47 protein-coding genes (2 of these 47 cut by a window edge) are annotated in these 57,671 nt (G+C 67.6%); 22 read left to right on the forward strand and 25 right to left on the reverse strand.

The window, feature by feature from the left end:
* The 13 genes from FBZ90_RS23435 to FBZ90_RS23495 form a co-directional block, all read left to right on the forward strand.
* On the forward strand, positions 1-568 hold the 3' portion of the coding sequence (locus tag FBZ90_RS23435) for a phosphate/phosphite/phosphonate ABC transporter substrate-binding protein (protein ID WP_145735418.1). The gene continues 314 nt to the left of window position 1, outside the view; 568 of the gene's 882 nt are visible here — the last part of the coding sequence; the start codon falls outside the window, past its left edge; the stop codon is at positions 566-568.
* A 17-nt stretch (positions 569-585) separates the two neighbouring features.
* Complete coding sequence (gene phnE / locus FBZ90_RS23440) at positions 586-1,401, forward strand: phosphonate ABC transporter, permease protein PhnE (protein WP_145735419.1); 816 nt, start codon at positions 586-588, stop codon at positions 1,399-1,401.
* Positions 1,401-2,180, forward strand: a complete 780-nt coding sequence (phnC, locus tag FBZ90_RS23445; RefSeq protein WP_145735420.1) for a phosphonate ABC transporter ATP-binding protein — start codon at positions 1,401-1,403, stop codon at positions 2,178-2,180. Before phnE ends, phnC begins: the two co-directional genes overlap by 1 nt.
* 15 nt (positions 2,181-2,195) lie before the next feature.
* Positions 2,196-3,692, forward strand: a complete 1,497-nt coding sequence (locus FBZ90_RS23450; protein ID WP_145735421.1) for a 5-methyltetrahydropteroyltriglutamate--homocysteine methyltransferase — start codon at positions 2,196-2,198, stop codon at positions 3,690-3,692.
* A gap of 83 nt (positions 3,693-3,775) precedes the next feature.
* Positions 3,776-4,768, forward strand: a complete 993-nt coding sequence (locus FBZ90_RS23455) for a LysR family transcriptional regulator (protein ID WP_145735422.1) — start codon at positions 3,776-3,778, stop codon at positions 4,766-4,768.
* A gap of 106 nt (positions 4,769-4,874) precedes the next feature.
* Positions 4,875-5,291, forward strand: a complete 417-nt coding sequence (locus FBZ90_RS23460; protein ID WP_211102271.1) for a C40 family peptidase — start codon at positions 4,875-4,877, stop codon at positions 5,289-5,291.
* 11 nt (positions 5,292-5,302) lie between these two features.
* A complete protein-coding gene (locus FBZ90_RS23465; RefSeq protein WP_145735424.1) occupies positions 5,303-5,731 on the forward strand; it encodes a hypothetical protein in 429 nt (142 codons plus the stop codon).
* A gap of 460 nt (positions 5,732-6,191) precedes the next feature.
* A complete protein-coding gene (locus tag FBZ90_RS23470; RefSeq protein ID WP_145735425.1) occupies positions 6,192-6,437 on the forward strand; it encodes a hypothetical protein in 246 nt (81 codons plus the stop codon).
* A 272-nt stretch (positions 6,438-6,709) separates the two neighbouring features.
* A complete protein-coding gene (locus FBZ90_RS23475; RefSeq protein WP_246130769.1) occupies positions 6,710-7,483 on the forward strand; it encodes an alpha/beta hydrolase in 774 nt (257 codons plus the stop codon).
* Between the two features lie 64 nt (positions 7,484-7,547).
* The gene (locus FBZ90_RS23480) at positions 7,548-8,753 is read left to right on the forward strand and encodes an efflux RND transporter periplasmic adaptor subunit (RefSeq protein ID WP_145735427.1); all 1,206 of its coding nucleotides are present in this window, start codon (positions 7,548-7,550) and stop codon (positions 8,751-8,753) included.
* Between the two features lie 64 nt (positions 8,754-8,817).
* Positions 8,818-12,012: an efflux RND transporter permease subunit gene (locus tag FBZ90_RS23485; RefSeq protein WP_145735428.1), complete on the forward strand. Its 3,195-nt coding sequence runs from the start codon at positions 8,818-8,820 to the stop codon at positions 12,010-12,012.
* Between the two features lie 239 nt (positions 12,013-12,251).
* Positions 12,252-13,478, forward strand: a complete 1,227-nt coding sequence (locus FBZ90_RS23490; protein WP_211102273.1) for an AGE family epimerase/isomerase — start codon at positions 12,252-12,254, stop codon at positions 13,476-13,478.
* A gap of 125 nt (positions 13,479-13,603) precedes the next feature.
* Positions 13,604-15,691 (forward strand): glycoside hydrolase family 31 protein, encoded by a 2,088-nt coding sequence (locus FBZ90_RS23495; RefSeq protein WP_211102275.1) that lies wholly within the window; start codon positions 13,604-13,606, stop codon positions 15,689-15,691.
* A 2-nt stretch (positions 15,692-15,693) separates the two neighbouring features.
* On the opposite strand, the gene FBZ90_RS23500 is transcribed toward FBZ90_RS23495, so the two are convergent.
* The 6 genes from FBZ90_RS23500 to FBZ90_RS23525 all read right to left on the reverse strand — a co-directional run bounded on the left by FBZ90_RS23500 (position 15,694) and on the right by FBZ90_RS23525 (position 26,807).
* A complete protein-coding gene (locus tag FBZ90_RS23500; RefSeq protein ID WP_211102276.1) occupies positions 15,694-16,551 on the reverse strand; it encodes an alpha/beta hydrolase family protein in 858 nt (285 codons plus the stop codon).
* Between the two features lie 6 nt (positions 16,552-16,557).
* Complete coding sequence (locus FBZ90_RS23505; protein WP_186456007.1) at positions 16,558-17,721, reverse strand: glycosyltransferase family 9 protein; 1,164 nt, start codon at positions 17,719-17,721, stop codon at positions 16,558-16,560.
* 14 nt (positions 17,722-17,735) lie between these two features.
* On the reverse strand, positions 17,736-19,985 hold the full coding sequence (locus tag FBZ90_RS23510; protein ID WP_145735430.1) for a tetratricopeptide repeat-containing sulfotransferase family protein: 2,250 nt from the start codon (positions 19,983-19,985) through the stop codon (positions 17,736-17,738).
* Between the two features lie 44 nt (positions 19,986-20,029).
* Positions 20,030-20,608 carry an invasion associated locus B family protein gene (locus tag FBZ90_RS23515; protein ID WP_246130771.1) on the reverse strand — a complete coding sequence of 193 codons (579 nt, stop codon included), beginning with the start codon at positions 20,606-20,608 and terminating at the stop codon, positions 20,030-20,032.
* A 338-nt stretch (positions 20,609-20,946) separates the two neighbouring features.
* The gene (locus FBZ90_RS28495; protein ID WP_246130777.1) at positions 20,947-26,049 is read right to left on the reverse strand and encodes a beta strand repeat-containing protein; all 5,103 of its coding nucleotides are present in this window, start codon (positions 26,047-26,049) and stop codon (positions 20,947-20,949) included.
* 212 nt (positions 26,050-26,261) lie between these two features.
* Complete coding sequence (locus FBZ90_RS23525) at positions 26,262-26,807, reverse strand: cysteine hydrolase family protein (protein ID WP_145735431.1); 546 nt, start codon at positions 26,805-26,807, stop codon at positions 26,262-26,264.
* Positions 26,808-27,215: 408 nt separating this feature from the next.
* Here FBZ90_RS23525 and FBZ90_RS23530 point away from each other — a divergent pair, with 408 nt between their 5' ends.
* Positions 27,216-27,818: a TetR/AcrR family transcriptional regulator gene (locus tag FBZ90_RS23530; RefSeq protein ID WP_186456008.1), complete on the forward strand. Its 603-nt coding sequence runs from the start codon at positions 27,216-27,218 to the stop codon at positions 27,816-27,818.
* Here FBZ90_RS23530 and FBZ90_RS23535 read toward each other — a convergent pair.
* Complete coding sequence (locus FBZ90_RS23535) at positions 27,790-28,686, reverse strand: ketopantoate reductase family protein (RefSeq protein WP_145735433.1); 897 nt, start codon at positions 28,684-28,686, stop codon at positions 27,790-27,792. The two genes, FBZ90_RS23530 and FBZ90_RS23535, sit on opposite strands and share 29 nt — an antisense overlap.
* Positions 28,687-28,925: 239 nt before the next feature.
* Between FBZ90_RS23535 and FBZ90_RS23540 the strand changes: the two genes are divergently transcribed.
* The 4 genes from FBZ90_RS23540 (at position 28,926) to FBZ90_RS23555 (ending at position 32,352) form a co-directional block, all read left to right on the forward strand.
* Positions 28,926-29,600, forward strand: coding sequence for a Crp/Fnr family transcriptional regulator (locus FBZ90_RS23540; protein ID WP_145735434.1), 675 nt, complete (start codon positions 28,926-28,928; stop codon positions 29,598-29,600).
* A 75-nt stretch (positions 29,601-29,675) separates the two neighbouring features.
* Positions 29,676-30,386: a glutamine amidotransferase gene (locus FBZ90_RS23545; RefSeq protein WP_145735435.1), complete on the forward strand. Its 711-nt coding sequence runs from the start codon at positions 29,676-29,678 to the stop codon at positions 30,384-30,386.
* A 59-nt stretch (positions 30,387-30,445) separates the two neighbouring features.
* Positions 30,446-30,970: a GAF domain-containing protein gene (locus FBZ90_RS23550; RefSeq protein WP_145735436.1), complete on the forward strand. Its 525-nt coding sequence runs from the start codon at positions 30,446-30,448 to the stop codon at positions 30,968-30,970.
* A gap of 176 nt (positions 30,971-31,146) precedes the next feature.
* Positions 31,147-32,352, forward strand: coding sequence for an NnrS family protein (locus FBZ90_RS23555; protein WP_145735437.1), 1,206 nt, complete (start codon positions 31,147-31,149; stop codon positions 32,350-32,352).
* A 47-nt stretch (positions 32,353-32,399) separates the two neighbouring features.
* Here the strand turns inward: FBZ90_RS23555 and cydB are convergent, their stop codons facing one another.
* The 5 genes from cydB to FBZ90_RS23580 all read right to left on the reverse strand — a co-directional run bounded on the left by cydB (position 32,400) and on the right by FBZ90_RS23580 (position 40,843).
* Positions 32,400-33,413, reverse strand: a complete 1,014-nt coding sequence (gene cydB / locus FBZ90_RS23560) for a cytochrome d ubiquinol oxidase subunit II (RefSeq protein WP_186456009.1) — start codon at positions 33,411-33,413, stop codon at positions 32,400-32,402.
* Positions 33,410-34,855 carry a cytochrome ubiquinol oxidase subunit I gene (locus FBZ90_RS23565; RefSeq protein WP_145735438.1) on the reverse strand — a complete coding sequence of 482 codons (1,446 nt, stop codon included), beginning with the start codon at positions 34,853-34,855 and terminating at the stop codon, positions 33,410-33,412. The genes cydB and FBZ90_RS23565 overlap by 4 nt, the downstream gene beginning before the upstream one ends.
* A gap of 190 nt (positions 34,856-35,045) precedes the next feature.
* Positions 35,046-36,365 (reverse strand): family 43 glycosylhydrolase, encoded by a 1,320-nt coding sequence (locus FBZ90_RS23570; RefSeq protein WP_186456010.1) that lies wholly within the window; start codon positions 36,363-36,365, stop codon positions 35,046-35,048.
* A gap of 86 nt (positions 36,366-36,451) precedes the next feature.
* Positions 36,452-37,981, reverse strand: a complete 1,530-nt coding sequence (locus tag FBZ90_RS23575; RefSeq protein WP_145735439.1) for a tryptophan halogenase family protein — start codon at positions 37,979-37,981, stop codon at positions 36,452-36,454.
* A 66-nt stretch (positions 37,982-38,047) separates the two neighbouring features.
* Positions 38,048-40,843, reverse strand: coding sequence for a TonB-dependent receptor (locus tag FBZ90_RS23580; RefSeq protein ID WP_211102277.1), 2,796 nt, complete (start codon positions 40,841-40,843; stop codon positions 38,048-38,050).
* 538 nt (positions 40,844-41,381) lie between these two features.
* On the opposite strand from FBZ90_RS23580, the gene FBZ90_RS23585 reads away from it, so the two are divergent.
* A complete protein-coding gene (locus tag FBZ90_RS23585; protein ID WP_145735440.1) occupies positions 41,382-41,843 on the forward strand; it encodes an Rrf2 family transcriptional regulator in 462 nt (153 codons plus the stop codon).
* A gap of 129 nt (positions 41,844-41,972) precedes the next feature.
* Positions 41,973-42,806 (forward strand): metallophosphoesterase family protein, encoded by an 834-nt coding sequence (locus FBZ90_RS23590; protein WP_246130779.1) that lies wholly within the window; start codon positions 41,973-41,975, stop codon positions 42,804-42,806.
* Positions 42,807-42,817: 11 nt separating this feature from the next.
* Here FBZ90_RS23590 and FBZ90_RS23595 read toward each other — a convergent pair whose 3' ends face one another.
* From FBZ90_RS23595 to FBZ90_RS23645, 11 genes are all read right to left on the reverse strand, one after another.
* Entirely contained in the window at positions 42,818-43,795 is a 978-nt protein-coding gene (locus FBZ90_RS23595) for a PDR/VanB family oxidoreductase (protein ID WP_145735441.1), read from the reverse strand.
* Positions 43,796-43,975: 180 nt separating this feature from the next.
* Positions 43,976-44,749, reverse strand: a complete 774-nt coding sequence (locus FBZ90_RS23600; protein WP_246130781.1) for a GntR family transcriptional regulator — start codon at positions 44,747-44,749, stop codon at positions 43,976-43,978.
* The gene (locus tag FBZ90_RS23605; protein WP_145735442.1) at positions 44,746-45,876 is read right to left on the reverse strand and encodes an aromatic ring-hydroxylating dioxygenase subunit alpha; all 1,131 of its coding nucleotides are present in this window, start codon (positions 45,874-45,876) and stop codon (positions 44,746-44,748) included. Before FBZ90_RS23605 ends, FBZ90_RS23600 begins: the two co-directional genes overlap by 4 nt.
* Positions 45,877-45,987: 111 nt before the next feature.
* On the reverse strand, positions 45,988-47,232 hold the full coding sequence (locus tag FBZ90_RS23610) for a ComEC/Rec2 family competence protein (protein WP_145735443.1): 1,245 nt from the start codon (positions 47,230-47,232) through the stop codon (positions 45,988-45,990).
* 1 nt (position 47,233) lies between these two features.
* Positions 47,234-49,684 (reverse strand): TonB-dependent receptor, encoded by a 2,451-nt coding sequence (locus FBZ90_RS23615; protein WP_246130783.1) that lies wholly within the window; start codon positions 49,682-49,684, stop codon positions 47,234-47,236.
* Positions 49,685-49,791: 107 nt separating this feature from the next.
* Positions 49,792-50,772 carry a FecR family protein gene (locus FBZ90_RS23620; protein ID WP_186456011.1) on the reverse strand — a complete coding sequence of 327 codons (981 nt, stop codon included), beginning with the start codon at positions 50,770-50,772 and terminating at the stop codon, positions 49,792-49,794.
* Positions 50,769-51,272: an RNA polymerase sigma factor gene (locus tag FBZ90_RS23625; protein WP_145735445.1), complete on the reverse strand. Its 504-nt coding sequence runs from the start codon at positions 51,270-51,272 to the stop codon at positions 50,769-50,771. Before FBZ90_RS23625 ends, FBZ90_RS23620 begins: the two co-directional genes overlap by 4 nt.
* 133 nt (positions 51,273-51,405) lie before the next feature.
* The gene (locus FBZ90_RS23630) at positions 51,406-51,864 is read right to left on the reverse strand and encodes a hypothetical protein (protein ID WP_145735446.1); all 459 of its coding nucleotides are present in this window, start codon (positions 51,862-51,864) and stop codon (positions 51,406-51,408) included.
* A 108-nt stretch (positions 51,865-51,972) separates the two neighbouring features.
* The gene (locus FBZ90_RS23635; protein WP_145735447.1) at positions 51,973-53,655 is read right to left on the reverse strand and encodes a hypothetical protein; all 1,683 of its coding nucleotides are present in this window, start codon (positions 53,653-53,655) and stop codon (positions 51,973-51,975) included.
* 362 nt (positions 53,656-54,017) lie between these two features.
* Positions 54,018-54,266: a hypothetical protein gene (locus FBZ90_RS23640; protein WP_145735448.1), complete on the reverse strand. Its 249-nt coding sequence runs from the start codon at positions 54,264-54,266 to the stop codon at positions 54,018-54,020.
* Positions 54,267-54,270: 4 nt separating this feature from the next.
* Positions 54,271-54,669, reverse strand: a complete 399-nt coding sequence (locus FBZ90_RS23645) for a hypothetical protein (protein WP_145735449.1) — start codon at positions 54,667-54,669, stop codon at positions 54,271-54,273.
* A gap of 557 nt (positions 54,670-55,226) precedes the next feature.
* Between FBZ90_RS23645 and FBZ90_RS23650 the strand changes: the two genes are divergently transcribed.
* The gene (locus tag FBZ90_RS23650) at positions 55,227-55,952 is read left to right on the forward strand and encodes a response regulator transcription factor (RefSeq protein ID WP_211102278.1); all 726 of its coding nucleotides are present in this window, start codon (positions 55,227-55,229) and stop codon (positions 55,950-55,952) included.
* Complete coding sequence (locus tag FBZ90_RS23655) at positions 55,939-57,351, forward strand: sensor histidine kinase (protein ID WP_145735450.1); 1,413 nt, start codon at positions 55,939-55,941, stop codon at positions 57,349-57,351. Before FBZ90_RS23650 ends, FBZ90_RS23655 begins: the two co-directional genes overlap by 14 nt.
* Here FBZ90_RS23655 and FBZ90_RS23660 read toward each other — a convergent pair.
* Both FBZ90_RS23660 and FBZ90_RS23665 read right to left on the reverse strand, forming a co-directional pair.
* Positions 57,317-57,655, reverse strand: a complete 339-nt coding sequence (locus FBZ90_RS23660) for a hypothetical protein (RefSeq protein ID WP_145735452.1) — start codon at positions 57,653-57,655, stop codon at positions 57,317-57,319. The genes FBZ90_RS23655 and FBZ90_RS23660 overlap by 35 nt on opposite strands.
* Positions 57,655-57,671: the end of a type II toxin-antitoxin system Phd/YefM family antitoxin gene (locus tag FBZ90_RS23665; protein WP_145735453.1), read on the reverse strand. 229 nt of this gene lie beyond the right edge of the window; 17 of the gene's 246 nt are visible here — the last part of the coding sequence; the start codon falls outside the window, past its right edge; the stop codon is at positions 57,655-57,657. Before FBZ90_RS23665 ends, FBZ90_RS23660 begins: the two co-directional genes overlap by 1 nt.

A 57,671-nucleotide genomic window follows, 5' to 3' on the forward strand; every position in this document is an offset into this window, starting at 1 on the left:
CCAGGCCGTGGCGACGGTGAAGTATGATGAGAAGCCCACCTATCTGGGGGTGATCATCGCCCGGCCGGAGCTGAAGGTCGCCAAGTTCCCGGACGACACCAAGGGCATGACCATCTCCTTCGCCGACGTGGGGTCCACCTCCGGCTGGCTGATCCCCAGCTATTACGCCAAGGAGGTTTGGAAGATCGATCCCAAGACCTTCTGGTCCTATACGGAGGGGGCCACCCACGCCGCCAACGAGATCTCCGTCAGCTCCGGCCAAGTGGACCTCGCGACCGACTTTGACCGTAACCGCAACGCCATGATCGCCAGCGGCAAGGTGAAGGAGGATGCGAACAAGATCGTCTGGACCTCGGATCCCCTGCCCAACGACGCCATCGTCCTCCCGGCGACGGCACCGGCTGGCATGGCGGACCAGGTGCGCAAAACCCTGACGGCCATCACGCTGGACCAGGCCAAGACACTGCTGCCCAACCGGTACACCGGCTTCGTCACCGCCACCCATGCCTCCTACGACATGATCGAGAAGGCGGGGCTGGCGTTGGGCAAGATCAAGGCCAAGGCCTGAGAGCGGCGCGGGAACGGATGACCAGTGGCGCGGAACAGGCGTTGCGGCGCATGGAGGCGGCGGACCGGGGCTTCACGGGCCGCCGCCTGCGCCTGTGGCTGATCTGCGCCACGCTTCTGGCCTTCTACGCCGTCTCCTGGCGACTGGCGGGCATCGACCTGCATAAGCTGGCGGTGGGCTTGCCCAAGCTGGGCCGCTGGCTGGCGACCGCCTGGCCGCCGGACCTGCATGAACTGCCCCTGTTCGCGCGGCGCACCGCGGAAACCGTGGCCATGGCGGCCATCGGCACCACGCTGGCGGTGCTGCTGGCCCTGCCCATGGCCATCCTGGCCTGCCGTACCATCACGCCGTGGCCGGCGCTGTACCATCCGGCGCGCTGGTTCCTGAACGCCCTGCGCGGCATCGACAGCTTTGTCTTCGCCCTGCTGTTCGTGGCGGCCGTCGGTCTCGGCCCCTTCGCCGGCGTGCTGGGCATCGCCCTGCACACCTGGGGCAGCGCCGCCAAGCAGTTCGCGGATTATCTGGAAAGCGCCCATCTGGGACCGTTCGAGGCCGTGCGGGCCACCGGCGCCGGGCGTCTGACCGCCATCCTCTATGCCCTGATGCCGGACGTGGCCCCCGTCATGCTGTCCACCACCTTGTTCTGGTGGGAGTTCAATGTCCGCGCCTCCACCGTCCTGGGCGTGGTCGGCGCCGGCGGCATAGGCCAGGAATTGAAGAACAGCATGGATCTGCTGGATTTCCCGCGTCTGGTCACCATCATCGCCGTGATCCTGGTGGTGGTGACGGCCCTGGACCAGTTTTCCGGCTGGCTGCGGCGGAGGCTGGCCTGATGGACGCCCCCCTTCCCGCCAACGGTATGGATCAGGGGGAGCCTCTGATGCGCGCGGAGGGCATCGGCATGGCCTTTCACGGGCACGCGGCCCTGGCCGATGTCCGTTTCCAGATCCACGCTGGCGAACTGGTGGCCGTGCTGGGCCCCAGCGGCGCCGGTAAGACGACCCTGTTCCGCTGCCTGGCCGGCCTGGCGCGACCGGATAGGGGGTGCGTCCGGGTGGACGGCCAGGACATGACGCGGGCTACCGGCGGGAACCGGCGGCGCATGGCGCGGGGCATCGCCCTGGTGTTTCAACAGTTCAACCTGGTCGGCCGGCTGACGGCCCTGGACAATGTGCTGGCGGGCCGCCTGGGCCATGTGCCGGCCTGGCGCGGCTGGTTGCGCCGGTTCAGCCGGGCCGACCGCCTGCTGGCCCTGGAATGCCTGGACCGTGTCGGCCTGCTGGCCAAGGCGGGACAGCGCGCCGACAGCCTGTCCGGGGGCCAGCAGCAACGGGTGGCCATCGCCCGCGCCCTGGCCCAGCGTCCCCGCCTGATCCTGGCCGACGAACCGGTCGCCAGCCTGGACCCGGCCACGGCGGCGGGGGTGCTGGACCTGCTGCGCGGCATTGCCCGCACCGATGGTGTGGGCGTGGTGTGCAGCCTGCACCAGGTGGATCTGGCTCGCGCCGCCGCGGATCGCATCGTCGGCCTGGCCGACGGGCGGGTGGTGGTGGATCTGCCGGCCGCGTCATTCGATACCGCCGCGGCCGCCCGGCTGTACAGCACGCCCTGATTGGAGGGATTCCCCATGGACCCCATCGCCCACCACACTCACACGCCCGATGTTTCCTTCGACGGGGGCGACCTGGACTGCGGCAACGGCCTGCTCTTGCTGATCCGCCGGCACATCGACCCGCTGCCGCGCGGCGGCCTGCTGGAAATCCTGTCCTCGGAAGTGTCGGTTGACGAGGATCTGCCGGCCTGGTGCCGCCTGACCCGCAATGAACTGGTATCCTGGACCAAGGTCGGGCGCCAACGCAGTTTCCTGGTATGCAAGGGCACCCTGGCGGAGCGGGCCGCCGCGCCCCAGACGGCGCCCGCACCCACCCAGGCCGCGCCCACCCTTCCCGCCAGGCGGCAACCAGTCCCCGCCCCGGCCATACCGCCGCTGGCAGTGATGGGCATCGGCTCGTGGCCACGCCCACGCTGGATGGTGGAGGCCATGCACGCCCATGTGGAGGGTCGCCTGGCGGAACAGGCTTTCCATGAAACGGCAGACGACGCCGTCCGCCTGGCCGTCGCGGCACAGGAGCGGGCCGGCGTGGATGTCGTGACGGATGGGGAACAGCGACGCGACAGCTATGCCAGCTTCGTCGCCAGCCGGCTGGATAACTGCCAGCTCATTCCCCTGACGGACCTGCTGCCCCTGGTGGACGATCCCGAGGAGTTCGCGGCGGAATTGCGGGCGCTGGACATTCCGGCCGGCGAGGTACGCCACCCCGCCGTCTTCGGCCCCCTGGTCCGGTCGCGGCCCCTGGTGGCGCATGAGGTGGATTTCGCCCGGACGGTCACGGAAAAGCCGGTGAAGGTGGCCCTGCCAGGGCCCTATCTGCTCACCCGCACTATGTGGATGGAATGCATTTCCGACCAGGCCTATGACAGCCGGGAGGCCCTGGCCCAGGACATCGTGCGGGTGCTGCGGGAAGAGCTGGCCGACCTGCTGGACGCCGGGGCGGCGCTGATCCAATTCGATGAGCCCGTGCTGTCGGAGGTGGTCTTCGCCGGGGCCAAGAACAAGCGCAGTTTCATGTGTGGCGCCCTGTCGGAGTCCTTGGGCCCCGACCATGAACTGGGCTTCGCCCGTGACCTGCTGAACGCCGCGCTGGCGGGCTTTCCCCGTGAACGCACCGCCCTGCATGTCTGCCGGGGCAACTGGACGCCAGATGAGAGCGTGGCCCTGTCCGGCAGCTACGCCCCCCTGGTCACCACGCTGTCCCAGGTGAGGGTCGGCGCCTATCTGTTGGAAATGTGCACACCGCGTGCCGGCGAGATGGAGGTGCTGCGCGCACTGCCGGACGATGCGCGGCTGGGCGTGGGCGTGGTCAACCAAAAGCATGCCGCGGTGGAGGAGACGGACGCGGTGGCGGCCCGCATCGCGCAGGCCATCGACCTGTTCGGGCGGGAGCGGGTGCTGCTACACCCCGATTGCGGTTTCGCAACCTTCGCCGACAACCCCATCTGCGCCGGCGGCACGGCCCAGGACAAGCTGGCGGCCATCGCGCGGGCGGCGGACCGGTTCCGCTGATGGTGTAGCCCACAACCGCGACCTGGAACCTGGACCGCCAATTCCCTACATTGATCCGGATCGTGTGAAATCCGGTGAGTTCCATGGACAAGTTGCAGGCGATGCAGGTGTTCACCCGCATCGTGGAGGTGAACAGTTTTTCCAAGGCAGCGGATACGCTGGGCCTGCCCCGCGCGTCCGTCACCACCATCATCCAGAACCTGGAAGGCTTCCTGGGCGTGCGCCTGCTGCAACGGACGACCCGACGCCTGAGCCTGACGCCGGATGGCGCCGCCTATTATGAACGCGCCGTCCGCATCCTGTCCGACATCGACGAGGCGGAGTCCTCGTTCGCCAACATGAAAAAGAACCCGCGCGGCAAGCTGCGCGTGGACATGCCGGGCGCCATCGGCCGGCTGCTGGTCATCCCCCGCATCCATGAGTTCCGCCGCCAATATCCTGACATCGACCTGATGATCGGCATGGGTGACCGGCCGGTCGACCTGGTGCAGGACGGCGTGGACTGCGTGGTGCGCGTCGGGCATTTGCAGGACAGCAGCCTGATCGCCCGCCGCGTGGGGGTGTTCCAGGGCGTCACCTGCGCCAGCCCGGCCTATATCGCCGCCCACGGCATGCCGGAAACGCTGGAGGATTTGGAACGCCACCAGGCCGTGAACTATTTCCACAGCCGCACCGGCAAGGTCCTGGACCTGTCCTTCATCGTGAATGGCGAGGTGCAGGAGGTGAAGACCGCCGGCCCCGTGGCCGTCAACGATTCCGACGCCTACCTGACCTGCGGGCTGGAAGGCCTGGGCATCATCCAGCCGCCCTACTTCATGGCCAAGCCCCACCTGCTGTCCGGACAGCTGGTGGAACTGCTGCCGCGCTGGAAGCCGGAGCCCATGCCCATCTCCGCCGTCTATCCCCACAACCGCCACCTGTCGCCCAAGGTGCGGGTGTTCGTGGATTGGGTGGCCGACCTGTTCGACGCCTGCCCCCTGTTCAACGGCCAGGCCACCAGCCATTGCCCCGACAAGCCCCCCGCACCCGTGCCCGCCAACGTGGAGGAAGAGGAGAAGTGCCTTATTTGCGCGTAACTTCCTCTTGAGATACACCTTTTGAGTGATGGTTGTCGATTAGCTGCCCCGACCTACTCTAATATCCAAGAGGACGTCAGCATGGGGATTGTGCACGGTTACCACCTTGGCCATTGGGCCCGGCGACACCAAGATCGTAGGCGCGGCTAAAAGCGTCTGGAACCAAGCCAAGGGGAAGCCATACACCTGGGGCGGCCACACAACGAACGGATTTGATTGCTCTTGGTTTACAATCTATGTGCTGCAGCAGGCGTATCCGTCAAGAGGCTTCACCTTCATGACGGCTGCAAGCATTTTCAGCAGCCCTAGTTTCACGGCCGTAAAGGGAAATCCGGAAATTGGCGATCTCATTTGCTTCCCCCAGGGGCCGGATGTACCGCACGATCATGTCGGTATAGTCTATGACACCACGCACTGGATTGGTTCCCAATCATCGACTGGCGTGGCACTCGTGTCGCTCAATGACTTTTTCTGGTCAAAGAAGCCACATTTCTTCATCAGGTTGTTGAAGGCTATCAGTTAAGGTTGCCTTCCATGAAACCGATCCACGCACTGGCTGTTGCTCTACCCATGGTGCTGGGCTCTTCACCCGACGCCCAATCCGGGCCGCCGTTTTGGCAAAAGACATGGACAGTCACCGCAATCGAGGGGGCAACCTCGATAGATCGCGCGTCGCTATCGTCCACGATCGGTTTGCAGATTGTCATGAAGGCCGACGCGCTGACGGATCCCCTGGCTGAGGACTGCACACGCGCCTTGAGCTATGACGACATCAAATCCAGGCCAATCGCGGATCTCAATCAGCATTTTGGCGCCAACTGGACATGGCCGTCGTTCTCAGGGACGCAGGTCACTTATGGCTGGGTCCGTTGTGACGGCAGCAACGTCGGTGCCTTCGCCTTTGTTGATCCGCAGAAGGCGTATCTGTTTTATGAAGCTGGCGCGATCCTTGTGCTGAAGTAGGTCCGCCAGCTCGCTATCCATCGACGATAGACGGCCCAATGCCGCGATTATGCGGTTTTTCCTAAACAGAGTATTCGCATTATCGCGTATTCCGCCTAGGGCGCCGTTCGCTATGATGAAACGGTCGCTGCGGTGCCGAAGATGCGCTGGCCAGCGGCCCCAGTCCGGAACCCCGTTCGGGGTCCACCCTTTCGTGAAACGCCCCACTCGGGGCCTCAACCCTGTCTCGCGGCCTGATCGTCCTTTCCACTGGGAAGGGCGTCGACGCGTTGTCCCTGGCGTGTCCCGGTGTCCATCACCACCGGCCCCGCCGCCCCGTGCCTGACGCCGGCAGCCTGTTGCCGGGAACGCGGCGATACCGCCGCCCGCCTCCACGCCGATTTGACGGCGGGAAACGGGACGCGACCGCCGCCCATCCCGGCTTATGCCTGGCGTCGCCCGCCCGTAAGGAGTTCGTTCGATGGCTACCCCGATTGCTGACGCCCGGAACCCCCTGACGCTCGTCCACCCCTTGGGCCATCCCATGGGCACCCCTGTTGCCCGGCCCCTGGCGGGCGACAAGCCCACCCCCACCCGCCTGTTGACGTCAGATACCCGCGTCACCCTGACGGTCCTTGCGACCCTGGGCATGGGTCTGTCGCTGTTCGCCGGCCTGGCGCTGTGCGACCTGCTGCCCTTCATCAAGGTCATGGTGCGGGGCTTCTGACCGCAGCCTGCTCAGGCCCCCCATCCCGGAACGTCGCCATGGCAGGCAGGCCATGGCGCGTCTCCGCATCCCCGGCCCCCGGGATTGTTCGCCCGATACGAATTGTGTTGCCATGAAGCGCTGATTTATTCGGCGCAAGCACCGGCATACAGTCCACCCTGTCAAAACCAGGAGGGGCGCTTCGGCGTCCGTGTGAAATGTCCAGGCCATTGCGCCATAATCTGTGTGAAAAAACGGCCCGTGGGCTTGCCGCTGGGCCGGATGAGGTGACGGTGTGCGAGACGCGCATCCCGGGCTACGCCCAGGATGTGACCTTGCGCCTGTACCGTCCGGCCGTGGCGCGCAAGACGCTGCGGCCGTCACTGCCCGTCGTGCTGGTTTTCCACGGCGGCGGCTTCACCAAGGGCGGGTTGGACGATGCAGACCCGGCGGCCCGCTTCATCGCCACCCATACCCCCGCCTTCGTCATCTCCGTCGGGTATTCGCTGGCCCCCGCCCACCCCTTTCCCGCGGCCCCCGGCGACGCCTATCGCGCCGCGCTGTGGGCCACCGAGCATGCCAAGGATTTCGGCGGGGCCGCCAATCGCCTAGGCGTCGCGGGCTATGACGCCGGCGGCCACATCGTCGCCTCGCTCACCTTCATCGCCCGCGACCAGGGCGACGTGCCGCTGAAGGCCCAGGTTCTGGTCGGACCCATGCTGGACCCCAGCCTGACCCGGGTGGGGGATGAGACGGCGCTGGGCTCGGACATCACCGTCGCCGACTGCGCCAAATGTTACCGCGCCTACCTGCCGGAGGCGGCGCAGCGCCTGCACCCCTATGCGGCGCCCCTGGAATCCCGGCGGCTGGCGGGCCTGCCCCCAGCCCTGATCGTCACCGCCCAGAACGACGTGCTGCATGTCGAGGCCGAGAAGTACGCGGGCCAGCTGATCGCGGCCGGCGTTTCCACCGAAGTGACCCGTTTTCCCCGTGTTTCCCATGCCGACCTGGCCGCCGATCCCACGGCCCTGGCGGCCATCGCCAATTTCCTCGGGCGTCGCCTGTGACGCCACACCAGGGCTTTTGGGCCAAGGCTTTTGCCGGCCAGGATTTTTTCAAGGAGTACATCCCATGACCACCCCCCGCACGAAACCCGCACGAACCAAGCTGGTGCTGGCGCTGGCCTCCGGCGTCGCCCTGGCCGCCATCGGCGGCTTTTTCGCCCACGGGCATGGTGATGCCCAGGCGTCCGCCCCGGCCGCCGCCGCCGCCCCGCTGGCGGAGGTGGAGGTCGCCCCCGTGCTGAACCGCACCGTCGTCGACTGGCAGAGCTATTCCGGCCGGCTGGAAGCCGTGGAGCATGTGGACATCCGTCCGCAGATCTCCGGCCCCATCGTGGCCGTCAACTTCAAGAACGGCGCCCTGGTGAAAAAGGGCGACCTGCTGTTCACCATCGACCCCCGCCCCTTCCAGGCGGCGGTGGACCAGGCGGAGGCGGCGCTGTCGTCCGCCCAGTCACGCCTGCGCTTTGCCACCACCGACCTGGAACGCGCCCGCAAGCTGATCAGCAGCAACGCCATTCCCCAGCGCGACCTTGATGACCGGGAGAACACCGCCCGCACCGCCGCCGCCGACGTCAAGGCGGCCGAGGCGGCGCTGGAGGTGGCGCGCCTGAACCTGAGCTACACCCGCGTGGTGGCGCCGGTGGACGGCCGCGTCAGCCGGGCGGAAATCACCGTGGGCAACATCGTGGCGGCCGGCGCCGCGTCGGTGCCGCTGACCACGCTGGTCTCCGTCTCCCCCATCTATGCCTCCTTCGACGTGGATGAGCAGACCTACCTGCGCCACATCGCCAGCGTGAAGGACGGCAACGCCCCGGTGCAGCTGGGCCTCGCCACCGAGGACGGCTATTCCCGCACCGGCGTGGTGGAGCATGTGGACAACCACCTGGACACGGTGTCCGGCACCATCCGCGTGCGCGCCAAGTTCGACAACCCGGACGGCATGTTGGTGCCCGGCCTGTACGCCCGCATCAAGGTGGGCGGCAGCAGCCCGCACGACGCCCTGCTGGTGGACGACCGCGCCATCGGCACCGACCAGGACAAGAAGTACGTGCTGGTGGTGGGCGACGACAACAAGGTCGCCTACCGCGAGGTCGCCCTGGGCGGCATGCAGGACGGCCTGCGCGTCATCACCAAGGGCTTGAAGGCCGGCGAGCGCATCGTCGTCAACGGCGTGCAGTTCGCCCGCCCCGGCGACACCGTGAAGCCCAAGAACGTCGCCATGGCGGGTGAGACCGCCCTCCCCGAGACCCGGCACGCTGGCGCCGCCCTATGAGGCCCCCTCTGAGGCTAAGGCCCATGTCGCCACCGGCGCCCACCCGTTTCCCTAGAGACCTGCCATGAACATCTCACGCTTCTTCATCGACCGGCCGATCTTCGCCGGCGTGCTGTCGGTGGCCATCTTCGTGGCCGGCCTGATATCCGTGTTCCAACTGCCCATCTCGGAATATCCCGAGGTGGTGCCGGCCACCGTGGTGGTGCATGCCCAATATCCGGGCGCCAACCCCAAGGTCATCGCCGAGACCGTCGCGGCGCCGCTGGAAGAGCAGATCAACGGCGTCGAGAACATGCTGTACATGCAGTCGCAGGCCAACAGCGACGGCAACCTGGCGGTGACGGTGACCTTCAAGCTGGGCACCAACCCCGACCTGGCCCAGCAGATGGTGCAGAACCGCGTCTCGCAGGCGCTGCCCCGCCTGCCGGAAGACGTGCAGCGCCTGGGCGTGACGACGATCAAGAGCTCCCCCACCCTGACCATGGTGGTGCACCTGATCTCGCCCAATGACCGCTATGACATGACCTATCTGCGCAACTATGCCGTCCTGAACGTGAAGGACCGGCTGGAACGCATCCAGGGCGTGGGCCAGGTGCAGGTTTGGGGCTCGGGCGACTATTCCATGCGCGTCTGGCTGGACCCGCAGAAGGTGGCCCAGCACAACCTGACGGCCGAGGACGTGGTGGCGGCCATCCGTGACCAGAACGTCCAGGTGGCGGCCGGTGTCATCGGCTCTTCCCCGTCGGTGAAGGGCGTGCCGCTGCAGCTGTCGGTCAATGCCCGCGGCCGTCTGCGGACGGAAGCCGAGTTCGGCGACATCATCCTGCAGACCACGGCCGACGGCGGTGTCACCTATCTGCGCGACGTGGCCCGCATCGAGTTGGCGGCGTCGGAGTACGGCCTGCGCGCCCTGCTGGACAACAAGCCGGCCGTGGCCATGGCCATCAACCAGTCGCCGGGCGCCAACTCGCTGGCCATTTCCGACCAGGTGCGCCAGACCATGACGGAACTGGCGGCCGACATGCCGCCGGGCGTGGAATACCGCATCGTCTATGACCCGACGCAGTTCGTCCGCGCCAGCATCAACGCCGTGATCCACACCCTGCTGGAAGCCATCACCCTGGTGGTGATCGTGGTCATCGTCTTCCTGCAGACCTGGCGGGCGTCCATCATCCCCCTGCTGGCGGTGCCCGTGTCCATTGTCGGCACCTTCGCCCTGCTGCTGGCCTTCGGCTATTCCATCAACGCGCTGTCGCTGTTCGGCATGGTGCTGGCCATCGGCATCGTGGTCGACGACGCCATCGTCGTGGTGGAGAACGTCGAGCGCAACATCGAGGCCGGGCTGTCGCCGAAGGAGGCCACCTACCAAGCCATGCGTGAGGTCAGCGGCCCCATCATCGCCATCGCCCTGACCCTGGTGGCCGTGTTCGTGCCGCTGGCGGCCATGACCGGCCTCACGGGGCAGTTCTACAAGCAGTTCGCGATGACCATCGCGATCTCCACCGTCATCTCCGCCTTCAATTCGCTGACCCTGTCCCCCGCCCTGGCGGCCCTGCTGCTGAAGGGTCACCATGATGGCCAGGATTGGCTGACGCGCGGCATGAACACCGTGCTGGGCCCCTTCTTCCGCGGCTTCAACGCGGTGTTCCACCGGGGTTCCCAGGCCTATGGCAACAGTGTGGGCGGCGTCATCCGCCACAAGGGAATCATGGTCGGCCTTTACCTCGGCCTGCTGGCGTTCACCATCTTCCTGGGAAACACCGTGCCCGGCGGCTTCGTGCCCGCCCAGGACAAGGAATATTTGGTGACCTTCGCCCAGCTGCCCAACGGCGCCTCGCTGGACCGGACGGAGGAGGTTATCCGCAAGATGTCGGAGATCGCCCTGAAGCAGCCGGGCGTGACCAACGCCGTCGCCTTCCCCGGCCTGTCGGTCAACGGCTTCACCAACAGCTCCAGCGCCGGCATCGTCTTCGTCCCGCTGGACCATTACGACAACCGGCCGGGCCATATCTCGGCCGCCCAGATCGCCGCCAACCTGCGCCAGCAGTATGCCGGCATCAAGGACGCCTACATCGCCGTCTTCCCGCCCCCGCCCGTCATGGGCCTGGGCACCCTGGGCGGCTTCAAGCTGCAGCTGGAGGATACCGGCGCCCTGGGGTACGAGGCCATGGCCAAGGCGTCCAACGACTTCATCGCCAAGGCCATGAAGACGCCGGAGCTGGGGCCGACCTTCTCCAGCTACCAGATCAACGTGCCGCAGCTGAACGTGGATCTGGACCGGGTGAAGGCCAAGCAGCTGGGCGTGTCGGTCAATGACGTCTTCGACACCATGCAGATTTACTTAGGCTCGCTGTATGTCAACGACTTCAACAGCTTCGGCCGCGTCTACCAGGTTCGGGTGCAGGCGGACGCCCCGTTCCGCGCCCATGCCGAGGACATCGGCCTGCTGAAGACCCGCAACGCCCAGGGCATGATGGTGCCGCTGTCGTCGCTGGTCAGTGTCAGCCCGACCTATGGCCCGGAAATGGTGGTGCGCTACAACGGCTACACCGCCGCCGACATCAACAGCGGCCCGGCGCCCGGCTATTCCACCAACCAGGCCCAGGCGGCGGCGGAGCGGATCGCGCATGAGGTTCTGCCCCGGGGCATCAAGCTGGAATGGACGGACCTGACCTACCAGCAGATCCTGGCCGGCAACTCCGCCCTGTGGGTCTTCCCCATCAGCGTGCTGCTGGTCTTCCTGGTGCTGGCCGCGCAGTACGAAAGCCTGACCCTGCCGCTGGCCATCCTGCTGATCGTGCCCATGAGCCTGATGTCGGCCCTGGCCGGCCTGTGGCTGACGGGCGGGGACAACAACATCTTCACCCAGATCGGCTTCATGGTGCTGGTGGGCCTATCAGCCAAGAACGCCATCCTGATCGTGGAGTTCGCCCGTGAGCTGGAAATTCACGGCAAGACCCCCGTCCAGGCCGCGATTGAGGCCAGCCGCCTGCGGCTGCGCCCCATCCTGATGACCTCCATCGCCTTCATCATGGGTGTGGTTCCCCTGGTGATGTCGACGGGGCCTGGCGCCGAAATGCGCCACGCCATGGGTGTCGCCGTGTTCTTCGGCATGCTGGGCGTGACCGTCTTCGGCCTGGGCCTGACGCCGGTGTTCTACGTCCTGCTGCGCAAGCTGGCGGGCGGCAAGCTGATCACGCATGAGAAGCTGAACCAGCCCGCTCTCGGCACCCACGCGGCGCAGCACGCCGCCGAGTAATCGCACCCGCCGCCTTCCTCTCCCCCCTACAGGCGGTGGTTACGATGCGGCCCGGGTTCCGTAAAGGAGCCCGGGCCGTTTTTCTGAAGGCACCGACCTGGTATGGATGTCGAGTACTCCACCTTCAAATCCGTTGCTACCAGTCACCGAATTATTACCGCCTTACCCCTGGCCTGCCAGGAACCCGCCTTCTATCGTCTCGGCACCCTTTCCCGAGATGCCCGACCGGACGGTGACCCATGATGCAGGCGGCTGTGCCATCCTCCACCACCCCCAACTCCACCCCCACCGGCGCGGTGGCGGACGCCGCCGCCGTTCGCGGCCAACTGAAGGCCTGGCTGGTGGAGCATGCCTATCCCCTGTGGTGGGAGGTGGGGGCGGACCGGATGCACGGCGGCTTCCATGAGAAACTGGGGCTGGACGGCAAGCCCACCAACGACGCCCGCCGGGCGCGGGTGCAGGCCCGCCAGGTCTATTCCTATTCCGTCGCCGCCCGGTCCGGCTGGAACGGCCCGGTGCGCGAGGCGGCGGAGCATGGCCTGACCTTTTTCCTGAACCATTACCGCCGGCCCGACGGCCTGTTCCGCACCAAGGTGGCACCGGACGGCACCGCCCTGGACGACACCGTGGTGCTGTACGACCAGGCCTTCGCCCTGTTCGCGCTCGCCGCCGCGCAGAGCGCCACGCCGGAGAACCGCCGTGCGGAGGAAATGGCCGTGGCCTTGCGCCAGCGCCTCCTGGACACCCTGCACCACGCCCAGGGCGGCTTCGAGGAGAGCCATCCCCGCACCCTGCCCCTGCTGTCCAACCCGCACATGCACATGCTGGAGGCCTGCCTGGCCTGGATGGAGCAGGGCGGCGACGTCGGCTGGCGCGACCTGGCCGAGGAGATCGTGGGCCTGGCGCTCACCCGCTTCATCGACGACGACATGGGCGGGCTGAAGGAGTTCTTCGACGGTGACTGGCGGCCCCAGGCCGGCACGCCCGGCCGCATCGTCGAGCCGGGGCACCAGTTCGAATGGTCCTGGCTGATGCTGCGCTGGTCCGCCCTGAGCGGCAGCAAGGCGGCGGCGGACGCCGCCTGGCGCATGATCGCCATCGGTGAGGGGCCCGGCGTGGACCCGGCGCGCGGGGTGGCCATGAACGCCCTGCTGGACGACCTGACCCCGCACGACCCCGTCGCCCGCCTGTGGCCGCAGACGGAGCGCATCAAGGCCGCCGTGCTGGCGGCCCTGGCCACCCGCGACGACGCCGACCGCAGCGACAGCTACTGGACCATGGCCGCCAACGGCGGGCGCGGCCTGATGAAATACTTCGACACCCCGGTGAAGGGCCTGTGGCGCGACCGCCTGAACCCGGACGGCACCTTCGTCGAGGAGGCGGCGCCGGCCAGCAGCTTCTACCACATCGTCTGCGCCATCCAGGAACTGGACCGGGCTCTCGCCACCATCGGTCATCCCGGCTGAAGCCCTTGTTCTGACGTCAGAACAGCCGTTCCGCGCGTTCCGGCCCTGCGGGGAAACCCTGGCGGGGCCGGGGCCGATTGGGGTATGGGCTTATGCTGGGTCCGATGGCTGTCGAGGAACGGAGCATGAGCGTGGTGCAGGATATGGTCGGCGCGTCCGCGTCCCCCAACTGGGGCCGCATTCCCGCCGTCACCGTGACAGCCAAGGCCCGCCTGGCCGGCACCACCGTCCTGCTGGAGACCGATGCCGGCCCGCTGTGGCTGACGCTGCACGCCTTCGGCGTTCGCCTGCGGACGGGGGAGCGCGCCATCGGCGGCTATGGCCTGCTGGCGGAGGAGCCGGAGGCCCTGGCGCCGACCCTGGCGGCCGAGGAGGGCCGCACCGTGGTCACGGCCGGCGGCCTGACCCTGACGCTGGATCATGCGCCCCTGTCCTTCACCCTCACCCGCGCCGATGGCCGGGTGGTGCAATCCTCCCCCACCGATGGGCATTTCGTCCGCCGCTTCCGCCTGCCGCCCTTCGCCAAATTGGACGGCGCCTGGTTCGTCAGCCTGGACCTGAAGTCGGGCGAGCCGGTCTACGGCCTGGGGGAGAAGTGGGGCCAGCTGGACCATCGGGGGCAACTGCTGCGGTCGCGCAATGAGGACGCGCTGGGTGTCAATGGGCAGTGGTCCTATAAGAACACACCCTTCGCCTGGTCGCCGGAGGGCTGGGGCCTACTGGCCCACACGCCGGCCCCTGTGACCCATGGCGTGGGCTACGCCCCCTGGTCACAACGCGCCTACGGCCTGGTGGTGGAAGATGACCACCTGGACCTGTTCCTGTTCACAGGCGCCGACGGTGCCGCCTTGCTGGAACAATACACCGGCCTGACCGGCCGGGCACCGGTGCCACCGTTGTGGAGCCTGGGTGTCATCCTGTCCAAGGCCTATTACCGCACACCTGAGGAAGTCATCGCCGTGGCGACGGAGGTGCGGGCCAAGGGCATGCCTTGCGACACCATCACCTTCGACGGCCGCGCCTGGCAGGACACCGACACCCGTTTCGCCTTTGAATGGGATCCCAAGCGCTTCCGCGACCCCGCCGCCACGCTGGCGACGCTGAAGGCCATGGACTTCAAGATCTGCGCCTGGGAATACCCGCTGGTGTCAGTCAACAACCCCCTATTCGATGAGCTGGCGGCCAAGGGCTGGCTGCTCAAGGACCGGCGCACGGGCGAGGCCTATCGCTATCAATGGGACCTGGAACCCTTCGGGCCCGTCCTGACCCCCCTGCCCGATAGCGGCCTGATCGACTTCACCCACCCCGACGCCTACGCCTATTGGCGCGACTGCCACAAACCGCTGTTCGAGGCCGGCGTCGACATGATCAAGGCGGACTTTGGCGAGCAGGTGGAACCCGACATGCTGGCCAGCAACGGCGAGACCGGGCACGCCCTGCACAATGTCTACGCCCATCTTTACAACCGCTGTGTCTATGAGGCGGCCCAGACCTACTGCGCCAGCGGGCCCTTCCTGTTCTCCCGCGCCAGCTGGATCGGGGCGCAGCGCTACCCCGCCCAGTGGGGCGGCGATCCGCAGGCGGATTGGGAGGGCATGGCCGGCAACCTGCGCGGTGGCCTGTCCTGGGGCCTGAGTGGCGCGCCTTATTACGCCACCGATGTCGGCGGCTTCTACCGCGACCAGCGCGATCCCATCCTGTATGTCCGGTGGGCGCAGGCGGCCGTCTTCTCCGCCCACATGCGTCTGCACGGCATCGGCCCGCGCGAGCCCTGGTCCTATGGGCCGGAGGCGGAGGCCGCGACCCTGGCCGCCCTGAAGCTGCGCTATCGCCTGATCCCCTACCTGCATACCGCGATGGAAACCGCCGCCGCCACCGGCCTGCCGGTGCAGCGCGCCATGGCCCTGGCCTGCCCCGACGATCGCGCCGCCTGGGCCTTCGAAGACCAGTTCTTCTGCGGCCCCGACCTGCTGGTGGCCCCCTGCCTGAACCCAGCGGGCACCGTCACCGTCTATCTGCCGGCCGGACAGTGGCACCAGTTCCCGGACGGCGCGGTACTGGAAGGTGGGCGTGTCCACACCCTGACCCTGGATCTCGACGAGATGGCGGTGTTCGCCCGCGCCGGCACCCGCATTCCCCTGGGCCCCGAGGTCGAGCATACCGGCGCCCTGGGCGGCCGGCCGGTGGTGACGGGATACTGGACGGCGGGCTGAGTTTAGGGCAGCCAGCCGGGGATGACTTTCATCTCCGGCCGCCGGGCCAGGGTGGGCCAGGATGCCGCCCAGCAGCAGCCGTGGTCCTGGCCGGGCACGGTGATGATGCTGGCCTGGGCGCCAGGCTGGTGCGCCACGAAGGACTGGGCGATGGCGATGTCCACCACCTTGTCATCGGCGCCGACGAAATGAACCTGGGGCCTGCCCGCCAGCTTGGCGGCGTCGGTGACCGGATCGACCGACTGCGACAGCGGCGTCAGGTCCAGCGTCCGGGTCCACAGGCCGAAGTCCAGGTTGCCGGACACGGTGACCAGGCCGGCCACGTCGGCGCGCCGCTCCGCCAACACCGCCGCCAGGCCGCCGCCGCCGGAATAGCCCACCAACACCAGGCGTCGCGCGCGGGCATCGGCCTTCAGCCGGTCCAGCGCTAGGCCGGCGCTGTCCACCACCTCGGGCGCCAGGCGCGCCTTGGTCCAGTAGCCCACCTGGCAGTTCCGCGGGCGGGTTTCCATCCCATATTGGCAGGGGCGGGCCAGGTAGGCCACGGGGCCGGGGCCGGGATGGGCCATGGCCAAGCGCAGGGCCAAGGGATCGGTGGGGGTCGGGTCCTGCGCCGGCTGGGTCGGCGTCAGATAGGCCAGGCCGTCGCCCTCGATATAGACGGTCAGCACGTCGCCGCCGGAGCCGGGGACGTAGGGTTTGACCGCCGTCGCCAGGTCAAAGCTGCCCGCCGACAGGTAATCCCAGCGCCAGCCGCCGGCCTGGGCCAGCGCGGGCCCGCGTTCCTGCCGGCCGTGGATGCCGGAACAGGCGGCCAGGCCGCCCGCCAGCACCAGCGCCGCCAGGACCCGCAGCCGCATGGCGCCTTAGACCTTCTTCGCCTTGAGTTCCGCCAGCGCCTGGGCCACGCGGCCGATCACTGGTCCCCACTGGCCCCATTCCGTCTGCCGGAACAGCCGGACGGAGGGATACCAGGGCGTGTCGTCGCGGTTCTGCAGCCAGCGCCAATCCGGCAGCAGGGGCAGCATGACCCAGGCCGGGCGGCCCAGCGCGCCAGCCAAATGCACCGGCGAGCTGTCAATGGAGACCAGCAGGTCGACCTCCGTCAGGATGGCGGCCGTGTCCTCGAAATCACGGATCTCGGGACTGAGGCTGACGACGTGCTTGGCCATGGCGGCGGGCGGGTTCAACGCCTGCTCTTCCTTCGGACCCTTTTGCACCGAGAACAGGGTGATACCGTCCTGGGCCAGCGGCGCCAGCATCTCCAGTTCCATGGAGCGGTTGGCGTCGTTGAAATGGGTGGGGCGGCCGGCCCAGAGGAAGGCGACCTTCAGGCCCTTGTACGGCGCCAGGCGCTTGCGCCAATGCTCCCGCCGGTCGGGCAGCGCCGACAGGTAGGGCATGGGCTCGCCCGGCAACTGGCTGAGCTGCAGGCCCATGATCATGGGCAGGCTCATCATTTCCGCATGGACATCGAAGTATGGCGGCAGCTCACCACGCAGGGTCAGGGCATCGAAGCCCTTCATCCGCCGGGCCAGACTGGCCGTCTCATGATTGATTTCCAGGATGACGTTGGCCTGGCTCTTCTCCTTGGCCCAGGCGACCATGCGCATGAACTGGAAGGTATCGCCGTAGCCCTGCTCATCATGGATGAGCAGCGTCTTGCCCGGGATGGGCCGGCCGTCCCAGCGCGGACGCTGAACCTTGCGTTCAATGCGGGTGGTGTGGGCCAGGCTGTAGCGGTAGGCGTATTCGCGCCATCCGCGGTCGAACTCCCCCAGCAGCAGCAAGGTTTCCGCCAGGTCGAAGCGGGTGGACAGGTGCCCTGGCAGGGCCTCCACCAGCATTTCCTGGATGGGCTTGGCCTCAAGCACCCGCCCCTGCACGCGCAGGGCCTGGGCCAACAAGGCCCAAAGCGTCACCGGGCCGGTGCCGCTGGCCAGCAGGGGCCGGATCATGGCCTCGACCTCGACACCCCGCCCCGCGATCAGCATGGGACGGACCTGCTGCTCCAGTTCCTTCATGTCCATGGCGGCGGGCCCCGTCAGGTGGCGGCCGGCTTGCGACGGCGGCCGGCCGGCTTGGCCGCCTCCACCGACTCAGCCGCAGGCTCAGGCGCGGCCGCCTTGACGGCGGCCTTGGGCGTGGCCTTCCGGGCGGCCGGCTTCTTGGCCGGCTCCGCCACCGTCGGGGCGGGCGCGTCCGGCGCGTTGGGGTCGATGCCCAAAGCGGCCAACAGCGGCGTGAGCTGGGCGGCGAAGGGACGCCAGCGGCCGACGCTGCTGCGGAAGATGGGCTGGCGCACCTGGTTCAGGCTGGCGGTGCGGATGGTACGCTGGGTCTTGTGGAAGTCCAGGCAGGCGGGGTCCCAGGCCAGGCCGCAGAACTCGATCAGGCGGCGAGCCTGGCCTTCCAGGTCGTCCACCACATCCTCATACTGCACCTCGATGAAGCGGTCGGCCGGCAGCACGGCACGCCAATGGTCCATCAGCCGTTCGTAGGCCCGATAGAACTGACCCAGTTCCGCCAGATCGTAGGTGAACAGCTGTTCGCGGGTGAACAGCTTGGTGTAGCAGGACAGGCAGGTGTCCACCGGATCGCGGCGCACATGGATGATGCGGGCGTCCGGCAGCGCCAGGTTGATCAGGCCGGCGAACAGGAAGTTGGATGGCATCTTGTCCACGACCTTGCGGCGGCTGCCGGCCAGCGGACGCACGAAGTCCAGGTAGCGCTGACCCAAGCCGCCACAGATTTCCGGCGTCAGGTGGGGAGCGGTCTGCGGATAGGGCCCCAGCTGATTCACCAGGGCGTTGAAGGTCGAGAGTTCACCGGCGGCGGCCACCTGCGGGTGGCTGGCCAGGATCTGTTCGATCAGGGTGGTGCCCGACCGGGGCATGCCCAGCACGAACACCGCCTGGTCGCTGCCCGCCAAGGTGGCCTTGGCCTTCCCGAAGATGCCGGCCGGGAAGGCGGCGGCGATGTCGGCCATCCAGCGTTCGGTCGCAGCGGAATCATAGCTGAAGGTGGCGCGCTTCTGGCGATTGCCCTCGTTCAGGTAGCCGAAGGCCCGATCGGCGTCGCCGATGTCCATCCAGGCCTTGCCCAGGGCGAAGTTCAGGGCGGTGCGGTCCGTCTGCGACTGCAGGGGGTCGGGCCCGTACAGCAGGGATTCCATCCGGGTGACGGCGGGATCGCCCGCCTGGAAGCGGTGCAGGTCGGACAGGTTGAACCAGGCGGAGGCAGAGCGCGGATACTGCGCCAGCACCTGTTCGAAGGCGACCTTGGCCTCACCCTTGTCGCCGCGCTCCATCAACACGACGCCCCGGTTGATCAGGGCCTTCTCCGGGGCGAAGCCCAGCGTCTTCGACGCCTTGTCGAAGGCGGCCAGCGCCTCTTCATGAAGGCCGACAGCCTGCAGCACCTCACCCAAGACGTTCTGCGCCTCGCCATTCTCGGCCTGGATGGAAACGGCGCGGCGGGCATCGCCCAGTGCTTCCTCCAGTCGCTCCAGGTGGCGCAGGGCCGTGGCGCGCACGGTCAGGGCGCCGGCATGCAGGGGGGCGTAGCTCAGCAGCGCGTCGATCCAGCGCAGCGCCTCCTCATTCCGGTTGCGGCCCAATTCCACCGCCGCCGCGTTGATGTAGGCGTCCGACAGGCGCGGGTTCAGGTCGATGGCCTTGCGCGCGGCGGCCAGCGCCTCGTCCGGGCGGCCCAGATCGTTCAGCAGATTGGCCAGGTTGCTTTGCGCCTCGGCATAGGCGGGCGCCAGGTTCAGGGCGTATTCATAGCGCTGGCGGGCCTGGTCCAGCCGGCCCATGCGCTTCAGCGTGTTGCCCAGGTTGTTGTGGGCCTCGGCATAGTTGGGCTGCAGCGCGACCACCCGCTCCAGGCACGACAGGCTGTCATCCAGCTTGCCCGCCTCCTGCAGGATGATGCCCAGGTTGTTCCAACCCGCCACCAGGGTGTTGTCCATCGTGACGGCACGGCGGGCGGCGACCTCGGCCTCCGCCAGCAGACCGCGCTGCCGCAGCATCTCACCTAGGTTGCTGAGATAGACCGCGGGGACGCGGGGCGCCTGGCAGGCGCGCCGCAGGTGGTCGATGGCCAGGTCCAGATTACCGTAGGCGTGCGCCATCAGACCCATCAGGTGCAAGGCGTCCGACTGCCCGGGCCAAAGCGCCAGCACGTGTTGGCACAACCGTTCGGCCTGGTCGGCCTGGCCGGCGTTCCAATGGGCATGGGCCTGGCCCAGCGCCTGCTCAACGGTCATGGTGTTCTGCGGTTGGGTGCTCATGGCTTCGCGCGCTTCGTCAGGAAGGGGTCGGGGCGGGTATTGGTTCAGGGCGTGCGTTTGGGCGGCACCGGCAGGGCCTTCAACGCCGCCGCCAGGCCATTCAACTGCACCGGGATGTCCATGGCGGCCTTGTCGCCATTGATGTAGCGGACGGCAAGAACCTTACCGCCGGTGAAGTGGTCCAGAACCTTGCCGTCTTCAAGGTCCGCCGCGGCGACGCAACCGCCCTGCTGGCAGGCGTCGAAGGGCAGGGCCAGCGGCTTGTCCTGGTCGACGGTCAGGGTGATGCCTGGTTGCAGCAACACGCCCAGCGGCGTGGTCAGGATCAGGCGCGGCTTGCCTTCCGGCCCCAGGTAGCCGATCTGAACATGCAGCATCATGACATTCTGCGGGGTGACGATGGCGAACTGCTCGACGTAGCAGATCTCGGCCCCGGCATCGGTCTTGGCGCAGCTCTTGGACCATAGCGGCCCCGGCGCCTGCTTGACCTCCGGCCCCTTGGCGGCGGGGGTGCCCGCGGAAGGCGCCTTGACCGGTTCAGCCGCCGCTGCGGCGACCACCATGTGCGCCATCACGGTGCCGGCCGCCACGACAGCCGCCACTGCCCTCGCCATCATGCTCATCTCGGTACTCCGGCCCCTGCAAGTATGCGGTACATCCGCTTATAGAATGAAATGGCGGCATCCCGCCACGCCCGAACACGGTCCTGGTCCTGCGGGACCCTTGCCCCGCATGATTGGGCATTAAGGGACTAACCAGCAGGGCGATAACAACGTCAAGTGCTCAAACGCTTTTCCGCCAGCATTTGTCTGATCGGGCACTTGGCGGCCGATGTACCCAGCGAAATCACGAGCCGCATCTGATCAATTCTGATAATTATGGCAAGTATCAACCAAGATATGGCGGCTCTTCATACGGCCGTGGGGCGGCGAACCGCTGTTTGATTCGCGCCCAGCGGCGGTCAAAAGGCCCAGGTGGCGCGTAACACGCCGGCGTGGCTCTGGTAATCGTGGCGCAGGTCGCCCGTATATTCCAGCCGCAGGCTGACACCATCCCCCTGGCGGAGGGTGGCGCCAACACCGATGGCCACGCCATCGGCGTCAACCTGGGCGGTGGTGCTGGCGAAGGCGACACCGGCCAGCACGCCCGTCGTGGCGACGGGGCCGTTCAGGTAGTCATGCACCCAGGCCAGCCGCACCTCCGGCGCCAGCGTGCCCAGCCCGGTATCGATACGGGTGGCCAGGACCGCGCCCACCTCCTGCGTGAGATTGCTGGTGACCAGGGCATCGACGGACAGGCCGGCGATTCCGGCATCGTGTTCCTGGTAGCCGTGGTTGGTCAGCCGGACGGCCCGCAGGCTGTATTGCGGCGTCAGGGTCAGCGCCCCCGCCAGGGGCAGGTCGTAGCCCACCGCCACCTTGCCCAGATATTGTTCCCCCCCATAATCGGCATTGGCCCGCGCACCCAGGAAGCCGATCCAGCGGCGTTGGTCGAATTGGTTGTACCCAACGCTGACCTGACCCTGGACGGACAAGCGCCCCCCGATGGCGTCCGGCCGCCAGACACCGTAGGCCGTCAGTTGGTAGCTGCCCACGCGCGTCAGGCTTTGGGCGGCCGTCCCCTGGCCAACGGCGGCGCTGTTCAGCCAACTGAAGGCCAGGCCGGCCATCACCTGGTCATCTGCGTAGCCGTCGACGCCGATGACCAGACCGGCGCTGGAGGCGCGATAGCCCGCCACGTCCGCGGTGGTGGCGCGCAAGGCGCCGCCGCCCAGAACCTCTCCCCATAGAACGCCCCGCTGGCCCCCGGATCCCGCCGCAGCACCGCTGCCCATCACCGCCGCCACGGTCTGCTGGCGCTGACTGATGGCCGTGGTCGTGGGGATGGTCATGGTCAGGGCCATCTGCGGCGTCGTCTGGTTGGGCGCCAGTTGCGCCACCGCCCTTTGCTGGTCGGCGCCCGACAGGCCGGACAGGGGCGTCAGCACCGCCGCCTGGAAAGCCGTGGCTGCGGGGCCGCCGCCGGCCGCGATCCTATCCAGCGCGGTCCCGGTGCCCATGGCCGCCCCCCCTTGGGCCCGCCCCACCGCGGCATAACGGACAGTGGCCGGCGGGGTGGGGATTGACGGACCGGTGGGCGTCGTCGTGCCGCCCCCGGTGGTACCACCGTTGCCCGTGCCGCTATCCGTCCCATCGGGGCCATTACCGCCTGAGCCAGAACCCGAACCAGGATCCGTGCCGCCCCCTGGGGTCCCACCAATCGTTTCCCCCGTGCCTCCCCCCTGGGTGCCCCCTGTCGTGCCCCCTGTGGTGCCGGAACTGGCGGTGTTCAGCGTCAAGACCAGTTGGGTATGGCCGCCGCTGGTGACGGTGGAACTGGTCACCGTGTAGCCGGCCGCCGTCAGAGCCAGGTTCGATGCCGTAAGGCCGGCGCCGGCGGAGACGATGGTGTAGCTGCCGGGCGTCAGTGCGCCGCCCCCTGTGGGCCTGAGCGTGACCGCCCCGCCCGTCAGGCTGGCGCTGCCGCTGATCACCAAGCTGCCGTATCCGCTGGCGGAGGCGACGCCGATCACCAGGCCACCCCTCGTCTGGCTGTAGCTGCCGGTGATGTTGATGGCGGTGTTGACCAACAGGGTGGCGCCGCTGTTGACCACGCCATGGGCGCCGACGTCCAGATGGTCGTTCAGCAGCAGCGTGCCGGCGATGAAGCGCACATCGGCCAGGCGGCTGGTGATGCTGCCCAGCCGGCCGGCTGCGCCCGTCAGTGTACCCGGCGCATCGTCGGTACCGCCGCTGATGGCCAGGGCGATGGTGGATCGGTTCACGATGTCACCGGCGATGACCCCACTGTTGGCCAGGGTGCCCAGGGCGCCGCCGGCCGCGATGTACAGCGCCGTGGCACCACCGGCGGTGTTGGCCAGGGTGCCGGTGACATCAAGCCTGTCGAGGCCGCCGCCGACATAATCGTTGCCGGCCACGGCCAGCAGGTCGCCACCCTGGGTGACGCCGGTGGCGGACAGTCCTTCGATCCCACTGGTCACGGTGGCGCCCCCGTAGCGCGAGCCCGCCCCGGCGTGGATCAACGTGACGCTATCGCCCACGCGGTAGGTGCCACCGGCGTCGACACCCGCCGATACCATGCCACCGGAAACAGTGGCCGCGCCGCTGACGCTCAGCACATGGCCACCGGCGACCAGCGTCCCCGCCGTCTGGTTGAAGGCGCCAATAAGGACCACGTCCCGGGACAGAATGAGGGTGGCGCCCGTGTTGGCCACCGTGTGGCCGGTCGCGTCGATGGCGTCGCCCAGGCTGATGTCACCGGCCACGAACGCCAAATTGCTGAGGGTGTTGCGGATGGTGCCGCCGGCCAGCGTGGCCATCGTGCCGCCACTGCCGCCCGTCACCGCCAGGTCGTTGCCGCTGGCGTTGACCACATCGCCGATGATGGTGCCGGTGTTCGCCAGCGTGCCCAGAGAGCCGGCGGCGGTGATCATCACCACCGTCGCGGCGGAGAGCAGGCCGCTGTTGGTCAACGTGCCCAAGGTGCCGCCGACATAATCGCTGACCAGGGTCAGGATCAGGTCGGTCGCGGTGCCATTGGTGGCGGTGCCCAGGGTGGCGGTGAAGCCGGTGGCCGCGGCCGTCAGGCCGCTGGCGGACAAGGCGCCCGCCGCGATGAGGGTGTAATGATCGCCCACCAGCAGGTTGGCCCCCGCCAGCGCCGCGACCGCCATCGTGCCGCCGGTCAGGCTGGCTGTACCGCTGACCGTCAACTGGCCGGCCGACGCCCCGCCGATGCCCGCCACCAGCGTGCCGCCCGTCTGGGCGTAGTTGCCAGTCACGCTGACGATGCTGGACAGCAGCACCGACGCCCCGCTGTTGACCAGCGTATGGGCGCCCACATCCACCGCGTCGTTCAACAGCAAAGCGCCAGAGGACAGCACCACATCCGCCCCGCCGCTGACGAGCGTGCCCTGCGCCCCGGCCAGCCCCGTCAGCGTGCCCGTGGCGGCGCCAGAACCCCCGACGATGCTGAACGTGTTGGCCGAGGCGTTGATGATCCGCCCCGCGATCACACCGCTGTTGGCCAAGCCGCCGATGCTGCCGCCGGTGTACAGCGCGGTGGCACCGGTGATCAGCCCGCTGTTGGCGAGCGTGCCGATGGTGCCGGCGTTGGAAAGGCCGCGCGTGATCCCCCCCAGGGTGCCGCTGTTGTTCAGCGTGCCGACCTGCCCGCCGCTGGCGACGTGGACGGCGGCGGCGGCGGTGATGACGCCACTGTTGTCCAGCGTGGACAATGTGCCGCCGATATAGTCGTTCAACGCCGTCGCCAGAAGGTCGTTGCCACTGGCCCGTCCCGCCACGGCCAGCCCAGTCACGCCGCTGGCCACGGTGACACCGGCATAGCTGGACCCGGCGCCGCCTTGGACCAAGGTGCCCACCAGGGCACCCACAAGATAATTGGCCGCCCCGTCAGGCGACGCCATCACCGTGCCGCCGGTGACCAGGGCGGTACCATCGACCACCAACCGCGCGCTGGAGGAGGTCAGGTTCAAACTACCCCCCGCCTGGGCGTAGGCGCCCGTGACACTCACCACAGTGTCCAGCACCACGGCGGCGCCGGTATTGACCAGCGTGTGGCCGCTGACATCGACCCTGTCGTTCAGCAGCAGTTGGCCGCCGCCCAGCACCACATTGGCGAGGGTGCTGGAAACGGTCGCCTGCCCACCATGGGCGCCGGTGTAGGTGCCCAGGCCGACACCGCCGGACAGCGTCAGGACAGTCGCCGACAGGTTCAGGATGTTGCCGATGATGGTGCCCTGATTGACCAGCCCAGCCAGGGTGGCGCCACTGTTGAGGCGCAGGGCCGTGGGGCCGACGATGGTACCGCTGTTGCTGACGGTGCCGGTGGTGCCCGACAGGTCCAACGCGAAGCCGGTGCCGCTGATCAGGCCGGCATTGGCCAACCGGCCCAGGGTGGCGGCGTTGGCGATGGCCTTGTAACCGCTGATCGTGCCGGTGTTGTCCACCACACCCAGGGTGCCCTGACCGTTGTAAAGGCCCTCCCCCCGGCTGATCAGGGTGCCGCTGTTGCTCAGCGTCCCCACGGTGCCGGCATTGACCAGACCATCGCTGCGGCCGCTGATGGTGCCGCTGTTGGCCAGGGTGTCGATGGTCCCGGAATTGTCCACGCCGGTGAGTTGCGCGTTGATGGTGGCCAGGTTACGCGCCTGGCCGATCCATCCCCGATTCAGCAGGCCGGCCTGTGTGCCACCGCTCAGGGTGCCGGTGTTGACCAGGGTGGCGATGCTGCCGTCATTCCAGAGGCCGGCGCGGCCGGCGATCAGCCCGCTGTTGCTGAGGATGCCGACGCCGCCCAGCGTGTGGACGTAAAGGGCGGTGCTGGCGGCGTTGACGATGCCGCCATTGTCCAGGCGGCCGATCGTGCCCTGGTTCAGCAGGGCGATGACCGGCCCCTCGATGGTACCGGTGTTGGCCAGGCTGCCGATGGAACCGATATTGACCACCCCGCCGGAAAAACCCGTGATGAGCCCGCCGTTGAGGAAGGTGCCGATGCTGCCGGCATTGAACAGGGCGTGCCGGCCGAAGCCGATGCCATCGCCAATGCGCCCCTGGTTCGCCAGCGTGCCGATGCTGCCGCCGTTATAGAAGGCCGTGGACCCGGCGCTGAGGCCACCAGCGGCGGCGATGGCGAGGCTGGCGATGGTGCCGTCGTTCCGCAGCGCGATGGCCGCCCCCTGTATCGTGCCGCTGTCGACCAGGGCGCCAATGCTGCCCTGGTTCAGCACGCCGGCCGTGCCAGTGAGGGTGCCGGCGATGGTCACCAGGGCGATGGCGCCGGTGTTGGCGAGGCCGGCGACGGTGCCACCCGCCACGGTGGCCGCAGCGGTGATGGACACGGCGCCCAGCGTGCCGGCGTTGGCATAGCCCGGGGTGGTGCCGGTCAGGGTCACGTCCTGCGGCCGGGCCGGACCCGCCACCAGCGCGACACCCAATGCCAGCAGGGACGGCGCCCCCCTGAGCAGCCCCCCCGACGCAGCCATCTCCCGCCCCATGTCGTCCCCTCCCCGCTTGGATCGTGGCGCGCCCCCATTACGGGCGGCCGCCCCTTTCAAGCGCGCCGGATGGGCCTTGGCCTGTGACCAAACCGTGGCTGGCCAGCGGACATAGGTGGCATTTTCAACAAACTTGCGCCTTTTCCATCACTTGCATCCCGGTAAGTATTTTGGGCAGGCGGGACACCGCAGCATCTGGGTCAGAACCCCACCGCCGCGGCCGGCATCACCTGGGCGAAGGGGCCGCCCAGCGTCAGGTTGTGGTGCTGGATGATGGCACCCGCCGCCAGCGCCGGCGTGTCGATCGTGGTATGGGCATCGCCGGCCAGCACCGCCTCGAACCCCAGGTCGCGCGCGGCCCGGCAGGAGGCGTCGACGCAATATTCCGTCTTCATGCCCGACAGCACCACCCGGCCGATGCCATGGTCGCGCAGCAGGGCGGCCAGGTCCGTGCCGGCGAAGACGCTGGGCCGCGACTTGCGCACCACCAGGTCGCCGGCCTGGGGCGCCAGCTGTTCCACCAGTTGCCAGTCGGCCGAGCCCGGCGCCGCCCGCGATCCATCGGGCCCGTCATGCTGGACCAGCACGACCATGCCGCCGGCCCGACGGGCGCGGTCGGCCATGTCCTGGATACGAACCACGACGCCAGCACCGCCATGCGGCGGCACGGGGCCGTGAAGCAAGCCCACCTGCATGTCGAGCACGATAAGGGCGGAAGAGGAACGACGGGAAGGTTGGGGGCTCATGGCGATCTCCGTTCAGGGTTGGAACGGAGGCGCCGCTGGCCATCTCCCCCGTCCCGTTAGGGCGGGGGTTGCGGAACGACCTGGCCTTACGCCGACAAGCCCGTCCCGCACCGCCCGCCGATGGCGGTGGTGGTGACGGTGGTTTTGACGGTCAGGGCGAAAATGGCGTTCATAGGCGACACCATGCGGGCAGGAGGGGAACGGCGTCAAGTACCCTTATCCAAGCCAGCGCCCCAGCGACGGACCACCAGGCGGTCAAGGGCCAACGGTGCCGGGGCGCAGATCGGGCAATGCGGAATCATATCGCGCGCTTGGGCTGTTACCCCCCTCGCCCTGGTTATCGAGGGGGCCTATGGTGGGCGTCGTTGGGACCCGCGCCAGTCCGGCACGCACGTCGAGGAGAGTTCCATGGCCCCCGTCGGTCGCCCCCGCAGCGACGCCAGTCACGCCGCCATCCTGAAGGCGACCTATGAGCTATTGCAGGAGGAAGGTCTGGCGCGGCTGACGCTGGACAAGGTGGCCAGCCGGTCCGGCGCATCGCGCAGCACGCTGTACCGCTGGTGGCCCAGCCGCGGCGCCATCGCCATGGAGGCGACGCTGGACACCATCAACCGCGAAATGTCGCTGGAACCCATGAGCGACAACGCCCTGGCGGAATATCGCCGGCTGCTGAAATCGGTGGCCAAGGCCATGCGCGGCAGCACGGGCCGCATCCTGGCCGGTATCCTGGCGGAATGCCAGCGCGACCCCGAAACCCTGCGCCTGTTCAGGGAGAAGCTGGTGGCGCCCCGCCGGGCGGAGGTGATCCCCCTGCTGGAACGGGGCATCGCCGATGGGTCCATCCGCGCGGACGTGACGCCGCACACCATCCTGGACATGACCTTCGGCGCCATCTTTCACCAGTTGCTGCTGCACATCCCCACCGACGACGCTTGGATGGACGGCGTCATCGGCATCCTGGTGAACGGTATCGCGGCACCGGTCAGCCCGCCTTCGCCTCCAGCAGCTTGACCAGGGCCAACAGGGCGCCGTTGGCGGGCGTGGCGATGCCCAGGGCGGCGCCCTGGCGCACGACATGGCCGTTCAGATAGTCGATCTCGCTACGCTTGCCGCGCGCCAGATCCTGGGCGGTGGAGGAGAATTGGCCGGGCATGGCCGAGGCCAGCGCCATGACCCGGTCCAGGATGTCGTCGGCGACGGCGATGCCCTGGCCACGCGCGACGGCCACGGCCTCCGCCACCACGTCGGCCATGAGCGCCCGCACCTCCGGCACCGCGACCATGGCGCCATAGGGCACCTGGGCCACCGCCGACACGGCGTTATAGGCGCAATTGATGATCAGCTTGTCCCATAGGGCGGCGGTGACGCCCAGCGACACGCTGGCGGGAATGCCGGCCGCCCGCAGCACCTCGGCCACCCTCTCGCTATCCGGCCCCGTGCCCAGGATCAGGTCGCCCCGGCCATGGTGGCGCACATGGGCGGGCCCCGCCATGTCGGTCGCGACATACACCACCACCGGCACCACCGGCCGGCCCAGCACGGCGGCCAGCCGCTCGGCGTTGTCGACGCCATTCTGCATCGCCAGCACCACCGCGCCCGGCTTCAAATGCGGCAGCATGGCGCGCCCTGTCGCCTCGGTATCCGCGGACTTCACACAGAACAGCACCAGGTCGGCATCGGCCAGCGCCTCCGGCCCGGTGGCGGCGCCAATGGCGACCGGGCCGTCGAACCCATCCTTCATCTGCAGCCGCAGGCCCTGCGCGCGCGCCGCCTCCACCAGGGCCGGCCGGCCCACCAGGGTGACGGCATGGCCGGCACGGGCCAGCAGCCCTCCGAAGAAGCAGCCGACCGCGCCGGCCCCCATGACACCGATGTTCATCCTGCGTATCTCCCGTGGTGGCGCGTCTTTCGCTACGCGGCGTTGCGGTTAAGGTGCGGGGGCCGGCCGGGAGAGGCAACGCCCGTTCGCTCATCCCTCCCCCGCCGGGGGCGCATCCGGCGGGACGGCGCCGCCCCTTCACCGGCATGCCCCGGCGATCTATCTTCCTGGGCATGCCGCCTGTCCCGCCCCCCAATACCCCGTCGCCCAACCCCTGGCCGCCCCAGGCATTGGCGGGCATGGAGCTGTTCCGCGACCTGGACACCGGCGATCTGGCGGAGGTGATGGCGGCGGCCCTCATCCGCACCGTGCCCCGCCATACCCCCCTGTTCCGTCAGGGCGACCCGGCCCAGCACTGCCACGCCCTGCTGAGCGGCGGGGTCCGCATCAGCCAGACCAACGCCGCCGGCGCCCAGGTGGCCCTGCGCTTCATCGGCGCCGGCGAGATGTTCGGCAGCGTGCCGCTGTTCACCGACCGCCTTTACCCCGCCGATGCCGAAACGGTGGCCGACAGCGTGGAGATCCGCTGGACGGAGGCCGCGCTGCGCCAGCTGATCAGCCGTCACCCGGCCATCGCCCTGAACCTGGTGACGGTCATCGGCCGCCGCCTGATGGAGGTGCAGGACCGCCTGCGTGAGGTCACCACCGGCAGGGTGGAGCAACGCCTGGCCCGCGCCCTGCTGCGCCTGGCGGCCCGCAGCAAGGCGTCGGACGCCGGCACGGCCCTGGCCTTCCCCCTGACCCGCAAGGACCTGGCGGAACTGTCCGGCACCACTCTACACACCGCCAGCCGCACGCTGGCCGCGTGGGAAAAGCGCGGCTGGCTGTCCAGCGGCGGTGCCCAAGGGCGGTCCCGCATCACCGTGCATGATCTGGCGGCGCTGACGGCCATGGCGGAGGAAGGGCGGGAATAGGGCCCAAAATCCCCTATCCTCCGTCCTTTCCCACCCCCTATAACGGGCCACCCACCCCCGTGCCGGAGGTCTCTCATGCCGCGTACCAGGAAAGCCGTCGCGCTGCGCCATGTGGCGTTCGAGGATTTGGGCCTGCTGGCGCCCGTGCTGGCGGCGAAGGGCTGGACGGTGGAATACCGCGAGGCGCCGGTGGACGACCTGGCCGACCCGGTCCTCGCCGACGCCGACCTGCTGGTGGTGCTGGGCGGGCCCGTCGGGGTGTACGAGGAGGATGCCCACCCCTTCCTGTCCCGGGAAATCACCCTGCTGGAACGGCGGCTGGCGGCCGGACGACCAGTGCTGGGCATCTGTCTGGGTGCGCAGTTGATGGCCAGGGCCTTGGGCGCCAGGGTCTATGCCGGGCCCGTGAAGGAGATCGGCTGGGGCGCGCTGACCCTGACGGACGCCGGGCGCGCCTCCTGCCTGGCGCCGCTGGCGGAGAAAGGCGCGCAGGTGCTGCATTGGCATGGCGACACGTTCGATCTGCCGGCCGGCACCGTGCGCCTGGCCAGCAACGACCATTATGCCAACCAAGCGTACGGCCATGGCACAAACGCCCTGGCCCTGCAGTTCCATATCGAGGCCGATCCCGCGCGCCTGGACCTGTGGTATGTCGGCCACGCGGCGGAACTGTCCGCCGCCGGCCTATCCATCCCCAACCTGCGGGCCGCTGGCCGTGTGATGGCCGCCCGCGCCGCCGACCAGGCGGAGCGTATCATCACCCCCTGGCTGGCGCGCCTGGACTGACGCCGCCATCAATTCCGTCTGCGCCATTTCCGTCAGTGCTTTTTCAAGGACGCCTGCCCATGTTCCAAGCCCGCACCAGCGACACCCCGCGCGACAAGGCCACGCTGTACAGCGACCTGACACTGGACCTGACCGGCCTGCTGACCGATGAGCGCGATGCCATCGCCAACGCCGCCAACCTGTCGGCCCTGCTGTTCACCACCCTGCCGGACCTGAACTGGGCCGGTTTCTATTTCATGCGCAACGCCGCGAAAGGCAATCTTGGCGGCACGCGGGAACTGGTGCTGGGCCCGTTCCAGGGCAGGCCGGCCTGCGTGCGTATCGCCGTGGGCCGCGGCGTCTGCGGCACCGCCGTGGAACGGCGCCAGTCCGTGCTGGTGGAGGATGTGCACGCCTTCCCTGGTCACATCGCCTGTGACGCGGCCTCACGCTCGGAACTGGTGGTGCCGCTGATGCTGGACGGCCAGGTCCTGGGCGTCATCGACCTGGACAGCCCCAACCCGGCCCGTTTCGACGCGGAAGACCAGGCCGGTGTCGAGGCCCTGGCGGCGCTGTTCGTGGCCGGCAGCGACTGGCCTTTGTAAGTTTGCCCTGCGGGCGGCCCCATCCGGGGCCTTGCCATCCTCGCTCTCCCCCTCCGGTGCTCGCTGCGGCATCCGGGGCCCAGTTGTTTGCGCCAGCACAACGATGGCGGTTGGGGAAAGCGCCACCCTGGACAGGATCGCGCCGGTTCCGGCGTGCCTGTCTGGAGGGTTCGCCCATGGTCCCCGTGTCACGCCCCTATGCCGGCCCCCCGCTGCTGACGGAGGGCTTCCGTCCCTTCTTCCTGGCGTCGGCGGCCTGGGCCGCCATCGCCTTGCCGATCTGGGTAGCGCTGCTGAGCGGCGGCATCGCCGGGCCCCCCGGGCTGGATCCGCTGGCCTGGCATATCCATGAGATGCTGTTCGGCTTCGTCATGGCGGGGGTGGCGGGCTTCATCCTGACCGCCATTCCTAACTGGACCGGCCGGTCGCCCTTGCGCGGCGTGCCCTTGGGGGCCCTGGTCGCCCTGTGGCTGGCGGGGCGGCTGCTGGCGCTCGCCGCCCTGGTCTCCACACCCCCGGCCATCGTGGTGGGGGCGGTTGATGCCGGGTTGCCCCTGGCGCTGGCCGCCTATGCCGCGCGCCAGGTGGTGGCGGCGCGCAACTGGCGCAACCTGATGATGGCCGTGCCGCTGCTGGTGCTGACGGCGGCCGACCTGTTGATGGTGGCGGAAGGGGCCGGTGCCGCCGTGCCAACCGGCTTGGGCTGGCGCCTGGGGCTGGCCGCCATCGTCATCCTGATTTCCGCCATCGGCGGGCGCATCATCCCGGCGTTCACCCGCAACTGGCTGGTAAAGCGCGGGGCCATGGCCCTGCCACCGGCCAAGCCCGGCGTGGTCGACCGGCTGGCGCTGGCCAGCCTACATGTCGGCCTGCTGGCCTGGGCCTTCCTGGCCAACGGCCACGGCGTGGGGCCCGTGGCGGCTGGCGGCCTGCTTCTGACGGCCAGCGCCCTGAACCTGGCGCGGCTGGGCCGCTGGCGGGGATGGACCACCCTGGCCGAGCCGCTGCTGAGCGTCCTGCACCTGGGATATCTGTGGCTGGTGGCGGGTGCCGCCCTGCTGGGCGCCAGCCTGCTGACCGGCGCCGTCCCCACCGCCACCGCCATCCACGCCCTGACCGCCGGGTCCATCGGCACCATGATGCTGGCGGTCATGAGCCGGGCGTCGCTGGGCCATACCGGCCGTACCCTCACGGCCGATCGGGTGACGGTCTGGGTCTACGTCCTGGTCAACGGCGCGGCGCTGTCCCGCATCGTGGCCAGCGTGATGGGCGACATGCCGCTGTCGCTGCTGGCCCTGTCGGCACTGGCGTGGGTTGCCGCCTTCCTGCTGTTCGCCGGCCGCTACGCCCCGTACTGGTGCCGCCCCCGGCTGGCCGCTTGAGAGGGGACGGGGCCGGCGCGAACCGGCCCCCGCAGCACCCATGCCGGTCAATGATACCCGGCGTCGGCCTTCACCTTGCCGCGGAAGACCCAGTAGGACCATCCGCTGTAGAGCAGGATGATGGGCAGCAGGAACAGCGTGCCCACCAGCAGGAAGGCCTGGGTGCTTTGCGAGCTGGCGGCCTCCCACAGGGAATATTTGTGGGGCACGATGTTGGGCCACAGGCTGATGGCCAGGCCCAGATAGGCGGTGAGGAACAGGCCGATGCCATAGACGAAGGGCCAGGCGTCATGGTTCCGGCCCAGGCTGCGCCATGTCGCCCAGGCCAGCAGCGCGCTGGCGAGGGGTACGGGCGCCAGGAAGGCGGTGTTGGGCCAAGTGAACCAGCGCTGGGCGATGTCGGGCTCGGCATAGGGCGTCCACAGGCTGACGATGCCGATGCCGGCCAGCACCAGCAGCAGGGCGCGGCGTCCCTGCATGCGCGCCCAATCCTGCAAGCCACCCTCGGTCTTCAGCACCAGCCAGCCGGCGCCCAGCAGGGTGTAGCCCGCCATCAAGGCCACACCCGTCAGGACGGAAAAGGGTGTCAGCCAATCGAAGGAGCCGCCGGTGAACTGGCGCCCCTCGACCTGGAAGCCCTGGATGAAGGCACCCAGTACCGTCCCCTGGGCGAAGGTGGCGACGGCGGAGCCATAGGCGAAGGCGTTGTCCCAAAAGCCCCGGTGCTCCTTGTCCTTGAAGCGGAACTCGAAGGCCACGCCCCGGAAGATAAGGGCCAGCAGCATGAGCAGGACGGGGAAGTACAGGGCCGGAATGATGATGGCGAAGGCCAGCGGGAAGGCCGCCAGCAAGGCGACGCCCCCCAGGATCAGCCAGGTCTCGTTGCCATCCCAGATGGGCGCGATGGAATTCATGATGATGGCGCGCGAGGTGCTGTCCGGGTTCAGGCCGTAGAGCATGCCCACGCCCAGATCGAACCCGTCCAGCAGCACGTAGAAGAAGACACCGGCGCCCAGGATCACCGTCCAGACACCGACAAGGTCGAGAATGGGGCCGTTCATGGCGCGTGTCCTTCAAGGGAGGGGGAGGCGGAACCGTCGGGAAGCTGGGCCAGCGGCAGGGCCACCACGGGCTGGGCGGGGCGGCCGCTTTCCACCGGCGTGTCATTCTGGGCGTCATGGTCCAGCGGGCCGTTGCGCACGATGCGCCGCAGGAACAGCAGGCCGGTGGGATAGATCAGCAGATAGACGGCCAGGTACATCAGCAGGGACAGCAACACGTCACCGCCGGTCAGCGATGGCGTCACCGAATCCGCTGTGCGCATCAGGCCATAAACGGTCCAGGGCTGGCGCCCCACCTCCGTCGTCGTCCAACCGGCCAGGACGGCGACGAAGCCCAGGGGGCCGGCCCATTGCACGCCGCGCAGGTACCAGCCCGCGCTGTACAGCCGCCCACCCCAGCGCAGCAGCCACCCCACGCCGACGATGGCCAGCATCAACAGCCCGGCGCCGACCATGACGCGGAAGGCCCAATAAACCACCAGCACCGGCGGCCGCTCATCCGCCGGGAAATCCTTCAGCCCCTTCACCGCACCGTCCCAGTGATGGGTCAGGTAGAGGCTGCCCAGCTTGGGCACGGTGATTTCCCAATGGTTGGTTTCCGCCTTCTGATCGGGAAAGCCGAAGAGGGAGGCGGGAACACCCTGCCCGCCCTCCCACAACCCTTCCATGGCGGCCAGCTTGGCCGGCTGGTGTTCCAGGGTGTTCAGGCCATGCATGTCGCCCAGCACGATCTGCAGCGGCACGAACAGGGTGAGGAAGCCCAGCGCCATGCGCATCATCACCCGCCCTTCCTCCGGGAAACGACCCTGGCGCAGGGTGTAGGCGCCCACCGCCAGGACGACGAAGGCGGTGGTGACGTAGAAGCCGCTGACCACATGGGCCAGGCGATAGGGGAAGCTGGGGCTGAAAATGATGTCCACCCAGCTGGCTGGGAAGAAGCGCCCGTCGATGACGGTGTAGCCCTGGGGGGTCTGCATCCAGCTGTTCACCGCCAGGATCCAGAAGGTGGAGAGCAGCGTGCCCAGGGCCACCATGCTGGCGGCCACGAAATGGGCCCAGGGCGGCACCAGCTTGCGCCCGAACAGGAGCACGCCCAGGAAGGCGGCCTCCAGGAAGAAGGCCGTCAGCCCCTCATAGGCGAACAGCGGCCCCACCACGTTGGACACGGCATCGGTGAAACGGCTCCAGTTCGTGCCGAACTGGAAGGGCATGACGATGCCGCTGACCACGCCCATGCCGAAGGTGACGGCGAAAACGCGGATCCAGAATTTGGAAATCCGCAGGTAAACGGGCTTGGCGGTCCAGGCGTGCAGGCCTTCCAACATGGCGATGTAGGAGGCGATGCCCACGGTGAAGGCCGGCAGCAGGATATGCCAGGCCACCACCCAGACGAATTGCAACCGGGACAGAATCAACGGATCCAGCAAACTGTCGGTAGACATGGGACTGGTCTCCTTCTCGGATGCCACCGGGCTCCGGCGCCGCTGGAGACGGCCACCCGGTTGAAACACCCTCGGCGTTCACAGGCGGACAGGATCCGCTTAAGCGGGCGAACCGTCCATCGGTCGAATTGTCTAAGGCCTGCGAGGCTTTGAAGGATTGAAGGATTGAATTGAAAAATAACGGCGGCCGTCAGAATAGGGACCATTCCCACAGGGCCGCCTCGCCCGTGAACACCAGCCGCAGGTAGCGGGCACGCACCGGATGCGAAACGATGATGGGGGAGCCGTGCCCCGTCTGGTCGGGGGTGACCCGTTTCCAGGTGCGCCCGTCATCCGACGCCTCGACGCGGAAATGATAAACGTGGGTCGGATACTCCGGCAGAAGGCGGCTTTCCTTGATGGGCCGCACCGCCCCCAAATCCGCCGTCAAAACCGCGGCTTCACCCGGGGCGGGCTTCCACAAGGTGGCGTAATTGTCGTCACCGGCCCGCGCCGGACCATGAAGACCATCGCCACCGCCCACCGCCCGCCACGTCAGGCCGATGGTGCGACGGGGGGCGAACCCGGCCACCGGCGCGTCGTGGCTGGGGATGACGCGCCGCAATAGGCCATCGGCGCCCACGTCCAGACGGTCCACCACGACCTGGCGCAACACCGCGGCATCGGCCGGGGGAAAGGGCAGCCCCTGGCGGTGATACAGGATGTAGGTCTGCCCACCGGACCGGAAAACGGCGTGATGCCCTGGGCTGATGATCTGTTTGTCGGCGTCGGTCGCCAGCAAGGGATTGCCGGGCGCCTCGGTGAACGGCCCCAGCGGGGATTCCCCCACGGCGTACCGGACCTGATAAGTGCCAGCGATGGTGTTGCCGTCGCTGTACATCAGGAAATAGCGGCCGCCGGTCTTCAGCATGAACGGCGCCTCGAAGTAATGCCCGGGCGTGACGTCCCGCGGTTGCCCGTCGAAGGAAATCATGTCGGGGTTCAGCCGGACCACGAAGCAGTGTCCGTTGACCCAGTTCAGTCCCGAGCCCCAGTAGAGATACGCCTGGCCGTCATCGTCGATGAAGGCCTCGGCGTCGATCATATGGTATCCGGGAATGAAATTGGCCGGGATCAGGGGCTTGCCGCCCTTGGCATCCCGCCAGGGACCGGCAGGGGTGGGGGCGGTGCCGACCCATACCTCACTGCCCACCGAGACATACATCCACCACCGCCCATCCCGGCCCTGGACCACCGAGGGCGCCCAGACCTTGGCGTCACCGGAGGTTGGGCTGGTTGCCGCGGCCTTGGTGGGCCAATCCGGCGTGGAAAAGGTCCAGTCCCGACCATTGTCGGACTGCCACAAACCCAACCGATCGTCACCCCAGGGATCCAGGGTGGTGAAGACGTACCATCGGCCCTGCCAGTGCACGATGGACGGATCGGCGGCATAACCAGGCAGCAAGGGGTTGCCTTGCCCAGGCGCGTCCCATGGTGATTCCGCACCGTGCGCGGCGGGAACAACGGGCATGGCCGACAGGACCAGCGCCATCAGCGCATGGCGGGCCCACCCTCCTACCCGTGGAAGGCCAAAGCCGCCCTTCGATGCCCACCCCCTCATAAGGACTCTCCCCAAGGCTGGAAACCAGCGTCCACCCGGGTGCGGATGAACTCACCATGGCTGGGCAGCCGCTGAACCGAGGCGGCGGTCACCGCGGCAATCCTTTCCAGCCTGGCCTGGGCCTCCGTCTCCGGCATGCCGTCGGCCAGGGGATCGTAGCCCTCCGCCGTCAGCCCCTGGCCCTGCATGACCGCCAGCCAACTGGTCTTGGTGAACAGGTCATCCGCCTCGCGGAAGACACGGCCGGTGGCGCGGTAGATGCGCAGACGTTCGGCCAGGGTTTCCGGCACCTCCATGGTCCGGACATGGGCCCAGTACGGGGTATCGGCCCGCTCCGTGGCATGGAAATGCAGGATCACGAAGTCGCGCACGCTGTCGAACTCGGCGGCCATCAGGCGGTTGTAGCGGCGAATGTCCGCCGGCTCGAACGCGCGGGTGGGGAACATTTCCAAAAGCCGGGCGATGCCCGCCTGGATCAGGTGGATGCTGGTGGATTCCAAGGGTTCCAGGAAGCCGGCGGCCAATCCCAAGGCCACACAGTTCTTGACCCAGAAGGCGTCCCGACGGCCCGTGCGGAAGCGCAGCAGGCGCGGCTCCGCCAAGGCCGCGCCATCGAGATTGGCCATCAGCGTCGCCATGGCACCCTCATCGGATAGATGGGCGCTGGCGTAGACATAGCCATTCCCGATGCGGTTGCGCAGGGGAATGCGCCATTGCCAGCCGGCGGCGCGGGCCGTCGACCGGGTGTAGGGCGTGAACGACCCGCCCGGCGCGCACGGAACGGCCACCGCCCGGTCATTGGGCAGCCAGTGCCCCCAATCCTGGAATCCCGCCCCCAGGGCATCGGCGATCAACAATCCCCGGAAGCCGGAACAGTCGATGAAGAAGTCGGCGGTCACGCGCGAGCCGCAAGACAGCGTCACCGCCTCGATGAACCCATCGGGCCGCAGGTCCACCGCCGTCACGCGCCCCTCGCGCCGCGTGACGCCGGCGGCCTCGGCATGGGTGCGCAACAGCTGGGCGTAAAGCGCCGCATCGAAATGGAAGGCGTAGCTGATGCGGGACAACGGGGTGTTGTCGCCCTGCGTGGGCCGCGCGAAGCGGCCAGCCGCGGCGGCGGCGGCGCAAATGGAATAGGCCTCCAGCGGCCCCGCCAACCCACGCGACCGCAGCTTGTGCCACAGGCCATCAAAGGGAACGGGGCCGAAATCGACCCCATGGTCGCCGAAGGGATGAAAATACAGGTGCCCTGGCCTCAGCCAATCAATGAATTCGATGCCCAGCTTGAAGGTGCCCTGGGTGGCGCGCAGGAAGTCATCCTCGTTGATGCCCAGCATCGCGTTGAAGGCCTGGATGGGCGGAATGGTCGCCTCCCCCACCCCGACGGTGCCGATCTCCTCCGACTCCACCAGGGTTATGGCCGGGCCGTGGCGGCCCAGGACACGGGCCAGCGCGGCGGCCGCCATCCAACCGGCGGTGCCGCCACCGATGATCGCGATGTGTCCAAGCGGTCCGTTCTGGCTCACGATGCAACACTCTTCCAGGAAAAGGGGCCGGTGTGGTCCCGATGACCACACCGGCAAGGAAGGGACTCAGTAAGTCGCGCGGACGGAAATGCCGAACCGGCGGTCATTCAGCGTGTATTGCAGCGGCTGGCCTGGGGTATCGATGTAGGTGACGCTCATGCTGTTGGTGAGATTGACGGCATCCACCGTCACAGCGACATGGCGCGACAGATCCACGCTGACCGAGGCGTCGAGGGTGGAGTAGGCTTTCTGATACTGCATCGTGCCGTTGGCGCCGCTGCCGGTCGTGGTGTCGAAGTAAGGGCCGCGCCAGTTCCAAGCGAGCCGGGCCGAAACCGGCCCCTTCTCATAAAGCCCGACAAGATTGTAGCTGTGCCTGGACAGCTTCTCCAACGGCCGCAGCGTCGTGATCGGATTGCCCGACGCATCGTGGGTGGTGAAGTCCACGGCGCTGTACGCATAGGTGTAGTTCGCCTGGAAGCCCAGACCACTGAACAAACCGGGAAGGAAATCGAAGAACTGCTGGTAGGCCACCTCGAAGCCCTTGATCGAACCGCCGCCCGCGTTGGCGGACGTGGCCGTGTCATAGGCCCGGCCGTCATAGGTCCTGACGACGTTGTCCCCGAAGATGAAGCCGTTCGTCTCCTTGTAGAACAAGCCGGCCGTCAGCGACCCTGTGGAGGAGAAATACCACTCCGCCGTCAGATCATAATTATCAGACTTGATCGGATCGAGGTTGGGGTTGCCCTGACTGGCGCTGGGGCGTCCCGTCAGCGGGTTGATCTGGTTGGCGGCGTTCAGGGTCAGGTTGGTTGAAAGCTGATCGAAATTCGGCCGCGTGATCGCTTTCGAATAGGCGCCCCGGATCTGGAATTCGTCCGTGGGGCGGAAGCGGATGTTGAAACTGGGCAGCGGCGACAAATAGGACTTGTCGGTCGCGATCTGCTGGGTCGTGCCGTTGGCGTTGAACTGGGTGCCGGTCGAGGTGAGCTTGGTCTGGGCGAGACGGACGCCGACATTGCCATCGACGGGCATCCCGATCAGTTCCGTCTCATAATCGGCGGTCACGTAACCGGCCACGGTCTTTTCGTTCAGGGTGGTGATGTCCGCCGGCGAGAAGCTCAACTTGCGCTGGGCGCCCAGCAGGGCGTAGGTGGACCCCAGGCTGTTCCAGAGGCCGGAGCCTGGCAGGAATTCCGGATACAGCACCCCGCCCGGCAGCGTGCGCCCGTCGAAGAAATTCGCCGAGGGACCGGATTTGAACAGTTGCGGATACTGGCTGAGGGGCGGCAGCGGCGTGCCGTCCGGGGCGCTGCAACTCGGGTCGGCGGCATTGCGGTACAGGCAGACGCCATTCCAGGTGCCGCGCAGGGTGATGTTGCTGTCGGTATACCGCGCGCCCGCCCGCAAGCGATTGAAGAAGCTGCCCGAATTGTCATAGTCGACGTCATAGGCCAGCGCGGTCTGGTCGGCGTCGTTGCGGGTCAGGGAGTCGGCGATGAACGGCACCGTGTAGTTGCTGACATTGGTCAGCAGCGCCGGATTGCGGACATTCCACACGGGAGTGTCGCCCCGCAGATCAAAGTCGATAATGGATTGGTTGGGTCCGGTGAACCCGGTTTCCCCCGTCTTTTGATGCAGCGAGAGGACCAAGCCATTCCGATCAGCGTCGTAGCGCGACTTCATGTACTGCGCATCGAACTTCATGGTCAGGTGGGACGTGGTCGCCCATGAAACGTTGAAGGTCGCGTTGGTGGAGTCGGTGTCCAGGGCCTGGTCAAACCGGCCGGCCTCGAAAATCTGGTTCGAGATCGACCCGCTGGTCGCGTAACCGTCGCTACCGAAGGTGAAGGCGGCGCCCGGCGTGGGGGCGGGGGTCGACGAGTTGTCGATTGGATAGTAGTAGGCGCCCGTGCGGTCGAACTTATACTTGGTGTACTGCACCTGCGACGTCACCATCAGGTCGGAATTGATCCGCCACTGATAGGCGCCGGCCACGCCGATGCGCTCGCGGTCGCCATTGTCATCATAAATCTGCAAGCCCAGCGGCACCTTGGCATTGCTGGGCGCATTGGCGATGACGCCCGCGGGCACGGCCGCCTGCTGCCCCACCAGGATCGCGTCCTGGCGGTAATCGCTCTTGCCGTAGACGGCATTGAGCAGAAAGCCCATTTCGCCGACGCCGGTTTGCTCGCGGTCACTGTAGAGGGCTGACGCTGAGCCTCCGAACTTGTCGGCGCGGTCGTAATAATTCCCTTTCACGGTGGCGCTGACGATCTGGTCGGGCGCGTCGAACGGCAACCGGGTGCGCAGGTTGATGGCGCCGCCCACGCCCCCCTCGATCATGGAGGCGGGCGGGTTCTTGTAGACGTCGATCCCGGCCAACAACTCCGGCGGAATGCCCTCAAGGTCGAAGGACCGGCTTCCCGCCGCGGAGAACACGGCCCGCCCGTCCATCAGGTTCAGGGTCTGGGTCAGGCCGCGCACCGTGACGGCCGGCTGCGTGCGGTGGTCGAAGTCCGTCGCCCCCTCGCCATATCGGCGCTGGATCTGCACGCCGGTGATGCGCTGCAAAGCCTCGATGGTGTTCGCGTCAGGCAGCTTGCCGATATCTTCCGCCTGGACGGAATCGACGATTTGATCGGCGTTGCGCTTGATGGCCTGGGCCGACCCCAAAGCGGCGCGGGCGCCCGTGACAATGATTTCTTCCAATTCCCCGGTGTCGGTCGACGGCTTTCCCTGGGGCGGGTTTTCCGCCGTCTGAGCCGTGGACTGCTGCGCCCAAGCCGGATTTGAAAAAGCCATGAGGGCGACGACGGCAACGGATGGGGCTGCCATCCGGTGCACCTTGGCACGCTTCATTTTTGATCCTCCCGTTTTATGCCCTGTTCTCCGGAGCACCTGTTCGCCCGGATATCTTATTTTGTATGATTAATATACCAAGGCCATTTGTCATACAAGTTCAAATTTGCAAACGATCGCCGAAACTGCGTGGGCCGGCTTGCGGGGCATTCAGCCGAAGACCAGCAATCGAGAGCCTGCCGGGCGGCGCCTCAACCGACACGGAAGAAATAATCACATATCTACAAAAGACTGATCGGCCCGACGGAAGGCAAAGCGGAATGGGCGAGACCATCCGCGCGCGCCAAAAGCGGGCCACACCCGCCTCAACGCTCAGTTTCAAACTAAACGCCCGCGATAAGTCTTTGATTGTGGGCTTGCGGGCAAGGCCACAGCGATCCGCCAAACTCTGGCTGTAAATTTCACCATCCCTATTGAAGGATTGGGCCGGACCGACAGCGATGGAGGTTTGGCAAACGGATAGCGATTGAATGCATCGCGTTACCTCACACACCAAATGGGATATAGATGTGGCATCGATTTATTTTCGAGGGTGCCCATGAGGCTGTCGAGCTATACGGATTATGCGCTGCGCACGCTGGTGTTCCTGGCGCTGAAGTCCGACGGCCTGGCCACCATCAACGATGTCGCCCAGACCTACGACATCTCCAAGAACCACCTGATGAAGGTGGTTCACCAGTTGAGCTTGCTTGGCTACGTTGAAACCGTGCGCGGCCGGGGCGGTGGCCTGCGCCTGGGCCGCAAGGCGGAGGACATTCGCCTGGGCGAGGTGATCCGCGCCACGGAACAGGAACTGGATATCCTGGAGTGCTTTTCCGACAGTTCCCCCGCACTGTGCCGCCTGAACCCCACCTGCGTGCTGAAGTCGGCCTTGAAGGAGGCGCTGCAGGCCTTCCTGGCGGTGCTGGACGATTACACACTGGCGGACTTGGTGAAGCCCCGCCGCACGTTGACCCGGTTGCTGGATCTGCCGCTGCCCGGGACGTCTGGCCCCGCCTGACCTATCGGAACGCGTGTGGTGCGCCTGATCTGCAACCGCGCCCTGAAATCAAGGAATGGTGACAAGGGCCGCCCCTGCCCGTACCGTTGGCATTGGTGAACCCGCATCCCCCTTGGATGTCATTACGCGATGCTGAAACGACTGCGTGAGGTCCTGATGCCGACCCGGCCCCATCCCGCTCGGATGGCGCCCCGGGTACCGGATGGCCATGCCGTCTACGCCGTCGGGGACGTTCATGGCGAACTCGGGCTGCTGCGCCAATTGCTGGACATCATCACGCAGGACCACACCCGGCTGGTGGCGCGGCACGGGCCCCTGATCGCCGTCCTGGTCATGCTGGGCGATTACGTCGACCGGGGCCCGGACAGCCGGGGGGTGATCGATCTGCTGCGCGGCGGCACCGACGTCACGGGCCGCACCTTGGCCGACAGGGTGCCGGGCTTCACGGTGCACTGCCTGCGCGGCAACCACGAACAATCGATGATGGACTTCCTGGCCGATCCCCTGGCAGCCTTGCGCTGGCTGGACTTCGGCGGCCCGGCCACCCTGCGCAGCTACGGCCTGCCCGCGGTGATGGAAGGGCCCTCGGTGTTGCAGGCCGTGGCCCTGAGCGAGGCGCTGGCGGCCCAACTGCCCCCGTCGCATCTCCGTTTCCTGGACTCCCTGAGCTACCAGGTCGTGTATGGCGACTACGCCTTCGTCCACGCCGGCATCCGCCCCGGCCGCCCCCTGGCCGAACAGACGCCGGAGGATATGCTGTGGATCCGGGCGCCGTTCATGCTGGCGGAAGGGCCGCATGAGAAGGTCATCGTCCACGGCCACACCATCGTGCCCGAGGTGGACATCCTGCCCTATCGCATCGCCGTCGACACCGGCGCCTATCGCAGCGGCCGGCTGTCGGCGGTGGCTCTGCACGGTGCCGACATCCGCATCCTGGACGCGCACCGGTCGACGGCGCTGTAGCGCCGGCGCCCTTATGAGGTCCGGTGGCCCGTGTCCAAGGTCACCGTACCGCCGGTGGCGCGGGAAACGCAGACGCACATCTGGTGCCCCTCCGCCTTCTGGTGGTCGCTGAGAAAGACATCCCGATGGTCCAGGCGGCCACCGGAAACGTCCAGGACATCCAGCGCGCACAGGCCGCATTCCCCCCGCCGGCAGTCGTACATCAGGTCGGCGCCAGCCTCCTGCAAGGCGGACAGCAGGGTCTGGTCCGGGCGCACCGTCACCTCCAAATCCAGGCGGGGCACCCGGGCGACAAAGGGCTGTGCCACGGTACCGCCGCCAGCGCCGAAGGTTTCCAGCCGGAAGTCCGACGCCGGGCGACCCAGCGCCTGCCACGCTTGGCGCGCCGCTGCCATCATGGGGGCGGGACCGCAGCTGTAAACCTCACCACCCGGCGCCACGCTCGCCAATTCGGCGGCGAAGTCCATGGTCTGCCCCTCGGCATCCACGAACACCCGCAGCCGATCCCCCAATAGAGCCCGCAGCTCCTCCGCGAAAGCCAGGTCGGCAGCCCGGCGGACGCCGTAGAGCAGACGCACCGGGGCGGCCCGTCGGGCCAGCGCCCGCGCCATGGCGTACAAGGGGGTGATGCCGATGCCGCCGGCGATCAGCAGGTAATCCGGCCGGCCGGCCGACAGGTCAAAATGGTTCAAGGGGGCGCTGATGGTCAGCCGGGCGCCCGGCGCCAAGCCCCACATATAGACCGACCCGCCCCGGCTGTCGGGCAGACGCTTCACGGCGATGCGCAGCAGCCGGTCGTCCGGTTCCCCCACCAAGGAATAGTGGCGCACGTCCGGCTGGCCGTTGATCAGCACCTGAACCTGGATGTGCGACCCGGGGCCGTAGGCCGGCACGGAAAAATCAGGCTGGATATCGAACTGGCGGATGCCGTCCGCCACGTCGCGGATGGCCACCAGCCGCGCCAGTCCCCACTCGACCTTGAACCCCATGGCTCATTTCCTCCCGTATTGTCTTATACCAAGGAGCGATGATTTCCATTCATCGCTCCTTGGTATCGGCGGCGACTGCCGCCGCGCGCCATAAGGCGCGGAAGCCAAGCCGCCAGATGGCGGCGCCGGCGATTGAGGGCGATGAGCCTGGCCATAGGTCAGGATCATCGCTACTTGGTATTAAGCGCGCTTACCCGCGGCCAGGCGCAGCAACGAACCGCCCGGCAAACCGTCCAGCCGATCACGATCGGCCAGGGCCGCCCCCAGGCGGCGCTGGGCCACGCGGGCATGCTCGGCGGCCAGTGCTTCCGCCCGGGCACCCTGCCCCCGGGTGATGGCGTCCAGCAGCAGGCGATGCTGTTCCTGGGCCACCACCAGGGTGTCGCGTCCCGCCGGCTCCGTGGCGTGCAGGCGCACGAAGGCGGAGGGGCCGGCGAAGGGTTGGGCCGATGCCTGTTCGATGGCGCGGGCTACCACACCGCTGCCCGCCAGACGCACCAGTTCCTCATGGAAAAAGGCGTTCAGCCGGACATAGGCGTCGAAATCGGCCTCGCTGAGCGTCGGCGGGGCCACCACCCGGTCCAGATCGGCCACGCAGGCGCGCAAGGGGGCAAGGTCCGCCGCCGTGGGCCGCCGTTCCGCCGCCAGCCGGGCGGCCAAGCCCTCCAAGGTGCCGCGCACTTCGATGCCGTCCGCCAGGTCGGCGGCGGTGAAGGCGCGCACGACGAAGCCACCACTGGCGCCGGGCGTCACCAGCCCTTCCCGCGCCAGCCGTTCCAGGGCCAGGCGCACCGGCGTGCGCGACACGCCCAGCCTGTCCACCATGGCCGGTTCCGACACCCGCTTGCCAGGCGGCAGGTCCCCCGCCAGGATCAGCTCCCGCAGGCCCTGCTGGGCCCGCCCGACCTGCATGCCCCGGCCATCCTCCTCGGCCGCCACCGTCCGGGCGGTCATTCCGCCGCCACGGCCCGGGGCGCCTCGTCCGCGATCATGCGGTCGATCAGGCGACGGGCCCACATGCCGCCGGCGTCGATGTTCAGATTGTAGAAACGGCGGTCGGGATGGCTCTCGATCGCCCGCTGCTGCGCCTCCAGCACCTCTTCATCCTCGCCGAAGATGCGGTGCACGCCCTCGCGTAGTTCATGGGTCAGGCGCTGTTCGCCCAGGCGGTAGTTACGGCAGAAGGCCCAGAAGTAATGGCAGCTGCCGTCCGCCTCGGGCGTGATGGTGTTCAGGACATAGCCGTTGACGCCCTGGCTGCGGTCGCCTTCCGGCGCGCCGGTGCCGGCGGGGGCCACGCCCACATCGATGGCGATGGTGCAGGGCGCCTCGAACTTGATGATCTGCCAACGATCGACCTTGCCTGGCTTGCCCAGTTGGCCAGCCCAGAAGGGCGGCGGGTCGATATTGTGCATCCAGCGGGTGACCGTCGCCGTCTTGTCGGTATGGGTCACCTGGAACGGCGCCTCCGCCACCGCGTCGTTGCCGATGCTGGAGCCATGCACGAAGGTCTCGTGCGTCAGGTCCATGAGGTTGTCCAGGACCAGGCGGTAATCACACTTCACCGTGATCAGCCGGCCGTCGCCCGCCCACTCGGGGTCATGGTTCCAGTGCAGGTCGGGCACCAGCGCGGGATCGGCCAGGGCCGGATCGCCCATCCACACCCAGATGAAGCGATGACGTTCCACCACCGGATAGGACCGCACGCACGCCGCCGGGTTTAGCGTTTCCTGGCTGGGCATGTGCGTGCAGCGGCCGTTGGCGGCGTATTCCAGGCCGTGATAGCCGCAACGGACGGTATCCCCCACCAGCCGGCCCTTGGATAGGGGCACCAAGCGATGCCAGCAGGCATCGGCCAGAGCCACGGGGGTGCGGTCCAGTTGGCGGTAGAACACCAGTTGCGTGCCGCAGATGGTGCGCGGGAACAGCGCCCGCCCCACCTCATGGTCCCAAGCGGCGGCATACCAGGCATTGCCCGGCCACGCCTTCGCAGGCCTGTCCGTGCCGGATGCCCCGGAAACCAAAGAACGCCCCGTCACCCAGGACGGACCCTCAGCCAGCGCGCGATCATCCCGACCCATGGCACCGCTCCTCCGCATTTGTTATGGAGCATATGTACCTGAAAGCGGAGTTGCATGCAACTCCGCTTTCAATGGCTCGAATATCACCCGTTATACCCATTCCTGCATACACTATCCCCGGCACGCATAGGGCCCGCAGGCCAGGGTGATCCCGCCCTCCTCCCGCGTCGAATCCAGGACGAAGATGCGGTAGCTGTCGCCACCGGGGGCGACGCGCACCACCACATGCCCCTGGCGGCTGCGCAGGGCGGGCAGGAAACGCTCATTGATCTGGGCCGCCGCCGGCAGCAGTTCGGTGGCGAAGACATCCCGGGGCTTGGCCCCCGGCCAGGCGTTGGTCAGGCGTTCCATCTGCGCCATGCCCGGGTGGGTGACGTGCCAGGAAGGGATGACGAAGGCCTGGGGATCCAGCCGGCGCACGAACTCCGGCCCGCAGGCGTCGAAATAGCCGTGATGATCGGCCACCGCCACCTCCACCCGGCCGCAGGCGGTGACCGTGGGGGTTTCAACGTCCATCCAGGGGAGGAGGCCATCGTGGGTGGAGGCCGTCAGGTCCCCGCCGGTGAAATAGCCGAAGCGGCCATAGTCCAAGCGCAGGGCCAGGGACATCATGTTTTCCACCGGCCGTTCGCCGGGCCCCAGGGTGGCGCTGTCGGGGAAAAGCGACCTGCTGTCCTGCCCCTGGCCCGTCCACACGCGGCCGTTGCCGGCCAGCACGCGGATAGCGAAGCCCGCCCCCGGAGTGCGCGGCCGGATCTGCTCCACCGAACCCACCCGGGCCGCCGCCACCCCCCGGCCGCCGCGCACCCGTGCATCCAACCAGGCGCGGTAATTGGCGGCGAAGGGGGCGTTCAGCGGCGGCAAGGCGCCGTAATCGGGATAGGCCCGATCGATGACCAGGGTGGCGGGCATGTAACGATCAACCTGGCTTAGGCCCGTCACCTGATAATCGCCGTCCGGCGCCCGGGGCAGATCCGGCGCCGTATCCCCGACATGGTCGGGGTGGATGTGGGTCGCCACCATGTAATCCAGACTGTCCCGCCCCGCGGCGCGCGCCTGGCGGAGGGCATAACGCGCCACCCATTCCCCCGGTTGGCGGGTGGCGTCGGGCCGGCAGGGCGCGATCAGGCCCGGCGCTTCGCGGGTGGTGCCGCAGTCGATCAGCAGCGTGGTGCCATCCGGACCCAGGATGAAGGTGGCGTTGCCCCGGCCAGTGTCGATGTGATGGATGTCCAGCGTGCCCGGCGTCCAGGGCGGCAGCCCCCCGTCCGCCGCCCGCGCCGTCCCCGTCGCCGCCAGCAGCAGGCCTCCGGCCAAACCACCACAAAACTGGCGGCGCGCGATAAGCCCCCGCATCTTAAAACACCACCGTCAGGGTGGCGCCGAAAGTGCGGGGCGGGCCTAGATATTCCGACAGCACACCCGCGGTGGACGGGGTTTGCAGGAAGGCGGTGTCGAACAGGTTCTTGCCCCACAGCGTCAGGCGATAGCGCCGGTTCGGCGTTTCGAACGACAGGCTGGCGTTGACCAGGTCATAGGCCGGCACGAACAGCTGCGGGCTTTTGGTGGCGCCGGTGTAGTAGTCATCCAGCCAGGAATAGCTGACATTGCCGCTGAGAAAGCCCAGGGCGCCCACCGGCGTCTCATAGTTGGCGGTCAGCGCCACCTTGTGCTTGGGCGAGGAGCCCAGGGGGTGGCCGGTGTTGTTCACCACCCGGGCGATGAAGAAATCATCGTACGCCGTGTCGAGGTAGGCATAGGCGGCGGTCAGGTCCAGCCCCTGGACGGGATGCAGGCCCAACTCCAACTCCGCCCCTTCCGATGTCGCCTTGGCGGCGTTCAGGATGGTGCCGATGCCGGTGACGGTGTTCTGCACGAATTCCTGCTTGTCCCGGTAATCCAGGTGGAACAGCGCCAGATTGGCGGTCAGGCGCTGGTCCCACCAGCCGGTCTTGGCCCCCACCTCATAGTTCGTGACCTTTTCCGGATTGAAGGGGGTGACGATGGCGGCGAGGCTGCTGGCCTCGGTGTTGTAGCCGCCGGAGGTGAAGCCCTTGGCCATGCTGGCGTATAGCATGGTGTCGGATAGGGGCCGCCACGACAGCACGGCGCGCGGCGTGAACTGCGCCCAGGCGCTGTTGAGATCCCCGGTGCGGAAGCCCGCCGCCGGGGCCAGATAGTTGGTGCGGACCAGATTGCCCTGCTTCTGGTCCAGGGTGTAGCGGCCGCCCAGCGTCAGCTTCAGATCCGCCGGCAGGTTGACGGTGCCGTCGAGAAAGCCGGAGATGCTGTCCGTGTCCACCGACTGACTGGCCAACTGGTTGGTGGTCAGCACGCCGGTGCGCGCCGCGTAGGTGCGGGTACCCAGTTGCCGGCTGGCATCCTCGTTCAGGTAATAGAGGCCGGCGACGAAGGAGCCGAGATCCCATTCCGGGCTTGTGTAGCGCATCTCCTCCGAGAAGTCCTTCACGTCATCCGCGTCATCGTTCATCTGCTGGCCGCCGGTGGTGAGGAAGGCGTAGTTGGTGCCGGTGGAGGAATACCGCTCCACCGAGCGCGACAGGCGGTAGGCGGTGATGGCCGTGACCGTGCCCTGGCCCACGTCGATCTCGGTGTTGTTGGCGAAACCCGCCATGTGACGGGTGAAGTTCTGCGGAAACCCCAGTTCGGAGGTGCGCGGGTTGCCGTCATTGCCGCCGCCCAGCGACGACAGGGTGCGGCCACCGTTATGGTCGTCGCTGTAATCCAGGGTGAACAGCGTCTGCACCCCGCCGGCGCGGGCCCGCACCTGGCCACGGACATTGGTGTTGTCCAGGTCGTCTTCCGCCCGGCCGGTCAGGCGGTCGCGGCCGTAGCCATCATGGCTGCGGCGGGAGACCACCAGCTTCGCCGCGACGTCGTCGCTGACCGGCCCGCTGACCAGGGCGTTGAGGTCGACGGCGTTGTAGTTGCCGTAACCAATGGAGACGGCCCCCTCGGGCGTGGTGAAGGACGGCTTGCGTGTGTTCAGCAGGATGGCGCCGCCGGTGACGTTGCGACCGAACAGGGTGCCCTGCGGCCCGCGCAGCACCTGCACCGACTCCAGGTCGAACAGATCGAACATGGCGGCGGAACTGCGGGTGATGAACACATCGTCCAGCACCACGGCCACCGGCCGGTTCACGCCGATCTGGGTGAAGGTGTTGCTGGCGCCGCGAATGGCGATGGTGGGGCTGCTGTAATTGAAGGAGGACACCAACAGCCCCGGCGTCACCCGCGACACGTCCTGCAGGTTGGTGATGCGCTGATCGCGCAGGGCCTTGGCCGTCAGCGCCGTCACCGCCACCGGCACATCCTGCAGCTTTTCCTCGCGCCGCTGGGCCGTGACCAGGATTTCCGTCAGGTCGGCGGCGGCGTACGGGGCCCCCTCGCCCGCCGCCGCGTGCGGTACGGCTTTGCGCACCACCAGGCCGCCACCGGCGTCCGGCACCACCTCAAGCCCGCTGCCGGCCAGCAGGCGGACCACGGCGTCCCACACGCTCATATGACCGTCGACCGCCGGCGCCGTGCGGCCGGCCACCATGTCGGGCGCGAACAGGATGTTGGTGTCGGTCTGGCGCGACAGCGCCTCCAGCGAGGCCGCCAGCGGCTGTGCCGGCAACTGCACCTGCGCCTGAACCTGGGCCGGGCCCTGGGCTGAGCTGGCCGGCACTTGGGCCTGGGCCTGCGCTTGGGCGGCCCAGGCCGCCCAAGCGCAGGCCAGCGCCGTGCCCACGACCAAGGACCGACGCCACCGCCCCAGCGCCGTTTTCCCGTGATGAAACGCCATGATCTTCCCCCGAGTGTCAGGGCTGAGTCTCCAGCCTCTTCCCCTCGACGCCGGGGGCCGCGTTTACCTCACCCCCCTTTGGGAAATTTCACGAAACTGTCATCCCGCTATCGGCTGAGCGTCAGCCGCTGCCCCTGCCCCACCACGCGCAGGGTCAGCAGGGTGCCGACGGAGCGGGCGAAGGCGGCGTTGTCGCCGACGCGATAGGTGCCGCTGACCCGCAGGCCCGCCACCTCAGGCGCCACCGCCAGCTTCACGGCGCTGTAGCGGTTCATCTCCGCCACCGCCGCCGCCAGGGTGTCGTCCCGGAACACCGCCCGTCCGCCCTGCCAAGCGGTGGCGTCGGCCACGTCGGGTTGCTTCACCTGCGTACCGGTGGGCGCGGCCACCAGCTGCTGCCCCCCGGCCAGGGTGACGGACGCGACCCCGCCCGGCAGATCATCCACGCGGGCGCCGCCGTTCACCAGGGTGACGGTGACGTCGTCGGCATCGCGTCGGATGTCCAGTTGGGTGGCGCCCGGCTGAACCTGGACGTGGCGGCCGCCGGCCTCGACCTCGAAGGGGCGCGGGTCGGTGGCCGCGGTGGTGAAGCTAGCCCGGCCGCGCGTCAGCGCCACGCGGCGCGTCTTGTCGTCCAGGCGCACCCGGATTTCGCTGTCGGTGTCCAGGATGACCCGGGTGCCGTCGGCCAGTGTCAGGCGCCGCTGTTCCCCCACGGCGGTGCTGTAGACCGCCGCCCCCGCCTGCCGCCAGAAACCGATGCCGCCCGCCGCCAGAACCAGGCCACCGCCCAGGCCGGCCAGCACCAGACGGCGGCTGACCACAGGCCGGACCGGGGGCGGGGGCAGAGGCGGGGACGCCAGGGCGGCCCGTTCCGCATGCAGGCCGCCCGCCACGTCCCACACCAGGGTCATATGCTCGAACGCGGCGGCATGCGCCGGATCGGCGGCACACCAGGCGCGGAAGGCCGCCACGGTGTCCTCGGTGCGGTCGGGGGCGTGCAGGCGCGCCATCCAGGCGGCGGCCTCGACATCGGCGGCGTCATGCGGGGTCGCGCTATGGGATTGTGCCCGGGCCACCTGTCTCACCAACCCTTTGCCCATTCGGCCAAGGCCAGGGCCGCCTTGGCGATGTGCTTTTCCACGGCGCTCTGGCTGATGCCGAGACGGGCCGCGATCTCATGGTATTTCAGCCCGTCCAGCCGGTGCATCAGGAAAATCTCACGCGTGCGCGGCGGTAGCCGGCTGATGCCTTCCCTCACCCGATCCAGGCGCTGGCGCGCGGCGTAGACCTCATCCTGCAAGGGGGCCTCGTCGGGCAGGGTGTCGGCCATGCCCTGATCCAAGGGGCCGACGGCGGCCTGGCGCCGGACGCGGCGATGTTCGTCCAGGGCGCTGTTGGCGGCGGCGCGCACCAGGAAGGCCTCGGGATTGTGCACCGGTTCCCGGGCGCGGTAGGCCTCCAGCTTCATGAAGGCGGCGTGCAGATGGTCTTCGACATCCTGCGCGCCCGTCAGGCGGGTCAGTTGCCGGCGCAGGCGCGCCCACAGGGTGTGGCTGGCCAGGGCGTCCTTATGGTGCTGGTCCATGGGCGCGGGATTCCGTCAGGCGGCGGCGTCGGGGGGTGACGCGCGCACCATACCGCAGCCGGCGCATCCAGGAAAAGGGTGCGGCGTAAGAAGGCCCTTCCCGCCCCCGCAGGAAAGGGCCCCCCGGCCGGCCTCAGGCCCGGCCCGCCTTGACCGGCACGTCCTGCGGTGCGTTCACCAGGGCATCGGCATGATCCAGCAGATGCTGGCGGATCTGGCGGGCGCTCAGGCCGGTGTCCGCCAGGCTGTGGCTGTTGAAGATGGTACGGTCATCATGGGCGCGTCGCAGGCCATGGGCCCACAGGTAGAAGTCGCCGGCGGCGGCCTCCAGCACGATGTCGTCCAGGCCGGCCCCCAGGCGCTGCATTTCCGCCGGGCTCAGTTCGGCCACGAAGATGATGAAGCGGCGCACGGACTCGTCATTCTCGCGGTTGATGCGCAGGATGTGGCGGATGCCCTGCTCCATCAGCGCGTTGATGCTGGTGCCGTCCAGCGCCGCGCGGATCTTGATCTGCCGCAGCAGGTCGGGCTCCAGGCGGAAGGTGGTCATGACCCGCTGATCCTTGGGCTTGGCGGTGGTCTTGTCCGGCATGACGTCGTGCTCCTCTTCGGGGACTGGGTCCGTCCATCAAGCTTTCATGATGGCAAGAACCCTGGGAAAAAGGCCCGGCCCCCGAAGGAGCCGGGCCCGGCGATGGACTTAGAACGGGTAGTAACGGAACGCGGTGTAGACGACCGTGTCGTCGGTGCTGGGGCTGCCGCCCACGCCCTGGAAAAGGTCGCGGCGGATGTATTCGCCCTGCATGCCGAACTGCATGGTGCCCATGTTGCCGTGGTAGAACTTCCACCAGAAGCCGGCCGTCGCCTCACGCACCGAACGGGTGTTGCCCGCGCAGGCGAGGGGCGAGTTCTCGGTGTAGCAACCGGTGTTGACGGCCAGGCCGTTGCCATAGCCGTAGGCCTTGCCGGCGACCGTGAACGCCTTGCTGTCGTCCTGTTCCAGGCCGTAGTAGGCGTACAGATCCCAATCCGACGTGGGATGGCCGATAACGCCGGCCATGGCCGTGACCTCGGTGATGGGCGACAGGCGGCCGTAGGGGTTGACCGTCACGTCCGGCAGGCTGGAGGAGCCGTAACGGCCGATGCCCTGGCCAGCCATCGTGCTCAGCTGGATGTCCACATACTTGGGCACGACCGGCAGGATGGCGGCGGCACCGAAACCGAAGCCGGTCTCGGTGTAGTTCTGGCCGGCGGCACGGCTCTGGAACTCACGCGCCAGGCCGAACACCTCGTAATGGCCCCAGCCGGGCTCGGCCACCGCCTTCACGATCAGGTCGGGGGCGATGTCGGTGGAGTAGTTGGCCGTGCTGTTCAGCAGCGAACCGCCGGGGTTGGTGTTGCTGTTGGGCACCAAGGCGGTCGAACCGCTGATGGACGCCTGCGGGCTTTCCAACGCCACGCCCAGCCAATAGTGGCGGTTCCAGTCCTTGACCACGCGCAGGCCCCAGTTGCGGGTCCAGTCGAAGCCGGCGGCGTACTGGGCGTCCGGGCCCATCGGCAGCGCTTCGGTGCGGGGATCGATGCCGGACTTGTTGGTGGTGACCAGGCTGAAGGACTGGCCCGCCAGCAGGTGCCAGCCGGTATCCTTCCAGTCGGCGGTCAGGTAGCCCTGGCGCAGGCGCGGGACATAGCTGTTGCTCTGCCCGCTGTTGGAGGAGGTGCCGACGCCGAGGAAGTCGGACTCGAAGTAGGCGCCCAGGTGGGTATCGGGGCCGACGTCGCTTTCGGCCAGCATGGTCACGCGGCTCTGACGCGCCGTGCCGCGGAACTCACCCCGGTCATAGTTGGAGGAGTTCTTCAGGGGGATGGCGGCGTAGGGGGTGGCCACATCCGCGGTCATGTTGCGCGAGCGATAGACGCTGGCCGCTTCGATGAAGCCGCCGAAGGTCAGCTTCACGCCCTTGCCCAGGCGCAGGCTGTTGTCGTTGGGATCGGTCACCTTCTGCTGCTGGGCGACCTGGGTCGCGGCGGCGGCGGCCTTTTCGGCGGCGGCGCGCGAGTCCACCACGGCCTTGGCGTTGGTGTCCTGCTGGGTGGCGAGCGCCTGCAGTTGGGACTGCAGCGCCTGGATCTGCTTGTTCAGGGCATCGATCTGCGCCTGGGTCGCCACAACCTGCGTCGGGGTGGCGGCGGTGGCGACGCCGGAAGCCTTCCGGTGCTTCGTCGTGCCGGCGGTATCATCGGCGCGGGCCGCCGTCGCCACGCCCATGAGCGCGACACAGGCGGAGGTCATCAGGGCGGCGCGCAGGACGGTGCGGCCAAATCGGTGCTCAAATCGGTTCTGCGGCGGAGACGTTTCTCCGTGCCGCGCTTCAATAGACATTGCTGTCCACTCCCATCAAGTGAATTAGCTTCTTATTCCGCACCCGTACGGGCACGTCGGCCCTTTAAAGCAGTTGTCTATTGAACAAATGTGGCGACCAATTAAAGGATCTTTTAGGAAACTAAATTCATTTTTAATAATTAGCAGGCATATGCGCCACCTATCTGCATTCTATGCGCCGATATAGCAGGATATATTGCTATATTACTTGGTAAAGACCACGCCCCGCCGCCGGATTTTTCTGGGGGATACGACCGGCGACGGGGCGGGCCAGGAGGCCCGGTGGTATGATCGGGGCCACCAACCGGGCCGTTCGACAGCCCCAAGACAGGCGGGACAGGGGCTGTCGAAGGCGGGCTGCCTTAGTTGATGGGCAGCATGGTCTGGGTCATGGCGGCATCGAGATTGTCGACGCAGCGGGCGTGCTCCCCCGTGCCGGGGGTGAAGCCGACTTCAGCGCAGGCCCGGTTCTCCTGCGCCAGGCGCTGGGTGGCGAAAGACGGACCGGCGCAGGCGGCCAGGCTGCCGCCGATGCCGGCAACCAAGGTCGCGGCGGCGAGGATGGCGGCCAGACGGGGGCTGATGGCGATACGGGTCGTGGTGCGGGTCATGGGTTTAGTTCCCACCGGTGATGTCGATCGGGTTCTGGTTGGCAGCGACATGCGTGGGGCGGGCGCCCAGCACCTTGTCGCGGTAGTTCAGCACGCACATGGCGAATTCCGGCGTATCCGGCGTCAGCCCCTTTTGGCTGCAGGCCGATTGGCCGGCCACACTGGCGGCGGCCTCGGACCGGTTCGCGGCGGCCTCGGCCAAGGAACCGGTAAGGCTGTCCACGCAGGCCACGTAGTCGGTATTGGGCGCCGTCAGGCCCATGGTATCGCGGCAGACGCGCTTGACCGTGTCCGCCTGGGCCGCCGGAATGGTGCCGGCCTGGGCGCAGGCCGCAACACCAGCCCATACCAGCAAGGCCAGACCGGCCTGCTGAACCCTCTTATTCTTAAGTATACGCTGCATCTTCCACTCCAACCGTCAAGTGAATGACTGATGGACCCAATGTTACCGGTGCCGAGTCTCGCCACAACTAAAGCTTAGTTTATTTATTAAAACGAATTTTAGGTTCGATTTTGAGACGTGCGCGATTTTCCCTTAAACTACACAAACCACATTAACCTTATATTCAGCAAACTAATGATGATGAGTCACGTTCTTAATATCCAATTCCGACTTGTCTTAATGATATGCCGTCTATATAGCATGATATTTTACGACCTCTGGTCGTAGAGGAAAACCATACATGGGATGTGCGTATCACGGGGTATGGGAAGGCCAAATTATAATTTTTTTTAAAAACGGCGCGCCCATTTTAATTGGCCACCCCGGTTCAATAGGCGACGGTGGGGCCGGCAGCGTCCCCATCGTGGACCTTCGCCATCCATCTCCGCCCCAGCGGTAGTGCCGCGGCCCGCCCTTGTTTGGCGGTTGCCATAGGCAGTGCCTTGGCGGATGGTCACGGTGTCGCCCGGATCACGGTTCGGGCCACCCCGTGCCATGGATGACGACGGACCCAACGGATGGACAGTGAAACGTTCGACGATCAGGGATGGACCCCGGTGACCTCCAAAGCTCACATCCTGTTGATTGAGGATGATCGAGAAACCGCTGACGAGATCATCCGCGACATGGCCGACCGCGGCTATATGATCAGCCACGCCGATAATGGCCGCGTTGGCCTGGAGCGCGCCCGCGAGGGCCGTTACGATCTGCTGATCCTGGACCGCATGCTGCCGGAGGTGGACGGACTGTCCATCATCGGCCTGCTGCGGGCGGAGGAGGTGCGGGTGCCTGTGCTGTTCCTCAGCGCGCTGAACGACGTGGATGAGCGTGTGCGCGGCCTGAAGGCGGGCGGCGACGATTACCTGACCAAGCCCTTCGTGCTGTCGGAACTGTCCGCCCGGGTGGAAGCCTTGCTGCGCCGGCCGGCGGAGCCGCGCACGACCCGCCTGCGCGTGGGACCGCTGGAGCTGGATCTGATCAGCCGGGAGGCCAACCGCGATGGCCGGCCCGTGGAACTGCTGCCCCGCGAGTTCAAGTTGCTGGAATACCTGATGCGCCATCCCGCCCAGGTCATCACCCGGGCCATGTTGCTGGAAGACGTGTGGAACTATCGCTTCTCACCCCAGACCAACCTGGTGGACGTCCATATCGGCAAGCTGCGGCGCAAGGTGGACGCGCCCGGCGATTTCCCTATGATCTACAATATCCGCAACGTGGGGTTCGTCCTTCGTGAACCTCAGTGAGATCGCGCGCACCACCAGCTTCCGGCTGGCCATGGTGTTCGCCTGCTTTTTCGCCGGATCGTCGCTGCTGTTGTTCGCCTTTATCTATTGGCGGGCCACGGTCTTCGAAACCAACCGCATCGACGCCCTGATCACCGAGGACGCGCGCACCCTGGCCAGCGAGGATCAGGACGCGATCCTGGCCCTGATCAACACGCACGTAACCGGCGATTTCCACCGCGTTGGCTATGCCGCCCTGTTCACGCCGGACGGCCGCCGCATTGACGGCAACCTGGAAGCGGTGCCTGCGGACATGCCCATCGATGGCAAGGTGCATGTGGTGCAGGCCGTGCGCACCGACCTTCCAGCCATGGGCGCCGTCGAGGTTCGACTGGCCGCCCTGCGCATCCCCAATGGCAACATCCTGATCATCGGCCGCAACGGCCAATACATGGTCGTCCTGCGCGAGGTGGTGGTGCACGCCCTGACCATGGGCGCCATTCCGGCCATGGGCCTGGCCCTCGCGGCTGGCATCTTCCTGGCTTGGCGCACGCAGCAGCGCCTGAAGGATGTGCACCGCGCCGCCGAGCGCATCATGAGCGGCCAGGTGCAGGAACGCCTGCCCGTCGCTGGCGCCGGCCCGGGGGATGAGTTGGACCGGCTGTCGCAGCTGTTCAACGGCATCCTGGATGAGACCGAGCGCCTGCTGGGCGAGATCAAGGCCACGGGCGACGAGATCGCGCACGACCTGCGCACCCCCCTGACCCGGGTGCGCGCCCGCCTGGAGCGCACCATGAAGGGCGACATGGGGCTGGAGGAAACCAGGGAAACGGTGGGCAAGGCCATCGGCGGCCTGGACCAGGCCCTGGCCGTCATCACCGCCCTGCTGCGCATCCGCGAGCTTGAGAACAGCAAGCGCCAGCGTGGCTTCAGCATGCTGGACCCGACCGAGATCATCCTGCTGATCGAGGAACTGTACGAGCCCATCGCCGAAACCAAGGACATCGCCTTCACCGTCGACATCACGCCGGTGACGCCTATGTTCGCCGACCGCGACCTGCTGATGGAGGCGGTGGGGAACCTGGTGGACAACGCCCTGAAGTTCACACCGCCCGGTGGACGGGTCACGCTGTCGCTGGGCCCGCGCGAGGGCGATGGCGCCACCGTCATTCGCGTCGCCGACAGCGGGCCCGGCATCGCGGCGCACGAACGCGACCTGGTCTTTTCCCGCTTCTACCGCTCCGACCGCACCCGCCACCTGGAGGGTACCGGCCTGGGCCTGAGCCTGGTGGCCGCCATCGCCCGCCTGCACGGCCTGGCGCCCCGCGTGGGGGACAACAACCCCGGCTGCGTGATGGAACTGGTGGCGGAGGGCACGACGGCGGTCAGGGCGCCGGTGGCCGGCGCCACAGCCGTCTGAACAAGGCGGCGATGGCCACGGCCAATAGAGTGGACGGTACGCCGAAAACCAGGGCCAAGGGCAGCATCCCCTCCGTCACGAACTCGATGGATCGGCCGCCACCGAAAAGCAGCACGATCCCCCCAGGCACCAACAGGGCGATGGCCGCTATTCCCCAAAGCGCGTGGCGACCATAGCGGCCGTAAAGCACGAGACCCAATAGGAACGGGATGAGGATCATGAGCCAGGCGACGGTCGCGGCGTTGCTGTCCTCATCGGGCATCAGCCAACAGGCGGCGACCGAGACATCCACGACGAAGGGCATCAGTACTTATGGCCCT

Origin of the sequence: Nitrospirillum pindoramense, assembly GCF_007827955.1 — a bacterium.
Taxonomy (GTDB): domain Bacteria; phylum Pseudomonadota; class Alphaproteobacteria; order Azospirillales; family Azospirillaceae; genus Nitrospirillum; species Nitrospirillum amazonense_B.

Excerpts from the sequence above, each read along its gene's own strand:
- phnE (WP_145735419.1), top strand. The coding sequence starts at position 586 with ATGACCAGTGGCGCGGAACAGGCGTTGCGGCGCATGGAGGCGGCGGAC.
- phnC (WP_145735420.1), top strand. The coding sequence starts at position 1,401 with ATGGACGCCCCCCTTCCCGCCAACGGTATGGATCAGGGGGAGCCTCTG.
- FBZ90_RS23450 (WP_145735421.1), top strand. The coding sequence starts at position 2,196 with ATGGACCCCATCGCCCACCACACTCACACGCCCGATGTTTCCTTCGAC.
- FBZ90_RS23455 (WP_145735422.1), top strand. The coding sequence starts at position 3,776 with ATGGACAAGTTGCAGGCGATGCAGGTGTTCACCCGCATCGTGGAGGTG.
- FBZ90_RS23465 (WP_145735424.1), top strand. The coding sequence starts at position 5,303 with ATGAAACCGATCCACGCACTGGCTGTTGCTCTACCCATGGTGCTGGGC.
- FBZ90_RS23470 (WP_145735425.1), top strand. The coding sequence starts at position 6,192 with ATGGCTACCCCGATTGCTGACGCCCGGAACCCCCTGACGCTCGTCCAC.
- FBZ90_RS23480 (WP_145735427.1), top strand. The coding sequence starts at position 7,548 with ATGACCACCCCCCGCACGAAACCCGCACGAACCAAGCTGGTGCTGGCG.
- FBZ90_RS23485 (WP_145735428.1), top strand. The coding sequence starts at position 8,818 with ATGAACATCTCACGCTTCTTCATCGACCGGCCGATCTTCGCCGGCGTG.
- FBZ90_RS23490 (WP_211102273.1), top strand. The coding sequence starts at position 12,252 with ATGATGCAGGCGGCTGTGCCATCCTCCACCACCCCCAACTCCACCCCC.
- FBZ90_RS23495 (WP_211102275.1), top strand. The coding sequence starts at position 13,604 with ATGAGCGTGGTGCAGGATATGGTCGGCGCGTCCGCGTCCCCCAACTGG.
- FBZ90_RS23500 (WP_211102276.1), bottom strand. The coding sequence starts at position 16,551 with ATGCGGCTGCGGGTCCTGGCGGCGCTGGTGCTGGCGGGCGGCCTGGCC.
- FBZ90_RS23505 (WP_186456007.1), bottom strand. The coding sequence starts at position 17,721 with ATGGACATGAAGGAACTGGAGCAGCAGGTCCGTCCCATGCTGATCGCG.
- FBZ90_RS23510 (WP_145735430.1), bottom strand. The coding sequence starts at position 19,985 with ATGAGCACCCAACCGCAGAACACCATGACCGTTGAGCAGGCGCTGGGC.
- FBZ90_RS23515 (WP_246130771.1), bottom strand. The coding sequence starts at position 20,608 with ATGAGCATGATGGCGAGGGCAGTGGCGGCTGTCGTGGCGGCCGGCACC.
- FBZ90_RS28495 (WP_246130777.1), bottom strand. The coding sequence starts at position 26,049 with ATGGCTGCGTCGGGGGGGCTGCTCAGGGGGGCGCCGTCCCTGCTGGCA.
- FBZ90_RS23525 (WP_145735431.1), bottom strand. The coding sequence starts at position 26,807 with ATGAGCCCCCAACCTTCCCGTCGTTCCTCTTCCGCCCTTATCGTGCTC.
- FBZ90_RS23530 (WP_186456008.1), top strand. The coding sequence starts at position 27,216 with ATGGCCCCCGTCGGTCGCCCCCGCAGCGACGCCAGTCACGCCGCCATC.
- FBZ90_RS23535 (WP_145735433.1), bottom strand. The coding sequence starts at position 28,686 with ATGAACATCGGTGTCATGGGGGCCGGCGCGGTCGGCTGCTTCTTCGGA.
- FBZ90_RS23540 (WP_145735434.1), top strand. The coding sequence starts at position 28,926 with ATGGAGCTGTTCCGCGACCTGGACACCGGCGATCTGGCGGAGGTGATG.
- FBZ90_RS23545 (WP_145735435.1), top strand. The coding sequence starts at position 29,676 with ATGCCGCGTACCAGGAAAGCCGTCGCGCTGCGCCATGTGGCGTTCGAG.
- FBZ90_RS23550 (WP_145735436.1), top strand. The coding sequence starts at position 30,446 with ATGTTCCAAGCCCGCACCAGCGACACCCCGCGCGACAAGGCCACGCTG.
- FBZ90_RS23555 (WP_145735437.1), top strand. The coding sequence starts at position 31,147 with ATGGTCCCCGTGTCACGCCCCTATGCCGGCCCCCCGCTGCTGACGGAG.
- cydB (WP_186456009.1), bottom strand. The coding sequence starts at position 33,413 with ATGAACGGCCCCATTCTCGACCTTGTCGGTGTCTGGACGGTGATCCTG.
- FBZ90_RS23565 (WP_145735438.1), bottom strand. The coding sequence starts at position 34,855 with ATGTCTACCGACAGTTTGCTGGATCCGTTGATTCTGTCCCGGTTGCAA.
- FBZ90_RS23570 (WP_186456010.1), bottom strand. The coding sequence starts at position 36,365 with ATGCCCGTTGTTCCCGCCGCGCACGGTGCGGAATCACCATGGGACGCG.
- FBZ90_RS23580 (WP_211102277.1), bottom strand. The coding sequence starts at position 40,843 with ATGAAGCGTGCCAAGGTGCACCGGATGGCAGCCCCATCCGTTGCCGTC.
- FBZ90_RS23585 (WP_145735440.1), top strand. The coding sequence starts at position 41,382 with ATGAGGCTGTCGAGCTATACGGATTATGCGCTGCGCACGCTGGTGTTC.
- FBZ90_RS23590 (WP_246130779.1), top strand. The coding sequence starts at position 41,973 with ATGCTGAAACGACTGCGTGAGGTCCTGATGCCGACCCGGCCCCATCCC.
- FBZ90_RS23595 (WP_145735441.1), bottom strand. The coding sequence starts at position 43,795 with ATGGGGTTCAAGGTCGAGTGGGGACTGGCGCGGCTGGTGGCCATCCGC.
- FBZ90_RS23600 (WP_246130781.1), bottom strand. The coding sequence starts at position 44,749 with ATGACCGCCCGGACGGTGGCGGCCGAGGAGGATGGCCGGGGCATGCAG.
- FBZ90_RS23605 (WP_145735442.1), bottom strand. The coding sequence starts at position 45,876 with ATGGGTCGGGATGATCGCGCGCTGGCTGAGGGTCCGTCCTGGGTGACG.
- FBZ90_RS23610 (WP_145735443.1), bottom strand. The coding sequence starts at position 47,232 with ATGCGGGGGCTTATCGCGCGCCGCCAGTTTTGTGGTGGTTTGGCCGGA.
- FBZ90_RS23615 (WP_246130783.1), bottom strand. The coding sequence starts at position 49,684 with ATGGCGTTTCATCACGGGAAAACGGCGCTGGGGCGGTGGCGTCGGTCC.
- FBZ90_RS23625 (WP_145735445.1), bottom strand. The coding sequence starts at position 51,272 with ATGGACCAGCACCATAAGGACGCCCTGGCCAGCCACACCCTGTGGGCG.
- FBZ90_RS23630 (WP_145735446.1), bottom strand. The coding sequence starts at position 51,864 with ATGCCGGACAAGACCACCGCCAAGCCCAAGGATCAGCGGGTCATGACC.
- FBZ90_RS23635 (WP_145735447.1), bottom strand. The coding sequence starts at position 53,655 with ATGTCTATTGAAGCGCGGCACGGAGAAACGTCTCCGCCGCAGAACCGA.
- FBZ90_RS23640 (WP_145735448.1), bottom strand. The coding sequence starts at position 54,266 with ATGACCCGCACCACGACCCGTATCGCCATCAGCCCCCGTCTGGCCGCC.
- FBZ90_RS23645 (WP_145735449.1), bottom strand. The coding sequence starts at position 54,669 with ATGCAGCGTATACTTAAGAATAAGAGGGTTCAGCAGGCCGGTCTGGCC.
- FBZ90_RS23650 (WP_211102278.1), top strand. The coding sequence starts at position 55,227 with ATGGACAGTGAAACGTTCGACGATCAGGGATGGACCCCGGTGACCTCC.
- FBZ90_RS23660 (WP_145735452.1), bottom strand. The coding sequence starts at position 57,655 with ATGCCCTTCGTCGTGGATGTCTCGGTCGCCGCCTGTTGGCTGATGCCC.